The organism is Sphaerospermopsis sp. FACHB-1194 (assembly GCF_014696235.1).
Taxonomy (GTDB): domain Bacteria; phylum Cyanobacteriota; class Cyanobacteriia; order Cyanobacteriales; family Nostocaceae; genus Sphaerospermopsis; species Sphaerospermopsis kisseleviana.
Genome location: NZ_JACJPU010000003.1, coordinates 57,672 through 115,342 on the forward strand (window position 1 = coordinate 57,672; position 57,671 = coordinate 115,342).

General features: G+C 37.3%; 60 protein-coding genes, 1 other RNA gene and 1 pseudogene (2 of these 62 cut by a window edge). 33 read left to right on the top strand and 29 right to left on the bottom strand.

Going from position 1 to position 57,671, the window contains the following annotated elements; genetic code table 11:
* A protein-coding gene (locus H6F45_RS02665; protein WP_137668928.1) for a TldD/PmbA family protein crosses the window boundary here: on the top strand, nt 1-749 show its 3' portion. 724 nt of this gene lie to the left of the window's left edge; only the last 749 of its 1,473 coding nucleotides appear in the window; its start codon lies off the left edge, out of view; its stop codon occupies nt 747-749.
* A 108-nt stretch (nt 750-857) separates the two neighbouring features.
* The gene (locus H6F45_RS02670) at nt 858-2,198 is read left to right on the top strand and encodes a TldD/PmbA family protein (protein WP_190346391.1); all 1,341 of its coding nucleotides are present in this window, start codon (nt 858-860) and stop codon (nt 2,196-2,198) included.
* 130 nt (nt 2,199-2,328) lie between these two features.
* Here H6F45_RS02670 and H6F45_RS02675 read toward each other — a convergent pair whose 3' ends face one another.
* On the bottom strand, nt 2,329-2,493 hold the full coding sequence (locus tag H6F45_RS02675; protein ID WP_096565219.1) for a pentapeptide repeat-containing protein: 165 nt from the start codon (nt 2,491-2,493) through the stop codon (nt 2,329-2,331).
* A gap of 127 nt (nt 2,494-2,620) precedes the next feature.
* Between H6F45_RS02675 and H6F45_RS02680 the strand changes: the two genes are divergently transcribed.
* Nucleotides 2,621-3,133 (top strand): single-stranded DNA-binding protein, encoded by a 513-nt coding sequence (locus H6F45_RS02680; RefSeq protein ID WP_096565217.1) that lies wholly within the window; start codon nt 2,621-2,623, stop codon nt 3,131-3,133.
* Between the two features lie 109 nt (nt 3,134-3,242).
* On the opposite strand, the gene H6F45_RS02685 is transcribed toward H6F45_RS02680, so the two are convergent.
* Nucleotides 3,243-4,121 carry an NAD(P)-dependent oxidoreductase gene (locus H6F45_RS02685; protein ID WP_137668931.1) on the bottom strand — a complete coding sequence of 293 codons (879 nt, stop codon included), beginning with the start codon at nt 4,119-4,121 and terminating at the stop codon, nt 3,243-3,245.
* 95 nt (nt 4,122-4,216) lie between these two features.
* On the opposite strand from H6F45_RS02685, the gene H6F45_RS02690 reads away from it, so the two are divergent.
* The gene (locus H6F45_RS02690) at nt 4,217-4,360 is read left to right on the top strand and encodes a hypothetical protein (protein ID WP_190346392.1); all 144 of its coding nucleotides are present in this window, start codon (nt 4,217-4,219) and stop codon (nt 4,358-4,360) included.
* A 272-nt stretch (nt 4,361-4,632) separates the two neighbouring features.
* On the opposite strand, the gene H6F45_RS02695 is transcribed toward H6F45_RS02690, so the two are convergent.
* The 3 genes from H6F45_RS02695 to H6F45_RS02705 all read right to left on the bottom strand — a co-directional run bounded on the left by H6F45_RS02695 (nt 4,633) and on the right by H6F45_RS02705 (nt 8,008).
* A complete protein-coding gene (locus H6F45_RS02695; protein WP_190346393.1) occupies nt 4,633-5,886 on the bottom strand; it encodes a class I SAM-dependent methyltransferase in 1,254 nt (417 codons plus the stop codon).
* Nucleotides 5,887-5,910: 24 nt separating this feature from the next.
* Nucleotides 5,911-6,465: a GAF domain-containing protein gene (locus H6F45_RS02700; RefSeq protein WP_190346394.1), complete on the bottom strand. Its 555-nt coding sequence runs from the start codon at nt 6,463-6,465 to the stop codon at nt 5,911-5,913.
* A 358-nt stretch (nt 6,466-6,823) separates the two neighbouring features.
* A complete protein-coding gene (locus H6F45_RS02705) occupies nt 6,824-8,008 on the bottom strand; it encodes an NAD(P)H-quinone oxidoreductase subunit H (RefSeq protein ID WP_137668891.1) in 1,185 nt (394 codons plus the stop codon).
* Between the two features lie 381 nt (nt 8,009-8,389).
* On the opposite strand from H6F45_RS02705, the gene H6F45_RS02710 reads away from it, so the two are divergent.
* The 3 genes from H6F45_RS02710 to rsmH all read left to right on the top strand — a co-directional run bounded on the left by H6F45_RS02710 (nt 8,390) and on the right by rsmH (nt 11,588).
* On the top strand, nt 8,390-10,255 hold the full coding sequence (locus H6F45_RS02710) for an N-6 DNA methylase (RefSeq protein WP_242052546.1): 1,866 nt from the start codon (nt 8,390-8,392) through the stop codon (nt 10,253-10,255).
* Nucleotides 10,256-10,374: 119 nt separating this feature from the next.
* A complete protein-coding gene (locus tag H6F45_RS02715) occupies nt 10,375-10,605 on the top strand; it encodes a hypothetical protein (RefSeq protein WP_190346395.1) in 231 nt (76 codons plus the stop codon).
* Between the two features lie 71 nt (nt 10,606-10,676).
* Nucleotides 10,677-11,588, top strand: coding sequence for a 16S rRNA (cytosine(1402)-N(4))-methyltransferase RsmH (rsmH, locus tag H6F45_RS02720; protein ID WP_137668894.1), 912 nt, complete (start codon nt 10,677-10,679; stop codon nt 11,586-11,588).
* Between the two features lie 130 nt (nt 11,589-11,718).
* On the opposite strand, the gene ssrS is transcribed toward rsmH, so the two are convergent.
* From ssrS to H6F45_RS02735, 3 genes are all read right to left on the bottom strand, one after another.
* Nucleotides 11,719-11,902: non-coding RNA, 6S RNA (gene ssrS / locus H6F45_RS02725), on the bottom strand.
* 155 nt (nt 11,903-12,057) lie between these two features.
* Entirely contained in the window at nt 12,058-13,218 is a 1,161-nt protein-coding gene (locus H6F45_RS02730; RefSeq protein WP_190346396.1) for a 5-(carboxyamino)imidazole ribonucleotide synthase, read from the bottom strand.
* Nucleotides 13,209-13,700, bottom strand: coding sequence for a pentapeptide repeat-containing protein (locus H6F45_RS02735; RefSeq protein WP_190346463.1), 492 nt, complete (start codon nt 13,698-13,700; stop codon nt 13,209-13,211). Before H6F45_RS02735 ends, H6F45_RS02730 begins: the two co-directional genes overlap by 10 nt.
* A gap of 435 nt (nt 13,701-14,135) precedes the next feature.
* On the opposite strand from H6F45_RS02735, the gene H6F45_RS02740 reads away from it, so the two are divergent.
* Nucleotides 14,136-14,459: a hypothetical protein gene (locus tag H6F45_RS02740; RefSeq protein ID WP_187039902.1), complete on the top strand. Its 324-nt coding sequence runs from the start codon at nt 14,136-14,138 to the stop codon at nt 14,457-14,459.
* A 211-nt stretch (nt 14,460-14,670) separates the two neighbouring features.
* Nucleotides 14,671-15,090, top strand: a complete 420-nt coding sequence (locus H6F45_RS02745; RefSeq protein WP_137667047.1) for a DUF29 family protein — start codon at nt 14,671-14,673, stop codon at nt 15,088-15,090.
* A 221-nt stretch (nt 15,091-15,311) separates the two neighbouring features.
* On the opposite strand, the gene H6F45_RS02750 is transcribed toward H6F45_RS02745, so the two are convergent.
* Complete coding sequence (locus H6F45_RS02750; protein ID WP_190346397.1) at nt 15,312-17,219, bottom strand: GTPase family protein; 1,908 nt, start codon at nt 17,217-17,219, stop codon at nt 15,312-15,314.
* A gap of 221 nt (nt 17,220-17,440) precedes the next feature.
* Here H6F45_RS02750 and H6F45_RS02755 point away from each other — a divergent pair, with 221 nt between their 5' ends.
* From H6F45_RS02755 to H6F45_RS02765, 3 genes are all read left to right on the top strand, one after another.
* Entirely contained in the window at nt 17,441-18,769 is a 1,329-nt protein-coding gene (locus H6F45_RS02755; RefSeq protein ID WP_190346398.1) for an ATP-binding protein, read from the top strand.
* Nucleotides 18,754-19,398 carry an RloB family protein gene (locus H6F45_RS02760; protein ID WP_190346399.1) on the top strand — a complete coding sequence of 215 codons (645 nt, stop codon included), beginning with the start codon at nt 18,754-18,756 and terminating at the stop codon, nt 19,396-19,398. The genes H6F45_RS02755 and H6F45_RS02760 overlap by 16 nt, the downstream gene beginning before the upstream one ends.
* Nucleotides 19,399-19,883: 485 nt before the next feature.
* On the top strand, nt 19,884-20,756 hold the full coding sequence (locus H6F45_RS02765) for an SDR family NAD(P)-dependent oxidoreductase (RefSeq protein ID WP_096565190.1): 873 nt from the start codon (nt 19,884-19,886) through the stop codon (nt 20,754-20,756).
* A 368-nt stretch (nt 20,757-21,124) separates the two neighbouring features.
* On the opposite strand, the gene H6F45_RS02770 is transcribed toward H6F45_RS02765, so the two are convergent.
* Nucleotides 21,125-21,703: a hypothetical protein gene (locus H6F45_RS02770; RefSeq protein ID WP_096565188.1), complete on the bottom strand. Its 579-nt coding sequence runs from the start codon at nt 21,701-21,703 to the stop codon at nt 21,125-21,127.
* 54 nt (nt 21,704-21,757) lie between these two features.
* On the opposite strand from H6F45_RS02770, the gene H6F45_RS02775 reads away from it, so the two are divergent.
* From H6F45_RS02775 to H6F45_RS02795, 5 genes are all read left to right on the top strand, one after another.
* A complete protein-coding gene (locus tag H6F45_RS02775; protein ID WP_096565186.1) occupies nt 21,758-23,263 on the top strand; it encodes a glycosyl hydrolase family 57 in 1,506 nt (501 codons plus the stop codon).
* Nucleotides 23,264-23,478: 215 nt separating this feature from the next.
* Nucleotides 23,479-24,537, top strand: a complete 1,059-nt coding sequence (locus H6F45_RS02780) for a permease (RefSeq protein WP_137667050.1) — start codon at nt 23,479-23,481, stop codon at nt 24,535-24,537.
* A gap of 73 nt (nt 24,538-24,610) precedes the next feature.
* Entirely contained in the window at nt 24,611-25,387 is a 777-nt protein-coding gene (locus H6F45_RS02785; protein ID WP_096565184.1) for a TIGR03943 family protein, read from the top strand.
* A gap of 203 nt (nt 25,388-25,590) precedes the next feature.
* Nucleotides 25,591-27,090 carry an Ig-like domain-containing protein gene (locus tag H6F45_RS02790; protein ID WP_096565181.1) on the top strand — a complete coding sequence of 500 codons (1,500 nt, stop codon included), beginning with the start codon at nt 25,591-25,593 and terminating at the stop codon, nt 27,088-27,090.
* A gap of 411 nt (nt 27,091-27,501) precedes the next feature.
* Nucleotides 27,502-29,124, top strand: coding sequence for a hypothetical protein (locus H6F45_RS02795; protein WP_137667049.1), 1,623 nt, complete (start codon nt 27,502-27,504; stop codon nt 29,122-29,124).
* 23 nt (nt 29,125-29,147) lie between these two features.
* Here H6F45_RS02795 and H6F45_RS02800 read toward each other — a convergent pair whose 3' ends face one another.
* On the bottom strand, nt 29,148-31,208 hold the full coding sequence (locus H6F45_RS02800) for a flavin-dependent dehydrogenase (RefSeq protein WP_190346400.1): 2,061 nt from the start codon (nt 31,206-31,208) through the stop codon (nt 29,148-29,150).
* 623 nt (nt 31,209-31,831) lie between these two features.
* Between H6F45_RS02800 and H6F45_RS02805 the strand changes: the two genes are divergently transcribed.
* Both H6F45_RS02805 and H6F45_RS02810 read left to right on the top strand, forming a co-directional pair.
* On the top strand, nt 31,832-32,035 hold the full coding sequence (locus H6F45_RS02805) for a hypothetical protein (RefSeq protein ID WP_096565175.1): 204 nt from the start codon (nt 31,832-31,834) through the stop codon (nt 32,033-32,035).
* The gene (locus tag H6F45_RS02810; RefSeq protein ID WP_137667041.1) at nt 32,032-32,304 is read left to right on the top strand and encodes a type II toxin-antitoxin system RelE/ParE family toxin; all 273 of its coding nucleotides are present in this window, start codon (nt 32,032-32,034) and stop codon (nt 32,302-32,304) included. The genes H6F45_RS02805 and H6F45_RS02810 overlap by 4 nt, the downstream gene beginning before the upstream one ends.
* A 91-nt stretch (nt 32,305-32,395) precedes the next feature.
* Here the strand turns inward: H6F45_RS02810 and H6F45_RS02815 are convergent, their stop codons facing one another.
* From H6F45_RS02815 to trxA, 8 genes are all read right to left on the bottom strand, one after another.
* Nucleotides 32,396-32,998 carry a heme-copper oxidase subunit III gene (locus H6F45_RS02815; protein ID WP_137667040.1) on the bottom strand — a complete coding sequence of 201 codons (603 nt, stop codon included), beginning with the start codon at nt 32,996-32,998 and terminating at the stop codon, nt 32,396-32,398.
* Between the two features lie 129 nt (nt 32,999-33,127).
* On the bottom strand, nt 33,128-34,801 hold the full coding sequence (gene ctaD / locus H6F45_RS02820; protein ID WP_096565169.1) for a cytochrome c oxidase subunit I: 1,674 nt from the start codon (nt 34,799-34,801) through the stop codon (nt 33,128-33,130).
* A gap of 157 nt (nt 34,802-34,958) precedes the next feature.
* The gene (locus H6F45_RS02825) at nt 34,959-35,885 is read right to left on the bottom strand and encodes a cytochrome c oxidase subunit II (protein WP_190346401.1); all 927 of its coding nucleotides are present in this window, start codon (nt 35,883-35,885) and stop codon (nt 34,959-34,961) included.
* A gap of 118 nt (nt 35,886-36,003) precedes the next feature.
* Complete coding sequence (locus H6F45_RS02830; RefSeq protein WP_137667039.1) at nt 36,004-36,612, bottom strand: DUF2231 domain-containing protein; 609 nt, start codon at nt 36,610-36,612, stop codon at nt 36,004-36,006.
* A complete protein-coding gene (locus tag H6F45_RS02835) occupies nt 36,609-37,109 on the bottom strand; it encodes a DUF2231 domain-containing protein (protein WP_096565165.1) in 501 nt (166 codons plus the stop codon). Before H6F45_RS02835 ends, H6F45_RS02830 begins: the two co-directional genes overlap by 4 nt.
* Before the next feature lie 736 nt (nt 37,110-37,845).
* Nucleotides 37,846-38,790 (bottom strand): DNA polymerase III subunit delta', encoded by a 945-nt coding sequence (holB, locus tag H6F45_RS02840; RefSeq protein ID WP_096565163.1) that lies wholly within the window; start codon nt 38,788-38,790, stop codon nt 37,846-37,848.
* A 156-nt stretch (nt 38,791-38,946) separates the two neighbouring features.
* Nucleotides 38,947-39,585: a dTMP kinase gene (gene tmk / locus H6F45_RS02845; RefSeq protein WP_190346402.1), complete on the bottom strand. Its 639-nt coding sequence runs from the start codon at nt 39,583-39,585 to the stop codon at nt 38,947-38,949.
* A 434-nt stretch (nt 39,586-40,019) separates the two neighbouring features.
* A complete protein-coding gene (gene trxA / locus H6F45_RS02850) occupies nt 40,020-40,346 on the bottom strand; it encodes a thioredoxin (RefSeq protein ID WP_096565157.1) in 327 nt (108 codons plus the stop codon).
* Between the two features lie 205 nt (nt 40,347-40,551).
* On the opposite strand from trxA, the gene H6F45_RS02855 reads away from it, so the two are divergent.
* The 4 genes from H6F45_RS02855 (at nt 40,552) to H6F45_RS02870 (ending at nt 43,106) form a co-directional block, all read left to right on the top strand.
* A complete protein-coding gene (locus H6F45_RS02855) occupies nt 40,552-41,157 on the top strand; it encodes a VWA domain-containing protein (protein ID WP_190346403.1) in 606 nt (201 codons plus the stop codon).
* Between the two features lie 247 nt (nt 41,158-41,404).
* The gene (locus H6F45_RS02860) at nt 41,405-42,016 is read left to right on the top strand and encodes a VWA domain-containing protein (protein WP_096565153.1); all 612 of its coding nucleotides are present in this window, start codon (nt 41,405-41,407) and stop codon (nt 42,014-42,016) included.
* Between the two features lie 55 nt (nt 42,017-42,071).
* On the top strand, nt 42,072-42,677 hold the full coding sequence (locus H6F45_RS02865) for a VWA domain-containing protein (RefSeq protein ID WP_137667035.1): 606 nt from the start codon (nt 42,072-42,074) through the stop codon (nt 42,675-42,677).
* A 27-nt stretch (nt 42,678-42,704) separates the two neighbouring features.
* Nucleotides 42,705-43,106, top strand: a complete 402-nt coding sequence (locus H6F45_RS02870; protein WP_096565151.1) for a hypothetical protein — start codon at nt 42,705-42,707, stop codon at nt 43,104-43,106.
* Between the two features lie 307 nt (nt 43,107-43,413).
* Here H6F45_RS02870 and H6F45_RS02875 read toward each other — a convergent pair whose 3' ends face one another.
* From H6F45_RS02875 to H6F45_RS02890, 4 genes and pseudogenes are all read right to left on the bottom strand, one after another.
* Entirely contained in the window at nt 43,414-43,566 is a 153-nt protein-coding gene (locus H6F45_RS02875; protein WP_190346464.1) for a hypothetical protein, read from the bottom strand.
* A gap of 29 nt (nt 43,567-43,595) precedes the next feature.
* Nucleotides 43,596-43,718, bottom strand: a pseudogene (locus H6F45_RS02880) (transposase); the annotation flags it as partial.
* Between the two features lie 10 nt (nt 43,719-43,728).
* Nucleotides 43,729-43,959 carry a transposase family protein gene (locus H6F45_RS27245; RefSeq protein ID WP_347237699.1) on the bottom strand — a complete coding sequence of 77 codons (231 nt, stop codon included), beginning with the start codon at nt 43,957-43,959 and terminating at the stop codon, nt 43,729-43,731.
* 563 nt (nt 43,960-44,522) lie between these two features.
* The gene (locus H6F45_RS02890) at nt 44,523-45,170 is read right to left on the bottom strand and encodes a response regulator transcription factor (protein WP_096565149.1); all 648 of its coding nucleotides are present in this window, start codon (nt 45,168-45,170) and stop codon (nt 44,523-44,525) included.
* A 1,511-nt stretch (nt 45,171-46,681) separates the two neighbouring features.
* On the opposite strand from H6F45_RS02890, the gene H6F45_RS02895 reads away from it, so the two are divergent.
* The 4 genes from H6F45_RS02895 to H6F45_RS02910 all read left to right on the top strand — a co-directional run bounded on the left by H6F45_RS02895 (nt 46,682) and on the right by H6F45_RS02910 (nt 49,511).
* Nucleotides 46,682-46,864: a hypothetical protein gene (locus tag H6F45_RS02895; RefSeq protein ID WP_190346404.1), complete on the top strand. Its 183-nt coding sequence runs from the start codon at nt 46,682-46,684 to the stop codon at nt 46,862-46,864.
* A gap of 40 nt (nt 46,865-46,904) precedes the next feature.
* The gene (gene groES / locus H6F45_RS02900) at nt 46,905-47,216 is read left to right on the top strand and encodes a co-chaperone GroES (RefSeq protein ID WP_096572532.1); all 312 of its coding nucleotides are present in this window, start codon (nt 46,905-46,907) and stop codon (nt 47,214-47,216) included.
* A gap of 196 nt (nt 47,217-47,412) precedes the next feature.
* A complete protein-coding gene (gene groL / locus H6F45_RS02905) occupies nt 47,413-49,050 on the top strand; it encodes a chaperonin GroEL (RefSeq protein WP_096565147.1) in 1,638 nt (545 codons plus the stop codon).
* Between the two features lie 167 nt (nt 49,051-49,217).
* A complete protein-coding gene (locus tag H6F45_RS02910) occupies nt 49,218-49,511 on the top strand; it encodes a DUF1778 domain-containing protein (RefSeq protein WP_137669131.1) in 294 nt (97 codons plus the stop codon).
* 162 nt (nt 49,512-49,673) lie between these two features.
* On the opposite strand, the gene H6F45_RS02915 is transcribed toward H6F45_RS02910, so the two are convergent.
* From H6F45_RS02915 to H6F45_RS02930, 4 genes are all read right to left on the bottom strand, one after another.
* Nucleotides 49,674-50,030 carry a hypothetical protein gene (locus H6F45_RS02915; protein WP_190346405.1) on the bottom strand — a complete coding sequence of 119 codons (357 nt, stop codon included), beginning with the start codon at nt 50,028-50,030 and terminating at the stop codon, nt 49,674-49,676.
* Between the two features lie 272 nt (nt 50,031-50,302).
* Entirely contained in the window at nt 50,303-50,458 is a 156-nt protein-coding gene (locus tag H6F45_RS02920; protein ID WP_190346406.1) for a hypothetical protein, read from the bottom strand.
* Between the two features lie 122 nt (nt 50,459-50,580).
* Nucleotides 50,581-51,453, bottom strand: a complete 873-nt coding sequence (locus H6F45_RS02925) for a hypothetical protein (RefSeq protein ID WP_190346407.1) — start codon at nt 51,451-51,453, stop codon at nt 50,581-50,583.
* Nucleotides 51,454-51,458: 5 nt separating this feature from the next.
* Nucleotides 51,459-51,713, bottom strand: coding sequence for a helix-turn-helix transcriptional regulator (locus tag H6F45_RS02930; RefSeq protein ID WP_137669128.1), 255 nt, complete (start codon nt 51,711-51,713; stop codon nt 51,459-51,461).
* 77 nt (nt 51,714-51,790) lie between these two features.
* Here H6F45_RS02930 and H6F45_RS02935 point away from each other — a divergent pair, with 77 nt between their 5' ends.
* The 3 genes from H6F45_RS02935 to H6F45_RS02945 all read left to right on the top strand — a co-directional run bounded on the left by H6F45_RS02935 (nt 51,791) and on the right by H6F45_RS02945 (nt 53,800).
* On the top strand, nt 51,791-52,948 hold the full coding sequence (locus H6F45_RS02935) for a DNA methyltransferase (protein WP_199301741.1): 1,158 nt from the start codon (nt 51,791-51,793) through the stop codon (nt 52,946-52,948).
* 153 nt (nt 52,949-53,101) lie between these two features.
* Entirely contained in the window at nt 53,102-53,395 is a 294-nt protein-coding gene (locus H6F45_RS02940) for a hypothetical protein (protein WP_096565139.1), read from the top strand.
* Nucleotides 53,396-53,800, top strand: a complete 405-nt coding sequence (locus H6F45_RS02945; RefSeq protein WP_096565137.1) for a type II toxin-antitoxin system VapC family toxin — start codon at nt 53,396-53,398, stop codon at nt 53,798-53,800. It begins immediately after the preceding gene.
* A gap of 15 nt (nt 53,801-53,815) precedes the next feature.
* Here H6F45_RS02945 and H6F45_RS02950 read toward each other — a convergent pair whose 3' ends face one another.
* Both H6F45_RS02950 and H6F45_RS02955 read right to left on the bottom strand, forming a co-directional pair.
* Nucleotides 53,816-54,685 carry a hypothetical protein gene (locus H6F45_RS02950; RefSeq protein ID WP_190346408.1) on the bottom strand — a complete coding sequence of 290 codons (870 nt, stop codon included), beginning with the start codon at nt 54,683-54,685 and terminating at the stop codon, nt 53,816-53,818.
* 395 nt (nt 54,686-55,080) lie between these two features.
* On the bottom strand, nt 55,081-55,953 hold the full coding sequence (locus tag H6F45_RS02955) for a ParA family protein (RefSeq protein ID WP_190346409.1): 873 nt from the start codon (nt 55,951-55,953) through the stop codon (nt 55,081-55,083).
* A 92-nt stretch (nt 55,954-56,045) separates the two neighbouring features.
* Between H6F45_RS02955 and H6F45_RS02960 the strand changes: the two genes are divergently transcribed.
* The 3 genes from H6F45_RS02960 to H6F45_RS02970 all read left to right on the top strand — a co-directional run.
* Nucleotides 56,046-56,909, top strand: coding sequence for an urease accessory protein UreD (locus tag H6F45_RS02960; RefSeq protein WP_190346410.1), 864 nt, complete (start codon nt 56,046-56,048; stop codon nt 56,907-56,909).
* A gap of 95 nt (nt 56,910-57,004) precedes the next feature.
* Nucleotides 57,005-57,307, top strand: coding sequence for an urease subunit gamma (ureA, locus tag H6F45_RS02965; RefSeq protein WP_137667603.1), 303 nt, complete (start codon nt 57,005-57,007; stop codon nt 57,305-57,307).
* Nucleotides 57,308-57,351: 44 nt separating this feature from the next.
* Nucleotides 57,352-57,671, top strand: partial view of an AAA family ATPase gene (locus H6F45_RS02970; RefSeq protein ID WP_137667604.1) — the beginning only. Its footprint extends 850 nt past the window's final position; 320 of the gene's 1,170 nt are visible here — the first part of the coding sequence; its start codon is at nt 57,352-57,354; the stop codon falls past the right edge of the window.

The following is a 57,671-nucleotide window of genomic DNA, read 5'->3' on the forward strand; positions in this document are numbered from 1 at the left end:
AAATTGCCGAATCTGCGGGTAAAATGCTATATGCAGATTACGTAGAATCAGGAAATTACCCCATTATCATGGCCAATCATTTTGGGGGAGTAATATTCCATGAAGCTTGCGGACACCTATTAGAAACCACCCAAATAGAACGCAAAACCACACCATTTGCAGATAAAAAAGGCGAAAAAATCGCCCATGAAAGTTTAACAGCCTGGGATGAAGGACGCTCAGACAACGCCTTCGGCACAATTGATATGGATGACGAAGGAATGCCCGCCCAAAGAACATTATTAATAGAAAAAGGCGTTCTCAAAAACTTCCTAGCTGACAGAACCGGTTCAGTAAGAACTGGACACCCCAGAACAGGCAGTGGTCGCCGTCAAAATTACACATTTGCTGCTGCAAGTCGCATGAGAAACACATATATTGATACCGGCGAATACAGCAACGAAGATTTATTTGCTTCCATTGATAAAGGTATTTACTGTAAAAAAATGGGTGGTGGAAGTGTAGGCGCAACCGGTCAATTTAACTTTAGCGTTGACGAAGCTTATTTAATAGAAAATGGCAAAATTACCAAACCATTAAAAGGTGCTACCCTCATCGGTGAAGCAAAAGAAATCATGAACAAAATTTCCTTATGTTCCAAAGATTTAGAACTAGCACCTGGTTTTTGTGGTTCTGTTAGTGGCAGCATTTACACCACAGTAGGACAACCACATATTAAAGTTGATTCCATCACCGTCGGCGGCAGATAAAACAACAAATAAAAGTCATTTCGATGAAAACAGATAAACCATATCATCTGCGTTTATCTGCGTTCATCTGCGTTCAAAAATCCAAAATCTAAAATCCAAAATTGCATCATGTCTAACATTCAAGAAATCGCTAAATACGCCCAAGAAAACGCCCAAAAACTAGGCATTAAAAAATTTGACATTTACGGTTCAACTGTAGACGATACCAGCGTGCAAGTTGACCAAGGAGAACCCAAACAAGTAAAAGCTTCCAACCGTTCTGGTGTCACAGTTCGAGTTTGGAATGAAGAAAATACAATGGGTGTCACCAGTACCACAGATGTAGATCCCAAAGGATTAGAATTAGCTTTACAAACTGCCTACGAAGCAAGTTTTTTTGGAGTGAAAGAAAACGTTCCTGATTTTAGTCCACAAGCAACAATTCCCATTGAATACACTCCTAAAGAAAAAGCACCCCAAGCACCTGTTTCTGAACTAATTGAAAAACTATTAGTAGCAGAAAAAGAACTTTTAGCTGCTCATCCTGCCATTACAGGAGTGCCTTATAATGGTTTAGCACAAAGAGATATTGACCGTTTTTATCTTAATAGTGATGGTGCTTTAAGAACGGAATCTCATTATTTTGCTTCAGTTTATCTGTATAGTAAAACCGAGGAAGAAGGGAAAAAACCCCGCAGTGCAGGAGCATATCGAGTTAAGGAAAATTTAGCTGATTTAGATATTGCTGGTTGTATCAAAGAAACAGCAGATAAAACTATCAGTCATTTGCATTATGAAAAAATCAAAACTGGTAAATATCAAGTGGTTTTTTCTGCGGAAGCTTTCTTGAGTTTATTGGGTGCATTTTCTAATTTATTTAATGCCCAAAATATTCTGGATAATCAAAGTTTATCCAAAGCTGAAGATATCGGTAAAGAAATTGCTTCACCTTTACTTTCAGTTTATGATGATGCTTTACATCCTGCCAATGTGGGTGCAGAAAGTTTTGATGGTGAAGGTACACCAACCCGTCAAGTAAAGTTAATAGAAAAAGGTGTGTTAACCAGCTTTTTACATAGTGCGGGAACTGCAAAACGGTTAAATGCCCAACCTACAGGTAATGCTAGTATTGGTGCAAAGGTGAGCATTGGTCCCAATTTTTATCATGTTTTTGGCGCTGGTACACCAGAAAAAGAATTAAGTTTAGAAACTGCGGAAAATGTGATTTTAATTGATGATTTACAAGCTCTCCATGCAGGTGTTAAAGCTTTACAAGGTTCGTTTTCTTTGCCTTTTGATGGTTGGTTAGTGAATAAAGGTGAAAAAATTAGTATAGAGTCAGCAACGGTAGCAGGTGATTTTCTGGAGTTGTTAAAATCTATTGTTTATGTAGAGAAGGAAGCGGAATTAACACCAGGGGGAGTTTGTCCTAGAGTTTGGGTAAGTGAACTTTCTATTACTGGGGAGTAATATTCAGGAGGCAGGAGTTTTTTATTTTGGATTTTGGATTTTGGATTTTGGATTGTTTTTGTGATCTCCAATCTAAAATCTAAAATCTAAAATCTAAAATCTAAAATTTTCTTCCCCAGTCACCAGTCACCTAATATTGAACTGTGCCATCAGGCATTACAGCTTCACGCAAATTTGCACCCATGATATTTGTGCTACTCATTTCTGCTTTGAACAAATTTGCCTTACTTAAATTAGCACCTCTCAAGTCTGTTCTGGCCTCAATCGTTAGCCCAGTCTGGCATAAGGCATTCATGAAACTCCCATTAAAAGAGGGTTTTCCTGACTCCTGACTTCTGCTATGTGTAATTTGGCTGTTAAGCTAAATTGAGATCATTAATTTCCCGAATATTGTAAAGTTTGAGTTAATAGGAGGAAATACTATGAACAGTTGTATTTTAATGGCAGAAATTTATGATGCTCCCCAACTGCGACACACACCCGACGGTTTGGAAATCACAGAAATGATAGTTCATGTAGCGGGGTTGCGGCCAGATGATCCCTCACATCCGTTAAAAGTGGTAAGTTGGGGTAACTTAGCCAAAGACATTCATCAAAATTATCATCCAGGCGATCGCGTGATCATCGAAGGACGCTTAGGGATGAATACTTTTGAGCGTCCCGAAGGATTTAAAGAAAAACGTGCTGAGTTGACAGTACAACGGATTCATGCTTTAAGCAAAGGTGTACCAACGGATCAACCAGCAGCACAACGTCCCCTAGAGATTGTCAATCATCAATCAAGCAGACCTGCACAAACTCCAACTACAACATTTACAAATCCCGCACCCCAACCAACCACCCCAGAGCCTACCTATCAACCTGTAAGTTCTCAACCTCCATCCTATCAACCCACGACAGAAGCAGAACCCGATCCAGACGACATTCCATTTTAAGGTGATTGGTGATTGGTAATTGGTAATTGGTAATTGGTAATTGGTAATTGGTAATTGGTAATTGGGTTATTAATCTTAACCCTGTCACCTGTCACCTGTCACCTGTCCCCTACTCTCCGCTGGCTTCACCCCATTCTCGAATAGCGGGGAAAACAGAAGAATAATCATCTTCTGGATAGGACATTTTCATTGCTGACTGTAAGATGTGTTTTACACCCTCAATACTGCTGAGATTCAAACCAAGGGATTTAGCTTCAGAGATAAATAAATCTATTTCTTTGATCAATTGTTTGGTGGGTAAGTTGGCTTTGGAATAATTGCCATCTAACATCCGGTTTAGATTTTGATCAAAGATAGGCGCATAAAGTTTACTGTCCCGCAGGACTCGCATAAATAATTCTACATCAATGCCTTGCAACTGGACAAAAGCCAGACTCAGGGCAAAGCTAGTAGTGAGGGAAGCAATGAGTTGATTGAGTGCTAAAGTCAGGGATGCTGCTGATCCTACAGGTCCAATGTATACAGGATCGGGTCCAAAATTTGATAGTAATTTGACATGGCGTTGATATTGTTCTTCTTCACCACCCACCATGACAATTAATTTGCCAGTTTCCGCTTCTGGGATACTACCGAGTACAGGCGCTTCTATGTATTCACCACCAGCCGCAACTACCGCATTTCTGATTTCTTGGCTTTCTTGGGGAGTAGTTGTCCCCATTTGAATGATGCTGCGTCCTGATAAAGTATGCCAAGAAGTATCTGTGAGCAAGACATGATAAATAGCTGCGGCGTTAGATAGCATAAGAATTATACAGTCAGCAGAACGAATTGCTTCACGGGGTTTTGTGGCAATTGCTGCCCCTGCTGCTTGTAATGGTGCTAATTTTTCTGGGGTGCGGTTGTAGGCAATTAGCTCTATATTGGCAGCTAATAACCTTTGAGCCATCGGTAGTCCCATCAATCCAGTTCCCAGAAATGCCACCTTCATGTTTCACGTTCCTTTGGTAAATCGTAAGTAAAAAGGGAATTGGTGATTGGTAATTGGTGATTGGTAATTGGTAATTGGTAATTGGTAATTGGTAATTGGTAATTGGTAATTGGGTTATTTATCTTCCCAGTCCCCAGTCCCCAGTCACCAGTCACCAGTCACCAATCCCCAGTCCCCAGTCCCCAGTCACCAATCACCAATCCCCAGAAATTAGCCTCCGGCTGCGAAAGTTGCCATAATGACAACTGATAGTAGGATGCCGGGGCTAAGTAGGGTTACTAAGACAATCAGATCATGAGTATTCATAGTTGTTTCTTTGCCAAGGTTTTTAACTTGAAGTAATCACTGTTATCCTAGTCCAAGAAAGACGGATATCAGGATTCACCAAATATAGTTTTAATGTCAGGAGTCAGGATAATTTTAGATTTTAGATTTTAGATTTTAGATTGGAGTTAAGAAAAACAATCCAAAATCCAAAATCCAAAATCCAAAATTGAATCACCAATCCCCTCTACTCTGGTATAGTTAGTCCTTGGAGCGATCGCCTAGTTTCTGTTTCTGTCAATCCTTTGCTTTGCACGAGAACCCCAAAGTTACCTAGTCCTTCTGGGGAGATGAGTTGGTGTAGTGCTTCCCGGCGTTTGAGTAGTTGTGATATGGATTGTTGTTGATAGGAAAGGGCAGCTATTCTTTCTCCTAAACCTAAAGCCATCAAAAATAAACCTTGTTGTGTCCAACCCACTTGATTTAAACCGCATCTTTTTCCCCATTTTTCTAAAGCTGTAAAGTCAACATGGGCGGTGATATCTTGTTTTCCGATGTTGATGTATGGGTTATTATGATGTCGATGTTGGTAGTAGCACTGTAGAGTTCCTTGCGATCGCCTGGGATGATAATAACGACTTGCAGGGTAGCCATAATCAATTGTTAGCACATACCCGCGTTGCAAGCAGTCAGCCACTATACTCAACCAGTCCAAAGCGGCTAAATTAATTTCACTGCGATAACCTTCTTCATAAGCATTTTGGCTGATATCAATCCCCACTAACTGCAAATATTCTGCTAACTGCGGTGTGGATGCTTCCCCAACAACTTCGATAAATTCAATATTTGACTTCTTCCCTAACTCTTCTCCTACAAGATGAGGGAAATTATTGTTATCCCCCTTCTCTTGTAGGGAAGGCGGTTGGGGGGTTAGGTCTTGGGATGTAGTTACATAAATTTCTTGCAGTTTTCCCTCTGCTATGGTGAACTGATGCACAGGAAAAGCATCAATTAATTCATTAGAAAAAAAGCAACCTATGATTGAGTTAGGTGTGATTTCTTCTAAGTTTAACCAGCGCACAGAAAATTCCTGTAATTTTTGTTGTTGTTCCTGTCTTAAACTGGGTGATTTCTCAATAATAATATATTCTATGACATCAAAAAAGTCTGAATAATTAATTTTTAGATAATTGAGAATTTGGGAAGCTAAAACACCTATTCCTGCTCCCATTTCTACCAGATCAAAAGATTTTGGTCTATCTAAATTTTCCCACATTTGGTAAAATTGAACAGCCAGTAATTCACCAAAATCATCACATAAACTCGATGAGGTAAAAAAATCACCACCTTGAAAACCTATGTTAACTGCATTACTGGAATAATAGCCTTGGTCTGGGTGATATAACACCATGTCCATGTACTCAGCAAAGGTAATGCGTTTTTGGGGACTGGTGAGAATGTGACTGGCTATAGTTTGATATAATGCGGGGTTAGAATCCATAAAAAATCAAAAATTTAACTTTCTTTAACTCTCTAAAATCTTAGAGTTTGTTGCTAAAGTTTGCGCCCCTTTTTGCATAATTTCAATATCTGCTTTTGACCATACACGAGAATTATGGCATTGATGAGCTACCAGCAAACCCCATAAACCTCTAGGGATAACAATTGGTACAACTAAGTTAGCACGTACTTGGATACTACGCAGAAAATCTTGATGACAAGGATGAATAGGTTCTAATTCAATATCAGCGATCGCTCTTATTCTTCCATTTAAATACAAGGTCGCATATTCATTATTAAAGCAATTATCTGCTCCCTTTGAACCTAAAATTGATAATTTTTTTGAAATTAAAGATTCAAATGTTACTTGACCGTGCCATTGCTCGTAGAAGTAATAAATAACTACGCGGTCAACCTGTAAAGCTTCTCTAATTTGATGTATGGTTTTGCGGATTAAATTATCTCGATTAATCTTTTTTATCAGACGATCCAGTAGAGTTTGTAAACCTTTTTCAATATGTTGTTGGTGCTGATGTTGATTTTGAATACTTTCAAATTGAGCTTGAGAATGAATTTGCACAGGTTTCAGGTAAAAACTACATAAAAATTGTGTTGATTTATATAGTAGCTTATCAGCAAGTTGAGAGAAAATAATTAATTTACAAATTCAAGAATTTTTATAATCATCAATTCTCCTACTTAGATATTTTTTTGCAAAACATTAAAATCAACAAATATTTTTGTTGAAAAATGAAAATTTATTAAGAAACAAAACATTTTTTCATTATTTGAAATGTTAAGTTATTATTTTTTGTAAAACTTTAAATTTCTTAATATTTAGAGATAAAAAAATATAGATAAAAAAATATAGAGATGCAATAAAACACACCTCTATATATAAAATAAATATCAAACTATCTATGACGTAATGGGAAAGCTTATCTATCCACAGAACCCATAATTACGTCAATACTACCGAGAATAACCACAACATCTGCTACCTTCACACCACGTAACAAAGAGGGGAGAATTTGCAGGTTATTGAAGTCTGCGGGGCGAATTTTCCACCGCCAGGGGAAGACATTATTATCACCTACCAAATAAATTCCCAGTTCACCTTTACCGCTTTCTACACGGGAGTAAATTTCACCAGAGGGAATTTTGAAGGTGGGAGCAACTTTTTTAGCAACATACTGATAATCAAACGCATCCCATTCTGACTTTGGACCAGCCATCATTCGTTTAGCTTCCAGGTTTTCATAGGGACCACCGGGTAAACCTTTGATAGCTTGTTTGATGATTTTCACAGATTCCCGCATTTCCCGCATCCGCACCATGTAACGAGCGAGACAATCACCTGTGGTTTCCCACTGTACATCCCAGTCGAAATCGTCGTAACATTCATAATGGTCAACCTTCCGCAAGTCCCACTTCACCCCAGAACCGCGTAACATTGGACCAGAAAGACCCCAGTTAATTGCTTCTTCACGGGTAATAGTCCCAATACCTTCGATACGACGGCGGAAAATAGGGTTATTGGTAACTAAGCGTTCATATTCGTCAACTTTGGGGAGGAAGTAGTCACAGAACTCTTCACACTTATCTACCCAACCATAGGGTAAATCAACAGCTACACCACCCACACGGAAATAGTTGTTATTTACCATGCGATAACCTGTAGCCGCTTCCCACAGGTCATAAATCATTTCCCGTTCCCGGAACTGGTAGAAGAAGGGAGTTTGAGCGCCTACGTCTGCAAGGAAGGGACCAAACCATAATAAGTGGTTAGCGATGCGGTTCAGTTCCAGCATAATTACACGGATGTAACTAGCGCGTTTGGGAACTGTAATACCTGCTAATTTTTCTGGTGCATTGACTGTCACCGCTTCGTTAAACATCCCCGCTGCGTAGTCCCAACGGCTAACATAGGGAACATACATAACGGTGGAACGGTTTTCAGCTATTTTTTCCATCCCCCGGTGTAGATAACCAATGACTGGTTCACAGTCAACGACATCTTCACCGTCTAAGGTCATAATTAATCTCAGAACCCCGTGCATTGAAGGGTGGTGAGGACCCATGTTTAGCACCATTGGTTCAGTGCGGGTTTCTATTCTACTCATAGATTTTGGTGTTCTCCCGTTGTCTACAATTTGTATTGAACCGCCAAGATGCTAACCAGATACGATTTACCGCATCTGCTAATTTTCAGCTTGTCAGGATAGCAGGTTTGGAGTTGTACTTGATGTTTTATTTTGTCTTGCTTCTTCAATTATTATAGGGATCTGGCGATTCAAGGGATTGTGAGTCTGGTTTTTTTATTTTCTCTTTGGTTGTGGGGTGGAGGGAATTTTTGACGGGTGGTGTTGTTTATATCTAAGTTTTATTAAGGTTTGGGTGGTTTTGCTGGGTTTGAGATATATTTATTTTATCGTTGGGCTAATTAATTTTTATGGCTCACGCAGAGGCGCAGAGTCGCAGAGAGAGAAGCAAGAGTTTTTGTTATGAATTATTTACAGGTTTATATTCAAGAAGTTAGTCAGGTTTATCAATCTCAAAATGCTACTGAGCATAGTTATCGTCCTGCTTTGAAGAAGTTAATTGAGTCTTTGGATTCGGGGATTCAAGCTATTAATGAACCTAAACGAATTGCTTGCGGTGCGCCTGATTTTGTGGTAAACAATGGCGTTTTGGAAGTTGGTCATATTGAGGCTAAGGATATTGGGGTTACGCTCAAGAAGGTGGAAAAAACTTCCCAAATGCTTCGTTATTTTGATGCTTTGGGTAATTTGATTTTAACTGATTATTTAGAATTTCGTTGGTATGTCCAAGGTGAGTTAAGGTTATCTGCTTCTTTGGGAAGTATTTATAAAAGAAAAACAATTAAAATTGATGATCATGGTATTAATGAAGTTGAGCAACTTTTCCGGCAGTTTCTATTAACTAAAGTTCCCCAAGTTACTACACCGAAGGATTTAGCTAAACGGATGGCTGGTTTAGCTCAATTAATTAGGGATGCAATTAAGACGGCGTTAAATGATGATGATCAGGGGGGTATGTTACGTCAACAGTTAGAATCTTTTGAACGGGTGTTAATTAAGGGTTTAACTGGTGAACAGTTTGCGGATATGTATGCTCAAACTATTTGTTATGGTTTGTTTGCAGCAAGATGTAATACTGGTAATGTGCAGACTTTTTCACGGGAAACGGCAGCTTTTAAGTTACCAAAAACTAATCCTTTTTTAAGAAGTATTTTTGGACAAATTGCAGGTCCTGATTTAGATGAGAGAATTACTTGGGCGGTAGATACTTTGGCGAATATTCTGCAACAAACTGATATGGCGGAAATTCTTAAAGATTTTGGTAAACCTACCCGGAAAGAAGATCCTGTTGTTCATTTTTATGAGACTTTTTTGGCGGAATATGATTCAAAAATGCGGGAGTCAAGGGGGGTTTATTACACTCCTGAACCTGTAGTTAATTATATCATTAAAAGTGTTGATTATGTTCTTCAACATAAGTTTAATATTAGTAAGGGTTTAGCTGATGCTAAAAAGATTAAAGTTCCTAATTTAAAAGGTGAGGGAGATATTGAAACTCATCAAGTTTTGATTCTCGATCCTGCTGTGGGTACGGGAACTTTTATGCATAGTATTATTGATTATATTTATGATAGTTTTAAGTCTCAAAAGGGGATGTGGTCTAGTTATGTGAGTCAGCATTTATTACCCCGTTTATTTGGGTTTGAATTATTGATGGCTCCTTATACTGTAGCTCACATGAAGTTGGGTTTACAGTTGCAAGAGTTGGGTTATGATTTTAGTTCTGATGAACGGTTAAGGATTTATTTAACTAATACTTTACAAGAAGCTTTTCAGATTCCTCCTGCTGATGGTTTTATGAATAGAATTAGAGATGAAGCTGAAGCAGCAAAGGATGTAAAACAAGATGTTCCAGTAATGGTAATTTTAGGCAATCCTCCTTATTCTTATGAATCTGTAAATACTGATCCTTGGATTGTAGGTTTAGTTAGGGATTATTATCAAGTAGACGGAAAACCTTTGGGAGAAAGAAACCCGAAAGGATTATTAGATGATTATGTAAAATTTATCCGTTTTGCTCAACATCGTGTTTCAGAAACGGGTTATGGTATTGTGGCTTTAATTACGAATCATGGTTATTTAGATAATCCCACTTTTCGAGGAATGCGTCAAAATTTGATGCAAACTTTTGATGAAGTTTATGTTTTAGATTTACATGGTAATAGTAAGAAAAAAGAAGTTGTTTATTCAGAAAATTTTTATAACTCAAGTTGGTGCGTTACGTTATCACTAACGCACCCTACTAACTATCATGTCGGAGACTATTAAGATTATGGAAGATGTTGATAAAATTATTGATAAATACGGTAGTTTTACGTTAGAATGAGATTGTCAATCAAAACAAATCTGCCTACGCGAAATAAAAACATCAAGGTGGGACATAATTTATGCAAGAATTAATGAAACAGCCTTCATCTTGGCTACCCAATGGAATAAACCTGAATCTTGCAGATCAATTTCGTCCTTTTTCTTTTACTGAAGAATTACAACTTCGTTTAGAAGAACTTTTAGAAAAGAATAAAGAAAATTTGCTCAATTCTGATGAAAAAGCAGAACTAGCTGGTTTATTAGAATTAGAAAGGATTTTTAGTTTTATTAACACTAAACTGGCTTCTTAGGAGAATTAAATTATCTGCGTTTAATTATTAATGATTTTACGTCAAATAATAATCATCACTTTAATAAATTAATGAATACATCAGATTTACAAACCCCCATAGATTTAGATGAATTTACATTTTCCCATATTCCTGTTTTAAGTCAGGAAGTAATTACAGGTTTAAATATTCAACCAGGTGGAAATTATTTAGATTTAACTGTCGGTGGTGGTGGCCACAGTCGGTTAATATTAGAAAGTGCTGAAAACACAAAAATTACCGCAGTTGATCAAGATTTGGATGCTTTAAAAGCTGCACAGGAGAATTTAGCAGAGTTTGGAAATAGGGTGAATTTTATTCATAGCAATTTTGCTAATTTTCAATTTCCTGCAAATACTTATGATGGCATTTTAGCAGATTTGGGTGTGAGTTCCTATCATTTGGATAACCCAGAAAGGGGTTTTAGTTTTAGAAATACTGCTAATTTAGATATGCGAATGAATCAAGAACAGTCTTTAACTGCTGCTGATATAATTAATGAATGGGATGAACAAGAATTAGCGGATATATTTTTTAAATATGGTGAAGAAAGACTTTCCCGGAAAATAGCGAAGAGAATTATCGAAAAGCGTCCTTTTCAAACTACCACAGAATTAGCGGAAGCAATTTTTTATTCCGTTCCTCCTAAATATCGACATGGAAGAATACACCCCGCAACTCGCGTTTTTCAATCTTTAAGAATTGCGGTTAATGATGAGTTAAAAGTATTGGAAACTTTGATAGAAAAAGCACCTCACGCGCTGGTTACTGGTGGTAAAATTGCGATTATCAGTTTTCACAGTTTAGAGGATAGAATAGTTAAACACGGTTTAAGAAACTCGGAGTTATTAAGAGTTTTAACTAAAAAACCGATTATTGCAACAGAAGAGGAAATAAAAAATAACCCGCGTTCTCGTTCTGCTAAGTTGAGAATAGCAGAAAGAAAAAACCCAGCAGGTGAGTAAAATAAAAATCTTGTGGTAAAAATCTTGTGGTACGGGCATCTTGCCCGTTATGATAATAATAAATAATAAGATCCCCGACTTCTTGAATAAGTTGGGGATCGGAAATGTTTTGAGTTTTTAAAAACTTTTGAAGTTCACCACAACGCCGTTTTACCTAAGTTTATGACCTGGGTAAACCAGGTGGGAACGGGTGTTGCTTGTTTAAAGTTTCCGAGTGCAAGCTCGGTTTACTGCCACAAGAACGAATTGGTTCCCTTTTCGTTAAAGACATAGATCAAAAAACTTGAGGGCAGTCACCAACGTCGTAGTGTAACTAATTCATTATAACTGTGAAAACCGATTTGTGTAGAGGGTAATGAAAAAATTTTTTAGTTGTCAGTTATGGGTGGTTATTTTACTCTATTCCCAGTCCCCAGTCCCCAGCGATGCACTGAGCTTGTCGAAGTGTCCCCAGTCCCTAGTCACCAATTTAAACAGGATACCAAATAGATTCTATCTTCTGAATGATGGACTCTATAGCATCTCGGTTTTGCTGTTCTAATAATACTGTGATATGTCCAAGTTTACGACCGGGACGAGATTCGGTTTTACTGTACCAGTGCAGGTAAGCATGGGGAATATTTGCTAATTCTTGTCTTTGCTGTACATAATCGCTGTATGATTTTTCATACCCTAGCAGGTTAACCATCACAGCACCAGCACAATGTAAACTTGTATCATTCAAAGATAACCCAGCAACTGCTCTCAGGTGTTGTTCAAACTGGGAAGTTGTACAAGCATCTATGGAAAAATGACCAGAGTTATGAGTTCTGGGTGCAATTTCGTTAATGAGTATTTTACCATCAGCGGTGATAAATAACTCAATGCCAAACACGCCGACTACATCTAAACTATTTAATATTGTATGAGCGATCGCATTAACTTCTGCTGCTTGTTCGGGAGTAATATCCGCTGGTGCGATAACTCGACGACAAACTTGTTGTTCTTGTTGGGTTTCCACCACTGGATACGTGACTATTTCCCCAGTCACAGAACGCGCTGCAATTATAGCTAATTCTTTGGTAAAAGGGACAAAAGCTTCTACTAAGAATTGTGTATTACTTGCATTCACTACTTTTGACAAAGTAGCCAAATCATGGATAATAAAAGTTCCCTGTCCATCATAACCATGTCGTCTGGCTTTGAGAACAACAGGAAACCCTAAATATTCTATTTTTGAAGCTATATTTGAAGCTATATTTTCAGAAATTTCTGATTTTTCGACAGCGAAAAAATGGGGAACTGGTAATTTTAAATCCTGAAAATAGCAACGTTGATGATATTTATCTAATAAAGGAGATAAAGCAGCTAACCTGGGACGGAAACAAACACCTTTCTTCTCTAACAAAGATAAAGCATCTAAGTTAACAAATTCATTTTCAAAGGTGATGACATCGCATTTTGTAGCTAAAATTTCCGTGGCTGCTGCATCATCAACTGCGGCAAAAATGGTATCCTTCGCAATAGATACAGCGGGATCATTTTTGCTAGGAGTTTGTACTATTAATTCTAATCCTAGTTTTTTGGAACTATCCCCCATCATCCAGGCCAGTTGTCCACCACCAATTATACCAATACGCTTTATCGACATCCTAACGACTCACGAGTTTTAACACCAGTTTGAGAATTGACACCACTAGCTTTTTGACATAGCTCTTTAATTTGCGCTCCATCTAAAATTGCATCACTAAAGTCTGCACCTTCGATGTTAACATCAGTAAAAACGGAACGCAGCAAAATAGCTTCTAACAAAACGGCATCACTTAAATCAGCCCCATTTAATTTTACTTCATTAACCATCGCATTGGTTAAATCTGCTCCATGTAAATTTGCTTGTGTCATCACGGAAGCACTCAAAACCGCTCCCCGCAAGTCAGCACCAGTAAAATTAGCCATTTCTAAGTTAGCGTTAGAAAACTCCGCAGCTTGTAAATTTTGTCCTGAAAAGTCATGTCTTCCCAACTCTGCATTACTAAATGATAGGGGATGAGTCCAGTCCACCGCTATGGCTGGAAATGCTACACACCAGATCATAACCGCTAAAAGCAATGGTAAACCTTTTCGCAAATACATCATTTCTTAACTTCTTAACTAATTGTAATGTTTCATGTGTTTCAGTTTACCTCATTATCTTGAGAAGGATATAGGTTTTGCTTAATATTTTTTAATGTGATTTTCTTGTCTTCTGGGAAAGAGTCTTTAAATTCTCTCGAAAGTTTGATAAATCAATTCTTCCTGAAGAAGTTAGCTAATACTCATCTTTTAATTTACATTTATTGATATTCATTAATTCAAGTAAAGTTTATTATCTTTTGTTGCCAACCATCTCTATTCCCTGCTAGTCTTTTGACTAAGAGCAGCAACATTAATTGCTGCACTCAAATTTTCGATTAATTTAACTATTATGGCATTAAGGTTAATTCTATAGCTATCTGTTAGCTGGTTAGGAATCTCTGTTCAATCTATATTCATTGACGACTCAAACTGAAAAATGGAATTTGTATGTTCATGATCAATCATTATTCTATCGAATGGATCGAAGCTTGGTGTATGGAAAACGGCTGGACAGATTTATTTATGGAACGTCGTGGTAATTATTGGGCGTTTCCTCCTGGGGGAGTCATGCCAGAACCAATTCCGGTTCATGTTTTAAGATTAATTAAAGAAGAAAATGGTTTAACAAATGATGAGTTATTTTGGTCAATAACGGCTGTAGTTATTACCATTTTATCTGTGATTTATACCTTTGTTTTTAAGTGTCCCATGCCTTTGGTTTTTGCTTTTGCTTTTAATGCAGTGACGGTGGCACAGCTTGAGCCAGAATATGATTAGATTATTAATTTTTTTTGCAAGTATTATTCTCGTTTCTTCTCGTTACCATACTCTGTATGGGAATGAATTTTAGAAGGCTCTGCCTTTTGCTAAATTAGAGTCAGAGACTCTAGGATGGCATTCCCAGTCAGAGACTGGGAACGAGATAACGAGATATAATAGAGCAGTTATTAATTTTATTAGCAATTTATTAGTAATGTCACAGTGATTTATGGAAGAATTATTAGAACTCAGAGAATTAGTTATTACAGGCAACTTAGAAGCTGCCCTAAATTTAATAGATGAATTAGAGGAAATGAGCAAAGAAGATAAAATTAATAAGATTTATAGTTATTGTGTCATTTTGTTAGTTCACTTAATTAAACAACATTCAGAAAAACGCACAACTAATTCCTGGGATGTTTCTATTCGTAATGCGACGGATGCAATTATTAGAGTTAACAAACGTCGCAAAGCTGGAGGTTATTATTTGCATAAAGAAGAACTAGAGGAGATTTTGTTACAAGCTTATGATCGAGCTTTAGATAATGCTGCTTTAGAAGCTTTTGGGGGAATTTATGATGGATTAACTTTACAAAAAATGATAGATCAAGAATTGATTATCAAGCAAGCTTTAGATTTTATATTTTAATTCTTTTCTCGTTTTCTCGTTACCATACTCTGTATGGGAATGAATTTTAGAAGGCTCTGCCTTTTGTTAAATTAGAGTCAGAGACTCTAGGATGGCATTCCCAGTCAGAGACTGGGAACGAGATAACGAGATAAAACTTAATTCTGACACCTGTACGGGCGAAGCATTCGGGCGACCAATTATCAATTTTATGAAAAGGCTATTTTCCGAATGCTTCGCCCCTACGACTCTTGACTCCTGATGTAATAATTAAATCTTTCTTGCATTTCTTCAATGGTTAAATTCTGAGTCCAATATTCTATTAAAGCATGACCAAATGCCCAAGCATTACTATCTGGTGTCCCAGAATTTTCTAATAACAAAGGCCAAAGAGATAATAAATCAAAGTTGCGTGATTTTTCCCTATCTGTATTTAATAGGGGAAACAGTTCATAGGCGATTTGCAATTTACCAATAACTATCGGTAATTGTTCAACGGGTATTTTTTCTGCTAACAGATAAGCAAGGGTTGGTGAACCTGTTGATAAGGTAGAAATAAATTGCAAAACTGGACTTTTTAGCAGTGCGGTAAGTCCTTGGGTTGTTGCCATTTGAAAGGTGTAATTATCAATGATCTTCGCAGATTCGGTAATGCGGGTTTCTAAGTTGCGTAAAAAGCGGGTGAGGCGTAATTGTTTAGCAGGATCTATTTCTGATAATAATCCTAACGATAATTCGTCTATATTCCAAGCATTGCGCCCTGTTTTTACATCAATGGTAACAATTGGGAAAACCAAATTAGAGAATCTTCCTAACAGTTCATTTCTATATTCTGTCGCTTCTCTGATGGAAATCTCTTTTGGTTTATTTCCCGTTTGCCAATTATATGGAGGTTGCCATTCACGGATAGGACGTAATTTATCTACTTGGGTGACAATGGTAATGATGGGTACATCTGCGACTTCTTTTTTAATGTCTTGGAGAAAGTCTACATCCATTTGTAAAGCGGGATCAAGTGCCGGAGTTACTAATAATAATAAATCGGCTTTTGTGGCATAATCAATGACTACATCCCGCAAATCATCGCGTTTTACTTGTTCATAACCAGGAGTATCACAAAGATTGAGAATTTCTCCGGTTTCTGTTTGCCAATGATAGGTTTTAATTTCATCGGTGCTGGGTAAAACGTCAACTGCTGCTAGTTCACTTTGAAAAAGTGTATTGATTAAACTGCTTTTACCTGCACCATTTCTACCGACAATAAGAATGTTAACTGGCTTTTGTTCTACTTTTTCTGGTGGTTCTGCTTGGGTGAGAATATCGCGCAGGGTTTGGGTTTTAGGTTGGGGTAGGGTGGGGGTAGGTAATTCAATTTTAGTTCCTGCATAAAGGGATATTGCTTGTTTGCATAAGTTCCGCAAAGCTGCTTCTCTTAATACTTGATTTAGGTTAATTAATAATTCTTGAGAAGCGCGATTACCAATACCTTCACTGGCTTTTTTGGCTACCGCAGCCACAGGATTTAAAAACCATTTAGCGAAATTCCAAGCTTTTAAAAATTTGCGTGCAGATGGTTCTAATTTACGGTAAACTTCATAAGCTTGATAAGTTTGTCCGACGGTAACTTGATTAAGAACAGGGGATAATTTTTGCATCCATTTATCCATGTCATCCACAGTACCACGAATAAGTCCATAGACTTGGGGAATGTAAATGTTAAGCAGGGGATATTTAATTTCTGGGTTATAAATTTGAGCGATCGCAATTACTAAATTTTGACATCTTTGCCAGAAAGTTTGCAAATCTTCCCAAATTGGACGATCATTTTGAGCATCATTGAGGACTTTTTGCAATGCAATTTCTATTTGTTGGGTTTTGTCTTTTCCAGTGGATACATCTATATTATTATCGCTGCTAGATTCTAATTCTTTTCTGACTTCAGCAAAAACATTTTCAATTTGGTTAACTGCTGGTTTTGTCCATTTTACTAATAACCATCTCCAGCCTACAAATACAAGGGTAAATATACCCCAAATCCAATTTATTCCCCAAGCGTGAATTTGCATTCCTGCGGATACAAGGAGGAAGGTAATAATGATTGCTATTGGTGAGACTAGGATAATCCATTGCCAGGGTTTTAAACGTACCATATTTTGATACCTGTGTTTGTCGTGTTTTGTATATTTCTATTTTGAAGCTAATACTTGTGTAATAGTTAGTTGTGTGTAACAAAGTGTAATTATTTGGTGGTAATAGTCCGCAGTAGGTGTAAGTTAAGATAACAAGTTGTGCTGAAAGTGGAGATTTTTTAGGAATTACGATAGGATTTATGTGAAGAAATCACAAAAAATTGCGTCTTGTGGCTTAAATTATGCTTTTAGATTTTACAGTAGAAAACTACCGTTCAATTAAAGAACCTGTTACCCTAAGTGCGATCGCTCAAAAACCCAGTCGTCGTAAAACCAGCGAAAGCAGCAAACGCAAAGGGATAAAATCAGATCATGAAATTGCACCTGGGTATTATGTGGAAGGTTGGGATATTGAAGTTTTACCTGTTCTGGCAATTTTTGGCGCTAACGCATCCGGTAAAAGTAATGTGATTCAAGCTTTGGATTATTTATTAATGATGATGTCTCCTGGTATACACGAGATAAAAGCTATGGGAGTACACAAATTGATTAAATATGCAAAACTAGATCCTTTTAAATTAGATAGTATATATGCTCAAAAATCTACAAAATTTGAATTAAGAACCTTATTTGATGATAATATTTATACTTATTCATTAGAAATTAATCAACATCGTGTAATTTCAGAAAAACTAGATTACTCATTGCATACAACTAAGCGAACTCGTCGTTTATTTTATCGTCAATGGGATGAGAACAGCAAAAAATTTATATGGAAAATAGGTAGTGATTTTTCTGGACCACATAATCAACTTCAAAGCAGTATTAAAGAAACAGAACTATTTATTAGTATATTAATACAATTGGAAATTAATATTGTAAAAAAACTATTTAACTGGATAAAAACGAGAAATCCTGGTGTAAATTTAGGTATTGAAAAATTAGATTTAACTACAATGAATTATGTAATACAGCAAATGAAGGCTTCTACGTCTAATATAGTCCTTAAAGAGTGCTTGAAGATTATACAACAGTTTGATACTGGACTTTCCAGAATTGAATTAAGAAAGAAATTTGAAGAAGATTTTGAATACAATATATATGCCGTACATACAACACATGAAGGCGATGAAATTGAGTGGCTTTTAGATGAAGAATCTTTGGGTACACAACGCCTTTTATACTGGGCATTCCAGATAGTAATAACTTTGAACAATGTTGGTAGATTAATAATTGTTGATGAATTAGGTACAAATATTCACCCAAACATTGTAAAATATATTATCAAGATGTTTCAAAATCCCAAAACAAATCCTAAAAATGCCCAACTAATTTTCACCAGTCATGATAATACATTACAAAGAAATAACTTACTCAGACGGGATCAAATATGGTTTACCCAAAAACGCCCAGATCATAGTACAGAATTATATCCTTTAACTGATTTCCATGTCAGAAATGACTTAGCAATAGATAAAGCTTATTTAGATGGACGCTTTGGAGCAGTTCCATTTTTACCATCGGATGAAACAATGATATTACAGGGTGATGAGGAATGTCCAGAAAGTTAGAACGTCGTCAACCAAGCAGAAAAATTACTCAAAAAATCCTCATCGCTTGTGAAGGAAGTAAAACAGAACCGATTTATTTTAATAGTATTCGCAATGATTTGCGTTCACCAACGTTAGAAATTATTGTATTACCTCCTCAAAAGAAAACAGACCCAGGTAATATCATTGAAAGACTAATTGAAGAAAGACAACAGATGAAAAATGAAAAAAGATGGACTACAAATGATACTGCTTGGGCTGTTTTTGATGGAGATGAACATATTGAAAGAAGCAAGGATAATTGGCAAAAAGCTATTAATAGAGCTAATAGTCAAAAAATTAATTTAGCAATTACAAATCCTTGTTTTGAGCTTTGGTATTTAATTCATTTTCAAGATCATTTATCACAAATAAATCGAGATAAATTACTAAACTTACTCAATAAACATATCCCAGAATATGATAAATCAATGTCTCTCTATCCCAAACCATTAAAACTATTAACGGAAACAGCTATTCAACGTGCTGAAAAAATAGCCAAGCAAATAGAACGCGAAGAATTATATAAATATTCCAATCCCTGTTGTAGCGAGTTACCTAAATTAATTAGTAGTTTATTAGGTTTAAAAGATAGCAGTAGTCAGTCCTAACTATAATATTATACACAAATAATCTTATATCATCCTCGGTTATCCGCATTTATCCGCGTTTAATTCACTTTAAAATCCTACTCCATCCAAATATCAAAGAATCAACACAGGGATCAGTCAGTATTAATAAAACCTTATCTCTCTAAAATACCGCATATATAATATAACCTTGTGAAGAATTGTTAAGAAATTCTTATTAAAAAATATTGCAATCCCTTGATTTAGTTGCTAGTGTGTGTAGTGGCAACATACTGGTAAAAGCTCGGATCTAAAGAGAGGTAAAACCGATGCGCTGTATCCACTCTGCCAATGAACTTCAGTTTTGAGAAAACCATCGTCAAAACGAGAAATTTCTACCTTGTCAGCAAAAGAGGGGTATTGCAGATGAGTAACAGAAAAATCTCGTGTGAATAGAATTACCATTCATCGTCTTACCCAGAGATAGGAAAAGAAAGGGAAGGCGGAAAATTTGGAGGTAAAAACCGATGAATATTCAAGGTAAAGTTGCTCTAATTACGGGGGCCTCTCGTGGCATTGGAAGAGCGATCGCATTAGAATTAGCCCAGCAAGGAGTAAAGCGGTTAATCTTGGTAGCACGCGATCGCCAAAAATTAGCCGAAGTCGCCCAAGAAATCGAGAAATTGGGAACCGAAACCACAATCATTCCTTTAGACTTAACCCAACCAGTCAGCGTGAATATTGCGATCGCCCAAATTTGGAAAAATCACGGACCGATACACCTGTTAGTTAACTGTGCCGGGATCGCATACCAAAACTCATTTCTGCAAACAAAACTTCCCCAAGTGCAAGAAGAACTTTCCGTCAACCTATTGGGAATGTACACCCTCACAAGTTTGATAGCGCGACGCATGGCCAGCCAAAAAGAGGGAACAATTGTTAACGTTTCCAGTCTCATGGGTAAAGTAGCAGCACCAACAATGGCCACCTATTCCGCCACCAAATTTGCCATTTTAGGATTTACCCAAGCGTTGAGACGGGAACTAGCAGAACACAACATCCGCGTTGTGGCCTTACTTCCCACCCTCACAGACACAGACATGGTGCGCGACTTAAAACTATTTCGCGGTGTTACCCCCATGACACCCCAACAAGTAGCCCAAACCCTGATCATCGGACTGCAAAAAGACAGATCAGAAATATTAGTTGGATGGCAATCTCATTTAGCAGTTTGGTGTCAAAACCTAGCCCCTTGGTTACTAGAAATAGTATTACAACTAACAGCACCAAACAAACAACCTCAAACCAACATCATCAAGAATTTCATCACAAAAATTCAACACTTTAGCAATTCGTTGTTTTCTAGAAATCGTCTAGCTTTTGGAACTGCCCGCAAGTAATTGTCAATAACTCCATCCCCCTTAATACCACCTCTCTGAAACACAACGCCTTAACTTTACAGCAGTTTTCATGTATTTAAACCACACTCTAAATTAATTTCTTTCTGACTTTGAGCCTTTGCTCCTTTGTGCCTTTGCGCGAAACCTGAATCAAGATGTGGTTCATTTACCTGAAAATAGCTGTAATTACTTAAAAAATTTCTACTTTGCGAACTTTGCGAACTTTGCGGTTTATTTCATAAATTAGTAATTTAGTAATTACGCAAAATTATGAAACAAAGAACCACAAAGGACACAAAGCACACAAAGGCAAGAGAGCTTCAGAAATAGAAAAAAGCTCCCCTTTTTCAGGGGGGTTGGGGGGATATTCAATTAATTTTCCTTTTCAGGTAAAACCGAAAATAGCCAAACCAATAAAATACATTAACCGCAACCAACAAACCCGCACCCCAATAAGTGTGAACACCAGGAAATAAATAAATTGTTGCCCCCAAAACCAACAAAATTTCTACAAAAGCAGCAATGCGCCCATAATGCTTAACATCCCAATAAGACACCGGACTAATAAAACGATAATTACTAAAAGGAAAAAAGTGACGATGTGCATCATTATTATGAACAGGAAAATCTAACAAAGAGTGCAACACCATACTAATAAAACCAACCTCAATTATTTGCCAATTTCCAAAATGGGCAATTAAAACACCCAGCAAAGCTAGAGGAATAGAATGAAACGTACTCACAATAAATTGCCAAAAAGGTTGATAATAAACCTCAGACCAAATCTGCCGTTCTGGTAAACGGTAAACAAACTTCATCAAAAAATAGAACACAAATATGGGAATATCAGGAAGGATTGCACCGATGATAATAGCTGGACTTGCCTGAGTGCGTAATTGTTGATGAAAAATCACCAGATTTATAATTGCATGGCTTGGGGTATTCATTGTTAAATATCAGTGCAAAATTGACAGTTATACCTGATTTTGGAAAAAACGAAAATGTTGAAATTACCATCTAATCTATCAAATTTACCCGAAATCATTGATAATTTACCAAATATATCAGGTTGGGAAAAAGAAGTTATATCTGTAGTCAACCATAATCAACCTGTATTTTTACCAACAACAAATATCAAATTAGCAGATGTAAAAGCGGTATTTGCGATCGCTCTCCATATGCACCAACCCACTATACCAGCAGGATATAATGGTTCACTGATCAGCAACCTACAATATATGTTTGAACACCAAAACGAAGGAGACAACCACAACGCAGGACCATTCGCTTATTGTTATAGTCGCATGGGAGAATTTATTCCTGAATTAGTCCATCAAGGTTGTAATCCCCGTGTCATGTTGGATTATTCTGGTAATCTATTATGGGGACTGCAACAAATGGGAAGAAGTGATATTTTAGAAAATCTCAAACGTATCACTTGCGATCCTACCTATCAGCCTTATGTAGAATGGTTGGGAACAATGTGGAGTCATGCAGTCATTCCTTCCACACCCATAGCTGATCTTAAACTACACATTATTGCTTGGCAACATCATTTTGCAGCAATTTTCGGATGGGAAGCACTAGCAAGAATTAAAGGATTTTCACCCCCAGAAATGCACCTCCCAAACCATCCAGATACCCTATTTGCATTTATCAAAGCCCTCAAAGAATGTGGTTATCGTTGGTTATTGGTGCAAGAACATACAGTAGAAACAATTAACGGTGAACCTTTGAATTATAAACATTTACCACATCAATTAATTGCCCGTAATTCCCAAGGAGAAACAATAAGTATTACCGCATTAATTAAAACCCAAGGTTCAGATACTAAATTAGTTGCCCAAATGCAGCCATACTATGAAGCGAAAACTTTAAATAAACAACAATTAGGAGATGTTTTAATACCGCCAATCGTTACTCAAATCGGTGATGGTGAAAACGGTGGTGTAATGATGAATGAATTTCCTGGCGGTTTTAAACAAGCTTGGTGGGATATGTTAGAAAATGGGGGAGGTAAAAGTGGCGTTGTCGGTGTTTGTGGTACAGAATATTTAGAATTACTAGAAGTTGCTGGTTGTCAACCAGAAGATTTTCCCCAATGTCAACCCATCGGACAACATCAAATTTGGCAGCGAATAGCTATAGATAATTATCAACCGGATGCTGTGGAAAATGCTATTCAAGCAATCAAGAAAACTAACCCTAATTTCCATGTTGACGGCGCATCATGGACGAATCATATTAGTTGGGTGCAAGGATACGAAAATGTGTTATCTCCCATGTATGAATTAAGTAATTTATTTCATCAAAAATTTGATCACCTGTTGTCAAATACATCAGATAAACCTGTAACTAGAGAAACCCACTACCGCCAAGTTTTATTACATAACCTCTTGTTACAAACAAGCTGTTTTCGTTATTGGGGACAAGGAGCGTGGACAGATTATGCAAAGGAAATTTACCAACGTGGTCAAAATTTACTTGAATATCCCCCTAATAAGTAATCAGACAAAATTAAATTCACTCGTTTTATGGTGATCTGAGGTAGCAGTGTAAAATGTAAAGTTAGGTTATCGTTTAAAAAGCTGACTGCTAAAGACAGATGGCTAAATACTGACAACGTTGCATTTGATCCCCGATTGATCCCCGTTTCTTCCTGATTTAGATAAAATGACTAGGCATAACTCCAAAATTCCCAACCGCTGTTGACTGCGACATGATGATCAATCAACTGAACAATGGTTTCACCCTATTTCTGAGTCTGCTAGTCGAGGCCATGCCTTTTTTGCTGCTAGGGGTGTTATTTTCCAGTTTGCTGTTATTTTTTATTGATGAGCGCAAATTGGTAAATATAATGCCCACAAATCCCCTGCTGGGAGCTTTGTTTGGCAGTATGATCGGCTTTTTATTTCCAGTGTGTGAGTGCGGTAACGTGCCAGTGGCACGGCGATTATTAATGCAAGGAGTACCCACACCAGTAGCCATAGGCTTTTTACTAGCAGCACCGACAATTAACCCAATTGTGATTTGGGCAACTTGGACAGCATTTAGAGATCAACCAGAAATAGTAGTGTTAAGAGTCGTATTGTCCTTAGCGATCGCTACAATTATCGGTTTTGTTTTCAGCTTCCAAAAAGATTTAAGTCCTTTCTTGCAACCGGCGATCGCACGTTATCTGAAATTTAATCCCCCCACTCAAGCCGAACCTAAAACCAAGAGAAAACGTTATCAGTTACAAGAAGAACCATCGGTTAGTCCCCTGTTACAATCAGGAACTTATATTCTTGGTGGCAAAGCAGGTATATCTACAAAGCTGGGTGGAAATTTAAACCAGGCAAATATCACAACTTCTACCCCAAATAAACTTTTTGCAGATAAACTCCGTCTAGTATTGGATAATATAGTTCAAGAATTACGGGAATTAGGCGGAGTGATGGTAGTAGGAAGTGCAATAGCAGCCGCAATTCAAGTATTAGCCCCCCGTGAACTCATCCTCAGTCTAGGTGCAGGTCCAATTACCTCAATTCTTGCTATGTTGGTACTAGCCGCAGTAGTATCAATTTGTTCCACAGTCGATTCTTTCTTCGCCCTATCTTTCGCCTCAACCTTTACCACTGGTTCTTTGTTAGCTTTTCTAGTATTTGGACCAATGATTGATATCAAAGGTGTCGGATTGATGTTATCAATTTTCAAACCTAAAGCTCTATTTTATCTATTTGCTTTATCCGGACAATTAACACTTTTATTTACCTTAATTTTGAATTTGCACGTCATGTAAGCCAGTCATGTAATTTTTGTAAATTCTCCGTTATCTATGACAAATTACAACTAACATAATGACTCAATAAATAATGACTACAATCCCAAATCCCAAATCCAAAATCCAAAATCAGTTACTCCCTTGGCTAGATGTGTTAGCGATTACAGCTTGGGGAATTTTAATGCTGAAATACTGGTTCACAGGCGAACTAAATTTATTGATTCACCCAGATTTCTTTTGGTTAGTCATTTTGGGTGCTATGGGGTTACTAATCATTGGTTTTTTCAAGGGACTACAACTTTGGAAACAACGTCGGCGGTATGAAGTACCCAATAACCAGCAGCATATAAATCTATTTCCCCCTGGTTGGAGTAGTGGGTTGCTGTTAACCACAGCAGTTTTAGGATTTATCATTACCCCCCAAGTATTTAGCTCTCAAACAGCACTAGAGCGCGGTATAACTGAACTATTGGGAGCAACACGCGCCCAACCCCAAGCTTTTCGTGCCTCCATCCGTCCAGAAGAGCGAACCCTGATCGACTGGGTACGCACACTTAACGTTTATCCAGAACCGGACGCTTATACAGGGCAAAAAGTCAAAGTCCAGGGATTTGTGATTCATCCCCCAGAATTAGATCAAAATCATTTGATATTAGCCAGATTTGTGATTACTTGTTGTGCTGCCGATGCCTATCCCGCGGGATTACCAGTTCAACTTCCAGAAAACCGCGATAAATACCCACCAGATACTTGGCTAGAAATTGAAGGACAGATGATCACAGAAAACATAGCCAATAAACGCCGATTAACTATTAAAGCTACTTCCCTCAAGGAAATTCCCCAACCCAAAAATCCATATAGTTATTAGGGAATAGGTGATTGGTGATTGGTGATTGGGGACTGGGAAAGAAAATTTTAGATTTTAGATTTTAGATTTTAGATTTTAGATTGGAGATGACAAAAATAATCCAAAATACAAAATCCAAAATCCTTTCATTGCATTCACCTATTACCAATCACCAATCACTAATCACCCATCACCAATTACCAATTACCAATTACCAATTACCAATGACAAAATCCTATAAATCTATCCAAGCACTAGATCGGGTAGCGATCGCCCTCATGCTGTTATTAAGTCTGCTGATTGGATTTGTGATCTGGCAAGGTGATGCAGTTAGACCAGTCGTTCGCAATTTTACTTGGCAGAATCAAAAAATCGGCGCTGAAGACACAGCTTTCACCCTCACCTTTAGTCGTCCAATGGACACCAAAAGCGTCGAGGATAATTTAAAAATTGATCCCCCACTGGCAGGTAAAATCAGTTGGGCAGGACGACGAATGGTTTACACACTCGTCACTCCAGCACCTTACGGGACTAACTATAAAGTTTCTCTAGAAGGAGCTAGAGATAAATTTTCCCAAACACAAGGCAAAAACAGGCTCATGCAAGCCTTTACAGGTAGCTTTTCTACTCGGAATCGAGCCTTAATTTACATAGGAGCTAATCAAGAAGAACAGGGAAAATTGGTACTGTATAACCTCACCCAAGAACAAAAAAAGGTACTGACCCCCAAAGACCTAATTGTTATGGACTTTGAGCCATTTCCCAACGGAGATAAAATACTTTTCTCGGCTCGCTCCTCCAAAAATCCAGAATTGCTCTCAGCCCAAATTTATACAGTCACCACAGGTATTACTAGTGAACCAGGTGAACAACCTGAAGCACCAGGTAAACTTGACCTACTTTTAGATAACAAAGAGTATCAAAACCTCAAATTTGACCTCTCTCCTGATGGACAAACAATAGTAGTCCAAAGGGGAAAAAGAGATAATCCCGGAGACTTTGGACTGTGGCAGTTGTCAGCACCCAGGGACAGTTCAGGAGAAAAACCCACCCCACAACGCTTAGAAAGCCAACCCGGAGGAGACTTCCTGATTACACCAGATAGCAAAGCCGTAGCAGTTGCCCAAGGACAAGGAACAGCAATTTTATCCCTAGAAGGAGATACAACTAAACCCCTAGATTTTCTCCCGCAATTTGGCTTGGTTCAAGCTTTCTCTAAAGATGGTTCCCAGGCAGCAATGATCAAATTTAATACTGATTACACGCGGGATTTATTCTTAGTCACTAACCAAGGTGTACAGAAACAACTATTAAAAACCACAGGTTCAATTCTCGGTTGCAATTTTGATCCTGCCTCACCCACCCTTTACTGTTTGTTAACACAGCTAGTATCACAGGAACAATACATAGAACAACCTTATTTAGTGGCGATTAACCTCAAAACCCAAGAACAAAAACCACTGTTGATGCTACCCCCCGCCCAAAGAAATGTGCAAATGAGTTTAGCACCCGATGGGTTGGCTATTTTGTTTGACCAGATAGTTCCAGTAGGAGATACGGCCACCACCCTACCAGTCAATACCTTAAAAACAGATGATGGAGAACCGATAGCTACGAGCAGTCTGTGGTTAATGCCTCTTTTACCTATCACTGACCAAGGAAACCCCGAAATTAAGCCAGAACAACTGCCCTTAGTTGGTTTTCATCCCCTCTGGCTACCGTAAATTGGTAATTGGTAATTGGTAATTGGTAATTGGTAATTTGAAAAAATAAAATTGATTACCCAGTCACCAGTCACCAGTCACCAGTCACCAGTGCTTAATCAAAATTGTCAAATAAAATACTTTAAACTCTGATAATCTCTACCAAATTACAGTAGCTGAGTGCATAGGGACGGCTTGATAATATTTTTTAGCAACTTGATATAACTTTTAATAAACGTCAAGTAGGTTCACACCCTCTACCCCTGGGAAGCCAAAATAGTACACCATAGCAATCTAGACTTGTCTAGGATTTATATAGCAGTTAAACTTGGCTTCTAGAGGCAATCCTGATTACCTCGGAATCGAACATATTTGATCAGCAATGCTGCTATGAACGTTGCTGAATATTTTTAAGCAGGTGGGTCAAGAGTGATGAATATAGGTGACACCTCAAACAATGGCACTGTGATTGAACCCCGAAATTTTGCAAATTCGCCGAAATCAGAGCAGGCTAGTTGTCCCTTTTACTCAGTTCTGCATGATGAAAATACAGCCGTGACTAATTTACCACTCCTGAACCCAGCAGATGATGTTGACCACGGGCTAAATATACAGCAGTCTGAATCTACAGTTACAGACAATTTACAAGATCATAATACCCAAAAAGATTGGATTGCAGAACCTGACAGTGAAAAACAAGCCCTGGTAGATTCAGAGTTTCAGAAGTTGCTGACGCTGAATGAAGAGTTACAAACAGCTAACGGTGATTTGTATGCTCAAGTAAAGCAGCTAAAACAAGAATTAGCTGAGGCAGAAAAGATTTTGCAGTGGCAAAAAAAACGCTCTAGTGTCACTGACTCAATGTTGAATCAACAAACTCAGGAACTAGCAACGGCTCAAGAGCAAATTCAGTCTCTTTTCCAGCAATTAGAAACGGCTGTCCAAACTGTTCAAAGTCAGGAAATGTTCATTGAAACCCATAAAGCACAGTTACAACTGAGTCAGCAACGAGTAGCCCAACTGGAAAGGGAATGTACACTGCTACAAACTAACTACAGTGAACAATCTCACCAACTATTGCACTCAGAAAATACTTGTCGGGAATTACGTACTCGACTAATACGCCAACAACGTCAAACTTTGCAATTTAAAGCAGCACTGGAAAAATGTCTAGATACCCCTGTCCCCAACTATGACACCAACTATGACACCAACTATGACACCAACTATGACACCCTAGAGGATACTGTCTATCATCCCCATGATCTTACTGGTGGACATAGCAGATTTTCTAGAAAAGCCAGGTCTTTGTTTCCCAATGCACAACCTATTAAACCTTGGTCTGCGGAAACCGATGCTACCCATGATACTTGTAGCACTCTACGTCAACATTTAGATAATTCCTGGCTAGAACCTTCAACTCCATGCGCTGATCAACAAGATCAACAAAATTACTCTACCTCCATTTCTGAACCTGCTGAAAAATCTTCAGATGTGGATGATATAGAAATCCCAATACAGTCAAGTCCCCAATTAGAGGATAGTGAATCTACTGCTGAAGTTGCAGATGTTTCTTCTCCTGGGGGATCAAATTTAGATCGCCAGTTGGAAAGTCTGATCGAAATGTTTTTTGCTTCTCAGTCTGCACCCTCAACTTCACCAACAGTCAATGATACAGAGAGTCATCCAGATGATGGGCTAATTTGGGATACCTTAGCATCAAATCTGGAAAAAAATGAGCCACTGGAAACAATCATAGAACAGTCTTTAGTAACGGAAAGTCATTTTCCAGAGTTTACACTTTCATCCAGCAATGAATCACTAATAAATGCCTCTACTCCCGAAAAAGAGCAAAATATTGCCAATATTCCCGAAAATAATGATTATTGGTCAGAATTGCCAAAAGAGCATTTCAGATCAGAACCTTTAGGTGAATATCACCTTGATCATAAATCACCTTCACCTTTGATTTATCCCCAGCGTCCACCCAAGGGACGGAAATCTTTAGCATCGGTGGAACTACCAAATTTCCGCCCCAAGTCGAAAGGTCAATAATCCAAGGACTAATGACTACTTAATTAATGACTTGTTTGGGTTACTGCTTTTGACTTAACGGTAACTACTTGATCCCGTAATCTTGGTTTACCTGTAGAAATGGCGTAGTTGGTCACTAATAGGTTTAACCACAATCCTGGAAAGCGTGTTTCTAGCCAGCCTTGACTCCACTTCAGGAATTTGGGAAACCATGTACTTAGTAAAGCACTGATGAAGGCATAAACGCCAAAGTTGAGGTAATTACCTAACCACCGAACTAAGTCTCTCAACCCTGCTAGTTCCCAAATCCATATTAATAAGGCGGGATTTTTTGTAGCTGCTTTTAATGCTAAACGGTTAAATGTGAACCAGTCGCAGCGGTCTTTAATGAAATTATCTGCTACTTCTGGGGGTTCGTCTGCTAATAAACCAAAGAAGGTATTGAGCATGGCATTAACCCGTTGAGGTGGGATAAATTTCCCTGTGGGAACCATCATTCCTTTGGAAAATAGCCAGGTGACGGAAACGTTACTTTGGTAAGCACGAATTTTATTGAGGTGACGGAAACTTAATAAGTCGTGTTTGAGGGCGGTGTTTAAGAGTGTGGTTAAACGTTCTAGGTTACGAACGAGAGAACCAAAACCAGTAAATACTAGGGGAGATTGCAGGGAAGCAGCATCACCAATGGCGATTAATCTATCAAAGGCTATGGTGCGATCGCTATCACTAACACTAAAATGCCCTGGAATATAGCCAAATGTGGGTTTTTTCCACACTAGCTTATCCATGTCACAACGGCGATATTCTGGCAAAATAGTGAAAAAGTCCTCATACATCTCTAACAACGAACCAGGATTTTTTCTATTCACTTCATGATAATGAAATAAATAAATTGTCAGTTCTTCCCCCGCAGCAGGAAATAATTCCCAAATCAATTGCCTGCCTCTAGAAATATCTCCGTGACTGTAAAGAACATCACCATACTGATAATCCCAGACACCAGGGGCAAATCCTTTATCAATCACTGCTCCCACGGTGGGACATACACTATCAAAGGCTCTACCCCCGTTTAATTGCCAAGCAATAGGGGAAGCTGTACCCATTGCATCTACTAATAATCTACCATTTACCTGCTGTTCAATTACCGTATTTACACCCTTGACAGTAACAGTAACTTGTGTTTTTCTGATATCTGCCCGGATAAATTCTGTTTGCTCCCAAATATCACCACCAGCGGCTTTAAGTTTTTCACCACATAATTGCAATAATTTATCTGAATCTAAAGCGATATTTAAAACAGTTGGCGTGTGTAGAACTGGTGCTTTTAAGTGAGGCGGATTATTAGCATCAAAGAATTTATTAAAGCCGTCTTTATACTCCCTGGCAATAATGGTTTCTAATTCTGCATTTGTTAATAAACCGAGATTGACCAAAGTTTGAATTTCATCACGAGAAATATTCCATTCTCGGTTCATGCGTCCAAAGGGTAATCTTTCCACCAATAGGACTTTATAGCCTAATTTTGCCATGACTGCGGCATGAATCGCACCCAAAGCGCCACCAATATAAATGAGGTCATAAGTGTTTTCTGCTGTTTGTTGCTGGTTTTCTGCATAAAACACCACCTGACGGGGTTGCTGAGGATTTTTGACACCTTCTCGCCAACGTTGCTCCCACCAGTAAGCACGTTTAAGATCATATTCTCCATGAGGCATTTTCTGAAAATACTTGACAGTTAGGGGATAATAGGGTTCTAGCTCTGCGAAAATCGACTTTTGAGGGTCAATCTTTGGTGGTTCGGGGTATTGATGGGGAAAACGGCTTCTAATACCTGTAGTCAGACGTTGCAATATTGAACCTTCGTTAGTGAAGGGTTTGTCTCCCCAACGAAACACTTTGAGGTAAGTGGTGCGTTGTACAGACCACACAAATATAGAAATTTCGGTTGCTAAAGGTCCTTTGACAGATGCAACCGGGTTTCGCAGACGCAGACCATCTGGGGTCAATAATTTTTCTCCATTTCCCGGCACAAAGTCGGTTTGTAGCCAGTCACGGACAGCACCACTATCGGTAGTAGGAACTTCCAAGTAAAGAATTTCTTTCATTTTCTGCTGATATCTCCTGTCTATCTACTCACTCAGAAAGATTTGACTCAGGCAATAAGTACATTAAGTACGTTAAACTCCGCCCTATCAATTGTTTGAATATTTAATGAAGAAATTTTAATAGTTTGTTAAATTTATGATTCATTTTGGAACTTATGTAAAACTTATCTAAATTTATAATAAAAAAGGCTGAAAACCCTTGAGGTTAAATTTTGATGCTATGAGGAAAAACTTAAACGTCCTGGATAGCAGGGACTCAGACAACAACCAGTTGATGAAGAACTGGTAGCTGCGGTTATTGCCGGAGTAGTCAAGCTTGGACGCGATAAAGGTCAATCTTTGTAAAATTTAACTGCGGAGGTTTTAGAAGACGATCCGCTGTTAAATGGACAACAACGACGCTAGTTGAGTATGTTAGTTGATCAAGCGTGGTTAATTTTGTATTAATCTGTTTAAAGAAAGAGGCAGGGGAGAAAATAAAATTGCTCACAAAAAGATATTTAAACTTAGTCTTTTAAAAAGGTTATACTCATACTTTTTAAGAACAAAAGTAAGAGGACATTAAGCATAGCCTGATATAAATATGCTAAATTAAATGTAGATAGTAATCCTATATCACTAAAATGCAAGCTGATAAATATCCATTTGCCCAAGAATTGATTACTGATATTCAAGGTAATATCAGAAAAGTAGTCATGGATTTTCAGGAATATCTACGGTTGCTAGAAGCACTCGAAGATGAAGGACTGATTCTAGCTATGAAAGAAGTAGAAAATGAGACACCATTAAATTTAGATGAAGCTTTAGCGGAATTGGAACAAGAGTGAATATCCAGTATCTACCCAGTTTTATTAAAGATTTAAAAGCACTAAAAAGTACACCTTACTATGAGTCTATCAAGAAGTTTGCTTTTGAAGAAATAATCGAAATATCGAGTTTTGAAGAAATCACAAATATTAAAAGACTTCAGGGATATGATAATGCTTATCGGATTCGTATAGGTGATTATCGTCTGGGTGTTATTTTTGATGGTGAAATATTAATTTTTGAAAGAGTTTTACATCGGAAAGATATTTATCGCTATTTTCCCAAATAGATGATTTCGGAATCATGATACAAATATATGGGTAGGGGTTTAGTATTGCTAAACCCCTACAAAATTTATTGCTTTATGCGTCTTAAAATCCCTACTGCCAAACGTAAATAAGGATAAACAAAATAATCCAGATAACATCAACAAAGTGCCAAAACAACGAAGTTGAATTAACACCAAAGTGACCATTATCGTAGTTACCGGGAATAAAAGAACGAATCAAAATCATAGACTGTAACAAAATCCCGGTGAAAACGTGCAAACCGTGAAACCCAGTTAATAGGTAAAACATCCCGCCATAAGTACCGGAAGTAAAGCCAAATTCTAATTGACTCCATTCCACATATTGACCATATAAAAAGTAGCTACCCATTGCCATTGTAGCTAACAAATAGATGCGAAATCCTGCTAGGTTATGTTGTTGTAAACATCTCTCAGCCAAGTAAATTACAAAGCTGCTAGAAACTAGGATAATAGTGTTAATTGTTGGGGCGACTATTTCTAATCCTTCAACACCAGCAGGAAGCCAATTAGGGTTTGTAGTTTTGTAGATGATATAACCAGCAAAGAAACTTAAAAAGATGACACTTTCTGATAGAAGAAAGACAATAAAACCAAACATTTTACTGCCTTCTTCGTCGTGTCCATGTTCATGGGCTGCATGATGTATTTGTGGCGTTTTGATTGAACTATCCATTGGTAATGTTCTCCTTTTGTTTTGGCAATACTGTTCAGTTAAGTTTGATTTTTTTATCTCACGCAGAGGCGCAGAGAACGCAGAGGTAAGAGAAAAAATTGTTTAATACTTAACTGAACTGTATTGTTTTTATTCGGCTGTTTTTATGGTTTGGGGTTCTAGGTTGGCTGTTAATGGTTCTGATTTTCCGTAACCGTAGGGTTCACTAATAATGATGGGAATTTCTTCAAAGTTCTCTACAGATGGAGGTGAAGAAATGAGCCATTCTAAACCAATTGCCCGCCAAGGGTTATCAGGTGCTTTTTCACCTTGTAACCAAGAAACTAAGATGTTGAAAATGAAGGGTAAGGTGGACATTCCTAATAGGAACGCGCCTAAACTAGCGAGAACATTCCAAAATGTATATTCTGGTGCGTAGGAAGCAACTCGGCGTAACATCCCTTGCAAACCTAATGGGTGCATGGGTAAAAAGTTTAAGTTTGTACCGATAAATGCTAACCAAAAATGTATTTTTCCCCAACCTTCGTTATACATTCTGCCGGTCATTTTGGGAAACCAATGATAGAGGGCTGCATACATTCCCATTGTTACTGTTCCGTACAGAACATAATGGAAATGTCCAACTACAAAATAGGTGTTATTAACGTGAACGTCTACTGGTACAGAGGAAAGCATAATTCCTGTAATTCCAGCAAAAACGAACATAATTAAACCACCTAATGCAAATAACATTGGTGTATTTAATTTGATTTTTCCACCCCAAATTGTCGCCACCCAAGCAAATACTTTAATTCCTGTGGGAACAGATACAAACATGGTCGTAACCATGAATAGTAACCGCATCCAACCAGGTGTTCCACTCACATACATATGGTGTACCCACACAATGGCACTGACCACAGCAATTAACATCGAAGAAATGGCAACTACTTTATAACCAAATAATGGTTTACGGGAATAAACAGGGAAAATTTCTGAGAAAATTCCGAAGATTGGCAGAATAATTACATAAACCGCAGGGTGGGAATAAAACCAGAAATAATGTTGAAACATTACCGGGTTTCCACCTTTGCTGGGGTCAAAAAATGCTGTTCCCATTGTTAAGTCAAACAGCAACATTACCGCACCAGCAGTTAAAGCAGGAAGTCCAAATAATTGAATAATTTGGGCGCTAAATACTGCCCAGACAAACAAGGGCATTTTAAAAAAGCCCATTCCTGGCGCACGCATTTTCACAATGGTGGTGACAAAATTCACCGCACCCATAATAGAAGAAACACCGGAAACAGCTACCGCTAATAACCAGAGAACTTGACCATTTATTAAATGTCCTGTGGGGTTTTGTAAACTCACGGGAGGATAAGCCCACCAACCAGCTTGGGCTGGTCCACCAGGGACAAAAAAGCTGGACATGAGTAAAATTCCCACTACTGGGACCATCCAAAAAGCGGCAGCATTGAGGCGAGGAAATGCCATATCTCGCGCCCCGATCATGATAGGTACGAGATAGTTTGCTAAACCAACAAGAGAGGGAAATGTCCACAGAAACAGCATTACTGTTCCGTGCATTGTGAACATTCCGTTATAAACTGTACGATCAATTAAATCAGATTCAGGGGTGACAAGTTCGCCCCGTAAAATCATCGCAAAAATGCCACCGACAAGGAAGAAAATAAAAGAAGTAACAAGGTATTGAATACCGATTACTTTGTGGTCTGTGCTGAAAGTGAAATAGGTTTTCCAGTGAGTTGGCGTTGAGTGATGATGTGATTCACCACCAAGATTAAGTGATATGTTTGTCATGGGATTTTGGATTTTAGATTTTAGATTTTAGATTTTGGATTTTGGATTTCATCATAATCCTGTTAATCCTTAAATCCTGGACATCCTGATTCAGACAAAAAGAAGGTTTCGCGCAAAGTGAAGAAAGAAGCAAAGGCGCAAAGGAAGAAAGAATTAATTAACCTGCAAAATTAACTACTGGAGGTGCAGCAGGTTTAACAGTTTCCCAACCGTTTTGTACATTTTGATTGTGATTTTGGGCGTATTCGGTAGCGGCTTGGTTTGGTGCAACTGTGGGATTATGACTGGCGGCTTTTTTCAACCAATCGTGATATTCTTCTGGGTTTTCTACTATCACGTTTGCTTGCATGGTTGCAAAGTATGTACCGCTATATTGGGAGTCGGTGAGGCTATATTTACCGGGGCGAATGGGGGTAAATTCAAAGTCGATGGTTTTACCGGGAACGATGTCTTGTTTAACGCGAAATGCGGGAATATACAAACCGTGGAGTACGTCTTCTGATTGTAGGGCTAAACGTACACGGCGATCGCTTGGTAAATGTAATTCTGTACTTGTAATTCCCTGTTCAGGATAACTGAACACCCACGCCCATTGTTTAGCAATTACGTCAATTTTTTCTAAGGGTTCGCTAACAATTTCTCCTGGTGTTTCTTGCACTTCTGCATGGGCAATTTGCACAGGTAAGGGGTTATGTAAATGTAATAATTGGGAAGGTCCTTGAATCCCCATGTTTTCATACACTTCATAACTGTAACTTGCTATCCACAATACCAACATGATGGGAATAGCAGTCCAGACAACTTCTAAAGTGATATTTCCTTCAATATGTGGACCATCACTAAAGTCATAACTTTTGGCACGATGAAAAAGAACAGAATACAAAATAGCGGCAGTGACACCTAAGAAAATAAAAGCCCCAATTGTCACTAAAAAGCTAAACAAATCATCAATCAAATGTGATTCAGCCGCAGCTTGGGGGGGAAGCCAAGAATAGGCTTGTTTACCGATGAAAATACTGGCAATTGTGATGACAAAACCCCCCGCCATCACTAGGAAAAGATTTAAAATCAACCGAGTGTTCATGGTCATTTGTTGGTAATTGGTAATTGGTAATTGGTGATTGGTAATTGGTAATTAGTAATTGGTAATTGGTAATTAATTGGCATCTGAAAATTACGAATTACAAATTACAAATTACGAATTAATTACCTAGTACCTGATTAATGTCTTGTCCCATTCTTAACAAGTTATCCGCAGTATTATGTACACCAAATTCGGCTGCTAACTGCGCTCCTAATGTGCCGTGAAGATACATTAAGGCCATGATGAAAACTCCGGCAAAAATATAACTCCAACGCACTTGCATATCGGAGTCTTTGCAAGTAATGTAACGTTGCCATCCCCGCCAAAATGTCATTCCTACCATTAAAGCTAAGAGAAAAACACCGCCCACACCATGCCACATCATCGTGGACATTGCTTGCAAACCCCAGGAACTTTTTAAGTGTACTGGGGGAGTTGCTAACAACATTTCATAAAAACCAGCAGCAACTGTGAAAAATGTGATCACAGAAGCCGCTACCATGTTGTACCAACCAACTTCAAATAATTGGGCGCGTTCTACAGCTAAACCCAATGATTTAAATAACCATTGTTCTATGGGGAAAAGTACAGCAACTAAATCAAAAATTACCCCAATAATGAACAATCCTAATGTGAGGTGAACTAGGTTAGGATGAATAGGAATTGTGTAAGGTAGTCCGTTTGCTCCCATTTGGGCGCTGACTTGATCAATTAATTCTGAATTCATGGTAATATTCCATCCTTTACGGCTTCCACAACGGGTACTGTATGTATTCCATAAACCCACACTAATTCATCACCAAGATATACTTGAAAACCAACAAGTATGGTTAAAAGTAAACAAACTGCTAAATAATGAATTGGCAATCTTTGGGGATCACGACTGCGAAGTACATAACGCCAAGCTGTGATGGCTGCTAAAATTCCTGATAGTGACCAACCGATTAAGGTATGGTAATTTAATACTGATTTGACGATGTTGTAAGGTTTGGCTAAACCTGCTTCATACTGTCCAAAAATAATGGCTATAAATATGGATACGGTAGCTACAAATAAATTCCACCAACCCACTTCATAAAACCGAGTTTTGCCAGTTAAAAAGCCAATTAAATCACAGAAAACTGCAAATAAGATCATGGCAATTACAAAGTGAACCACGATGGGATGCAGTGGATCTGGATATGGTAAATTGTGGTCGTTCAACGACGTTAAATACTCAATCATCAACTTCTCCTAGATTTATAGAATACTCCTTGGACAAACTTCAATAATTCATCAAAGTTACTACTATTAATCACGACTACTCATATTTTTTAGAATATTTCTGTGATATTATTCTGTTAATATGGTGTCATTTTTGTATTGATTAACAGCTAATTTGTCAGCAATTTTTAGCAAAGGATGTGAAGTCAATTCATATACTCATAAAAACAGTCTGTAACAGCAATTTTTGATGTAGCTAAATTCAATTGCTGTTAAGTTGCTGTTCAGGCTTTGATTTACTAGAACACCGATTCATTAATCGTAAGGGCGAAGCATTCGGACGGAATATGAACTGGTTTCAGCGATAGGTTATCACCCGAATGCTTCGCCCCTACAAGTTCGATACTCTAGACCTATTGGTTTAGGTTACGTAAATTTTTATTAATTGTCAAAAAAAACTAAAAGTTAAACTTTTAGAATGAGTAGAGAGCAAAGGTAGAGAGCAAGAAGGGGAATATGATAATCTGAATATCCTTGCTTTCTGTAGATATTATGAAATACAAAGAAAAGATTTTGATGTCTAGTAGTGTACATTTAATAATTATTACTTTGTTTTTTTAATAACAGAATTTTATGTAATTTATGGTATGTCAACAAACTGTCTGTATGGTTAATTGGCTGTAATTAAGAATTATTCTAAATTAGATATTACTCATTACCCATTACCCATTACCCATTACCCATTACCCATTACCCATTACCGAATTTGCAATATTGCTAAAAATGTACATTCCCAAACTAACCGGGGTTGAGCATAAGATAATAAATTCTTGCGAGTTTTTTCTAATTGTTCAATAATGCCAGGTTTATGTATTTGTTGCCAGTAAAATTGTTGCAGATAATCTATTAACCATAATTGTGCTTCTGTGTCTAATTCTTTATCAATTTTCTTCGCTAGTTCTAACGCATGACGATAAGATTTAGGTGTTTTTTTTACTTCTTGGAGTAATTCACTATTAATTGTTTGTAGTTGTTGGTAAGCTAAAATTGCACTTCCTGGACTACCAGCAGCTATACTTAAAATTTCTGGATGTTGTAAAATCCCCCCATTTCCTGTTTGTGTTAAAACTTGAGCAACAGCAGCAGTATCTAATCTATAAAAAGGGATTTTTTGACAGCGAGAAACCAAAGTTGGTAAAATTGCATCAGGAGAAGGAGCGATTAAAATTAAAGTCGCTTGTCCTGGTTCTTCCAAAGTTTTCAGTAAAGCATTAGCAGCAGATTCAGCCATTGTTTCTGCTTGTTCTAAAACTACCACATTTCTGGGCGCTTCCAAAGGTGGACGGGATAAAAATTGGGTAATTTCTCTAATTTGTTCTAAACGAATAACTGGAGGTGCTTTGCGTTTTACTCCTTTTTCTGCTGCTTCTGCTGCTGTTAACCTTTGTCCTTGATATTGATAAGTTGGTTCTACCCAAAATAAAGCGGGGTGGTTTCCTTGACGAATACGATTTTTTAAAATAGATAATTGTTCAGGTTTTACAGAACTAGAAAATAATAATTCAATAAAACATTTAGCGGCTAAACTTCTACCCACACCATCAGCACCAACAAATAAATAAGCTGGTGCGACTCTGTTTTGTTTAACAGAAGATGTTAATAAATCTATTGCTTGTTGTTGTCCAATTAGTTCTTCAAACATTATTTATAAGGGGTCATGAGTCAGGATAACAGAGAAATAAAAAATCATTAATTAATAATAATCAAAAGCAATGATCATAAAACCCAGAAAAAATCTAATTCCTCTGCGTCTTCTGTGTCTCTGAGGTTCGATACAAAAAATCTTCACTAATTATTTTCAGGGAGTTTCGGATATCACAGAATTACGAATTAAAATTTCCTTGATATTTTCATGCACCAATTCTTGATTTAAACTACCATCAACTCGAAAAATTCGAGAAGGATAATTAGCAGCTAATTCAGTATATCCTTGCTGTACACGACGATGAAAATCTATTGTTTCCTGTTCAATTCTATCTAATTTACTTTGACCACGTTTACGAGAAAGTCCTAATTCCACATCCACATCTAACCAGATAGTTACATCACTTTGTAAACCACCTGTAGCAATATAATTTAATTGATTAATTAAACTCATACTTAAACCCCTACCATAACCTTGGTAGGCAATAGTAGAGTCAGTATAGCGATCGCATAAAATATATTTTCCTGCTGCTAAATTTGGCTTAATTTCCTGCTCGATGTGTTGCGCCCGATCAGCAGCGTATAATAATAATTCCGTAACCTCACCCACAGGTTTATCCTCTGATTTTTCCAGCAATAGCTGTCGTAAATGTTTCCCTAACTTTGTTCCCCCTGGTTCACGAGTCAGAATAACTAATACACTTAGAGTTTCTAGCCACTGACTACACAGTTGCATCTGAGTAGTTTTACCAGAACCTTCCACACCTTCAAATACAATTAATTTACCGCTCATATTTTGAAAATTTCCTATTACCGATTTTTTTTAACCTTATTATCGCTCGCTATGCCGCAATTAGATATTTAATCTCGTGGTTATCAGTTGTACCACTCAATTGTGTAATTATTACAGATATGATTAAATCGAATCTGGAGGTATTGGGTATTGTCTGTCCAGAAACAATGATCAAACATGACTTTACTTTCAAAAAGATCCCCAATTTCTTAAAGAAGTCGGGGATCTGGGTATGCAAGATTCCTATAGCTGAATACTTACGCATAACCTATATTTACCAAGACAGCGATCGCAATCTTGGCATCATCTTTAGTCCTAATCACATCTTTTACCTGTTCCTGACTTCTTGATAGCGACTTGTACTGAGCGCAGTCGAAGTAAGCGTGGCGTTAGCCATTCTCCTGACTTTTGCTATAACTGATCAAAGGTAATGACTATACGGTAATATACTGTGCTAGAGTTTTAGTTAAAGTAGTTTTGGGAACCGCACCGACCACTGTATCAACTTGCCTACCCCCCTTAAATACCATGATAGTGGGGATGCTACGAATACCATAATGACTAGCAACTGTGGGATTTTGATCTGTGTTCACTTTCACCACTTTCACCTGTCCTTCATATTCAGCGGCTACTTCTTCAACAACAGGAGACAACATTCTACAAGGTCCACACCAAGGGGCCCAAAAATCCACTAAAACCGGAGTCTCACTATCCAACACTTCCTGTTTGAATGTTGCTTCTGTGACATTGGTAATAGTCATAGTTGTTCTCCTGATCTGAGTGAATTAACTTGAAAGCTCGACATTTACCTATGCTGCAATATTGACTTATTTAGGGATTTTACCGCAGAAAACGGTTGTTTATAGATGAGAATAGTTTAAATGATTATTACAATACCTCTACATCTAGATATCATCGTCTGACCTAAGAGTTAAAATAGAAACCGAAAAATCATTAGAGGTATTTATGATGAGCGATCGCGACTATACCCTAATCATTGATAAAAGTGGCAGTATGTCAACTCCTGACCAAGTTGGTGGTAGAAGTAGATGGGAGATTGCCCAAGAGTCTACCCTCGCTTTAGCTAGAAAAGCAGAACAATTTGATCCCGATGGGATTACAGTTTATGTCTTTTCTGGGCGATTTAAACGTTATGAAAATGTCACTTCCGCCAAAGTTGCTCAAATATTTCAAGAAAATGACCCTGCGGGTACAACCAACTTAGCAGGTGTATTACAAGATGCCCTCAATAATTATTTTCAGCGTAAAGCTTCAGGGCAAACTAAACCCAATGGAGAAACAATTTTAGTGGTAACTGATGGTGAACCTGATGATCGCAAAGGCGTATTTGAAGTCATCATTAGCGCCACTAGGCAAATGGAGCGAGATGAAGAATTAGGAATTTCCATGATTCAAGTCGGCTCAGATGCTCAAGCGACAAAATTTCTCAAAGCACTAGATGATCAGTTGCAAGGTGTAGGCGCTAAATTTGATATTTGTGACACCGTGACTTTAGATGACTTAGAAGAAATGAGTTTGGCAGATGTGTTGATGAATGCCATCACTGACTAATTAGGGTTTAGTGAAAAAGTCTTGTCGTGAAGCTAGGGAATAGGGAATAGGGAATAGGGAGAAAAATTTTAGATTTTAGATTTTAGATTTTAGATTGGAGTTGACAAAAACAATCCAAAATCCAAAATCCAAAATCCAAAATAAAAAAACTCCAGCATAGCTGCCTCCTACCTCCCGACTCCTGACTCAAAACCATCAACTCAACTTTAAGAGCTACTTTAATAGCTGGATCACTGGAGAATTATCAATGTTAGAAAATCGTGATTACACACTGCTGATAGACAATAGTGCCAGTATGGGAAAGCCATTGGGATTAGGGTACACCAACAAAACCAAATGGTTAGCTTTACAAGAATCAACTTTTGCTCTTGCTCGCAAGTGTGAAGAATTTGATTCAGATGGTATCACCATTTATTTATTTGCCCGCAAATTTCAACGCTTTGATAATGTTACCGCTGAGAAAGTAGCCCAAATTTTTGCAGAAAATCAACCTGCGGATACAACTAATTTAGTAGGTGTACTTCAAGATGCCCTTAATAACTACTTTCAACGTAAAGCAACTGGTAAAACTAAGCCTAATGGGGAAACAATCTTAGTGATAACTGATGGGATACCAGGCAATAGACAAGCAATATTTGAAATCATCATCAAAGCTACTTACCAAATGGAACAAGAGAAAGAATTAGGAATTTCCATGATTCAAGTAGGTGAAAATTCTCAAGCTACAAAATTTCTCAAAGCTATAGATGATGAATTAACAACTGTTGGGGCTAAATTTGATATTTGCGATACTATCACCTTGGAAGATTTAGGAGAAATGAGCCTCACGGATGTTTTAATCAATGCCATAGGTGACTAAATATTTAGTGTCTTAGGCTGGCTGAATTGACTAATGATAAATGGAGAATGGAAAAATGTTAGACAATCGTGATTACACTTTAATTATAGACAAAAGCGGTAGCATGGCCACCCCAGATCAAAAAGGTGGACGAACCAGATGGGTAGCAGCACAAGAATCTACTTTTGCATTAGCTAGTAAATGCGAACAATTTGACCCTGATGGCATAACTGTTTATTTATTTTCCGGTAGATTCAAACGTTATGATAATGTTACCTCTAGTAAAGTAGCACAAATTTTTCGGGAAAATGATCCAGCCGGGACAACTGATTTAGCAGGTGTATTGAAACACGCTACTGATGATTATTTTCAGCGTAAATCTAGCGGGCAAACGAAAGAAAATGGCGAGACAATTTTAGTTGTAACTGATGGTGAACCTGATGATCGTAAGGCGGTAATGAAAGTTATTATCGAAGCATCGCGCCGACTTGATCGAGATGAAGAATTAGCAATTTCCTTTATTCAAGTTGGTACTGATGCCCAGGCTACTCGCTTTTTGAAAGTTTTAGATGATGAACTGCAAAGTGCTGGGGCAAAATTTGATATTTGTGATACAGTAACAATGGAAGATATGGAAGATATGAGTTTATCAGAAGTGCTACTTAATGCCATCACTGACTAGCTAAACTCATAATGAGGAGTGTTTACAATGGACTCCATTGATCAGTTATTAGCGGAAATTCAGGCTGAATACAAAGGGGAAAAACCTCAACCACAGCAGCCACAAAAGCCAACAGTAACTACAGCCAAACCCTTGATGAATTCTGCTTCTAAGTCCGATGCTTTAATAGATAACTTATTAGCAGATGTCAAAGCTGATTTTGCTGAACAAGATGCGGCTGAAGAATTGAGAAAACAGCAAGAATTAGAACAGGAAAAAATTCGTCAAGTACAACTTAAAGCTCAACAACTTGAGAATTTGCAGAAGCAAGCTCAAGCATGGTTATCTAAATTAGATCCCTTCTCATCTGAAGGACTTTGGTTTGAAAGGTTTGCGGAAGCATACCCATCAAAATTAGATGCTGCCATTGAATATTTACAAAACAATTAGTAGCAATATCCAGATACTCGACTTTTCACAGAAGTTGAGTATTTTATTTACAGCAGCTTTCATTGGTCAGCGGTCAGCGGTCAGCAGTAAAACCCTTTTGGTGCAAGGCTTTTTGATCAAAATTTTTACCTGATTGATCTGCAATAGACCTGTCCGAAAATTAAAAAGGCAGTCTGTGTATGGCTTTGAGGATGTTCTCATTTCAGCCAGACTTGACGTAATCATGAGGGCTAGAGATAGTTACTGTTAGTATAGCCCGGAAAAAATGCCGATGGTTATTTCATGATCTGCATACTTTTAACACATATCATAAATTTGATAAAACTAGAGAATCAATTCGTAACCTCACCAATCCACAAATCGTCAATATTACTTTTTCATAAGTATCTTTATGAAGACGAAATCTTGATGATGCTATGCGAAATATTTTAATAATTCTGATGATATGCTCTACAAAAATTCGGGTTCATCAGTACATAGTATGCTAAACTAATATTTAAACTTCCAAGTAAGCAAACATCTTAATCGGAAATTATCAAAATTTCTAAATCCATAAGCAGAACGTTTAATCAACTTGAGTTTGTTGTTAATACCCTCAACAACACCGCTAGTTGTACGATTATCAAAATAGGCAATAATTTCTTTCACATTTAAATTGTCGTTTATTAATTTCTAAATATACTGGCTTTTCTCCCCAGGGTAAGTCTTTTACTATATATCTATGATTCTGATGTAATCTCTGACTTTTTGTTCCACAACGAGGACATATACTTTCTTTTTTAATCGCTTCAACTTGTAAAATTATTCCTATCCCTTCGTGTTGACGATGTGAAATTACTTTGATATCCTCTATATTTAGAAGCTATGTTAAGATTTTAATTCCCGGTTTTCTATTCATAACTGTAAATTTACCCAACTTTCAACATTCTCACTTACATTCAACTACAACTTAGTCCCATAAGTCAACTGTATCAATAATTTTGCTGTTCTTCTTCATCTGGTTTAGAATTTTTATTCTAATATTTTAGCATACTATGTACTGAAGAACCGTTTTTGTTAACTTCAATCTAAAATCTAAAATCTAAAATCTAAAATCTAAAATCTAAAATCTAAAATCTAAAATTTTCTTCCCCAGTCACCAGTCACCAGTCCCCAGTCACCAGTCACCAGTCACCAGTCCCTATAATTAGCCTGTATAAATAATTTTAGGTGATATCTGGGTTGGAAGATAGCAATTGAGGAAAGTATCATAAAACATGAATTATGAAGTTGGAATTGAAAAATCTGTATGCTTCACAATTCATGTCATGTTTTTTACTGGCTATCAAACTAAAGTCAAGATCAAATAAAGGATTTGAGCTTTGAGTTATGATTTTTTAACTCAAAACTCAAACCTTCACCAAATCAGTGGAACATTTAAGCCATTTGATTTTCAATCGCCCACCGTGCTAGTTCAGTACGGTTGTGGAGATTGGTTTTGCCCAACATATTGGAAACATGGCTTTCAACTGTACGCTGACTAACATTTAGTTCTTCAGCGATTTCCCGGTTAGCTAAACCCCTAGCCACAAACTGAACCACTTTCAGTTCTGTGGGAGTTAACTGGACATCAAAGGGAACCTGGATACGAGAACCGTTTTCCCCTCCCTTAGTTTGATGTTCTTTCCAACGGATAGTTTGCTTGAGTGAAGATTCTACTTGTGCTACGAGTTCTTCTGCTTCAAAGGGCTTGACCATATATACGTCAGCACCTTTATTCAGACCTTTAACTCGGTCTGCACTTTGCCCCTTAGCGGACAGGAAGAGAACAGGTATCCAGCTAGTGCGTTCAGTTTGCCGGACTTGTTCCACAAAAGTGTACCCGTCCATTTCTGGCATCATCACGTCACAGATGATCATGTCTGGAACATCATGGTCTAATATTTCCAGAGCTTGCCGTCCATTTTCAACCGTGATGACTTCGTAGCCCCGGAATTCTAAGTAATCCTTCACCAGCAAGATGAGGTTAGGGTCATCATCAATTAATAGAAGTCGTTTGTGATCTTTCATGCTGGACTCTTTCATAGCAGTGGCACTTGTCGCGCTTCAATCCATCAAGGTCTTGAATAGTTATCCTCTTTGGTGGATTATGTGAGATGTTGTGCAAAACAAACCTGACAAAAATTGTTCATGGCAGGGGCATAAGCAAATACACCCTAGAACCTGGAACATTTTGTTGTTTGCTTCCTGCTTCCACCAAGCCCGTCGCCGGGTTCTTGTCCACAGGCGTAAATTCCGCGCTGGCCGCACGTACTGTTTTTCCCACTTAACTTGCCTTGGTTGTTTGTGGTTGTGAAAGTGGTAGGCACTCTTAACATACTACTAGTAACTTAATGGCAAAAGTCTAGTAAGGATACGGAGAGCAATAGTATTTATAATGCGCTATTATATATTCTTTTGAAAGCAGCGGGCTAAAAAACCTGATTAAATCATAATCCGTCTGGTTGACAGGTTCAGTATTTAGCTGAAGATCACCCTAACTGACAACTCACCCGCACTTTCATTTGTTAACTGTTGCTCTGCTATATCCTGTTTTGAATGTTAAGCCTCTAGAGGTTCACAAGAAACTAAGGAAGTTCCTGGCAAAAAATGGTTGAAAAAGGCTTATGCTTACATTTCCATAGATGCCAATTAAGTGTTTTGGGATCATCCGCTCAATAACTTCCGGTTTTTTGAATATAGTTCATAAAACCATTGACAAATATCTCAGGTTTTATTTTGTGAGGTTTTACCTCACAGGGTGAACTACATACCCTCTATCCCTTGGTTAATAGCTGTCGGGACTACTTAATTTACATCACCTGCCTAATTGTTTGATTATCTCCCTCAATTAATTTTGACAGTGAAATAAAAAAAGGCTTGGACTTGTGCTAAGTGTGTTACCAGAGCTAGGGTGTCATTTTCTGGAATTTCCCCAAAACTATTGATTTATATCATTGACTATGAAGGCGTAAAAATGTTTTATTTATGCCTGTTATAGCCTATATATGACTATAAATCAATTAATTTGTGTAATACCAAACCGCATCTGGGTAAACTCCCATTATCTATCTAGAACAACAAATACGCAAGCGGTTGGTTGAGGTTTAGAAGATGCAAATAGGAAGAATCTCACACGATGGTTGAGATGTCCACACTTTGAGTCACAGTTTCCAGCATTCCCAGATGACATAGCTAGGAGGTTTTTAGCCCGGAGTATCTGTTTGGTAAGAACCAGCAGAAACCTGTGGAGGGAAAAGAAAGCCAATCTTAGCGCGTCCACATATTACTTAGGGCTTGAAGTTCCACAGCTTTAGTAGTTCTGGGGATTGGATGACTGTTTGGATGGCGGTGTTGACTTACTGTATTGTTACTCATTCAGCGGCTCCCTGTTTACAGTTCTATAACAATTTCCCAGGTTTGGAAATAAAGTTGTCCATATAAAAATATTCACTACCTACGCAACAGAACCCGACAACTAAAACAATTAGGTATTTATGCTCTGTGATTGGTGATTGGTGATAGTTGATAGTTGACAGTTGATAGTTGACAGTTGATTGGGAAACATAAAATTGATTACCCAGTCACCAGTCACCAGTCACCAGTCACCAGTCACCAGTCACCAGTCACCAGTCACCAGTCACCAGTCACCAGTCACCAGTCACCAGTCACCAGTCCCCAGTTCGGAAACCCGTACAGAAAAGATTGTTGCCATTTGTTGCTGTTTTTCGGTAGATTAGCACTCAGGAGTTGAGAGTGCTAACTCTGGAGAAAAAATTTATGGCAGCCGTATCTCTAAGCGTATCTACAGTTAAACCTTTAGGCGATCGCGTTTTTGTAAAAGTGACCGCCGCTGAAGAAAAGACCGCAGGTGGTCTATATTTGCCCGACACCGCTAAGGAAAAACCCCAAGTAGGTGAAGTGGTAGCCCTTGGACCAGGCAAGCGGAATGATGACGGTAGCCGTCAAGAATTGGAAATTAAAGTCGGTGATAAAGTGCTGTACTCCAAGTACGCTGGCACAGACGTGAAGCTCGGCACTGATGAATATGTACTACTTTCTGAGAAAGACATTCTAGCAGTAGTCAGCTAATTGAGTGATGAGGGGTCAAACAATTCAAAAGTCAAAAGTCAAAAGTCAAAATTTGAATTTTAGATTTTAGATTTTGGATTTTGGATTTTGGATTTTGGATTGATATAAAATCACACCCCACTTCAGAACTGAAAACAGAAAATTGACAACCAACAAATAACCAATTCCAGAATTACACACCAGAATTACACAGATTATGGCAAAGCGCATTATTTACAACGAAAACGCCCGTCGCGCCCTTGAGCGTGGTATTGATATTCTGGCTGAAGCTGTTGCTGTCACCCTTGGACCCAAAGGTCGTAACGTAGTTTTAGAGAAGAAATTTGGCGCTCCTCAAATCGTCAATGATGGTGTTACCATCGCTAAAGAAATTGAATTAGAAGACCATATTGAAAATACTGGCGTTTCTTTGATTCGCCAAGCTGCTTCTAAGACCAATGACGCTGCTGGTGATGGTACAACCACCGCTACCGTTTTGGCTCATGCAATTGTTAAAGAAGGTTTACGGAACGTAGCTGCTGGCGCTAACGCAATTCTGTTGAAACGCGGTATTGATAAAGCTACTGCGTTTTTAGTAGAAAGAATTGCTGAACACGCTCGTCCTGTAGAAGATTCTAAGGCGATCGCTCAAGTTGGTGCTATCTCTGCTGGTAACGATGATGAAGTCGGCAGCATGATCGCCCAAGCTATGGATAAGGTGGGTAAAGAAGGTGTAATTTCCTTGGAAGAAGGAAAGTCCATGACCACCGAATTGGAAATTACCGAAGGTATGCGTTTTGATAAGGGTTATATTTCCCCTTACTTCGCTACCGATGCAGAACGGATGGAAGCGATTTTTGATGATCCTTACATCCTGCTCACCGATAAGAAAATTGCTTTGGTACAAGATTTAGTACCTGTACTTGAGCAAGTTGCACGTCAAGGTAAGCCCCTGGTTATTATCGCTGAAGATATTGAAAAAGAAGCTTTAGCTACTTTGGTTGTTAACCGTTTACGTGGTGTGCTGAACGTAGCTGCTGTAAAAGCTCCTGGTTTTGGCGATCGCCGGAAAGCGATGTTAGAAGATATCGCAGTTCTCACTGGTGGTCAAGTCATCACTGAAGATGCTGGTCTGAAGTTAGAAAGCACCAAGCTAGATGGCTTAGGTAAAGCTCGCCGCATCACCATCACCAAAGACAGCACCACCATTGTGGCTGAAGGTAACGAAGCTGGTGTTAAAGCTCGTTGCGAACAAATCCGTCGTCAGATGGATGAAACCGAATCTTCCTACGACAAGGAAAAACTGCAAGAGCGTTTGGCTAAATTATCCGGTGGTGTAGCTGTTGTGAAAGTTGGTGCAGCTACCGAAACCGAAATGAAAGACAAGAAGCTGCGTTTGGAAGATGCTATCAACGCAACCAAAGCTGCTGTAGAAGAAGGTATTGTTCCCGGTGGTGGTACAACCTTAGCTCACCTCGCTCCTCAGTTGGAAACTTGGGCTAACAGCAACCTCAAAAATGAAGAGTTGACTGGTGCTTTAATCGTCGTTCGTGCTTTACCTGCTCCTCTGAAAAGAATTGCAGAAAACGCTGGTCAAAACGGTGCTGTAATAGCTGAAAGAGTGAAAGAAAAAGATTTCAACATTGGTTTCAACGCTTCTACCAACGAATTTGTTGATATGTTGGAGGCTGGTATTGTTGATCCCGCTAAGGTAACTCGTTCTGCTTTGCAAAACGCTGCTTCTATCGCTGGTATGGTGTTAACAACTGAATGTATCATTGTTGACAAACCAGAACCTAAAGATGCTGCTCCTGCTGCTGGTGCTGGTATGGGTGGCGGAGATTTCGATTACTAAGGTCTTTTGTTAGTTTGAATGATGGCCGCTTCCGTTGGGGGGCGGCTATTTTTTTTATGTCACGCAGAGGCGCAGAGGACGCAGAGAAGAGAAATTAAAAATACGTGTGGTATGAATAAATGAAAACTGCTGTAATATAATTATTAGTAACTTAGTAAAATCCTACTATGAGTACCCAAGTTGAATCTTCTGATCCCAAAGAGCTAATTTCTATAGAAGTTACTAAAGAAGATAAAGAAAAGCTGGAAAAAATAGCACTGCTGAGAGGTATTAGTATTAATGAATATTTATTAAATATTGCTCTCCATGAATCTCAAAAAATTGAGAACATTTTCATCACTGAAGAAGTTAATCTTTCTGCACAAGATTGGCAAATAGTTGTTTCAGCTATAGACAATTCACCAGAAATTAATCCTAAATTAAAACAAGCTATTGAACGTTATCAAGAAAACCAAAAGTAATTTCAAATATCAATAAATTTCAAGCATTTAAAATATGTTATTCACTATTTGTTCTATCAATGAAAAGAATTTGATTAGAAATAACTTTATCAGGAAGTGAGGCAATAATTATTGCCCCAGAGTATTGGAGTATTGTTCACGCAATAAAAGATCAACGGTTATTTAACGCTCACAATAAGCTCCTAAGCCTAAGTCTACATAAATAGTAACAATAATTGCTAGTTCTGCTGACAAGATATCAGATAAGTGTGACTGTGCGAAGTAATTGGAAATGAGTCCTAAAGTTTGTGGCAAAGCCATTCGTATAAACTTATTTTCACAAATCCATTCTTGACATTGCTGATCAACTAAATTTAAAACTATATTTGGATCTTCACCAAAACGATTAGCTAATTCTCTAATTGCTGCTTTTAAGTCGCCTCCACAGGATTCAAGAACTTTTAGAGCATCCAAAGCTTTGGGATTATTAGAAAATTGATTACGAAACTTTCTAATATCTGCAACTGCTACTGTAGTCATAGTTTGATTGTTGTAAATAAACTTAATAAAAAATTAACAAGTTATTTCTCTTACAAACAACAGTAATTATTCTCAACTATATAAATTAAGTTATACTTTTATTAAGTAAAATTACTTAATCTACTTAACCACTAATAACAATAATAGAGTCATTACCTCAAGAATCGGCTATTTTTTGGAAATCGAACCACAGAGACACAGAGGAGGCAGAGGGAGGATTTTGTTTAAAATAGCCAAGAGTTTTACCATTGGCTAATATTACAAGAGTATACTTATGATGTTTTTTGCTGTTGTTGTTGACGGTTAGCTAGTGCTTCCCCTAGTAAAATCGCGGCCATTTGGCTTTTGGTTCTTTGTTCTTGTTGGGCAATTTCTTCTAATGCTTGCCAGGTTTCATCAGGAATTACGGCGTTAAGTTTTCTACTCATTGATTCATAAGAAATATATAGGTTTTGACATCATCTTATCATCGGGTATCACATCATGATGTGATGCGAGATTTCTAGGAATAAAAATTTACAACTAATATTTAAAAAGCTTCATAATGTAGTTATAAATCTTGTTCCTTAATATCTCCCTTAACCTCATTCAAAACCCTATCTAGAGAAGCTTCTATTTTTTTATCATCTCTTCCTTCAGCAATTGACTTGAATATTCTCAACCAATGTTTTATTTTTATTCCCAAATAATACAAATTGAGAATTTCATCTAAATAATTTTCTAAAATGCTTCCTTGCCCTGCTCTAGCAACGCGACCAAAATTATTGCCCTTATCATCTTCAGCATTATCAGAGGCATCTTTTTTAGCAGCAGGATAAGGTTTTCTAAATTGTTGAGCAGGGCGGTTTATATTGGCATTTTTACCATCAGCAATTCTTGACTGTTGCCAATAATAGTTTCTTGCTTCTGCTGCATATTTAGCTAATTCTACAAACGGTGGTAGCAAAACAGGTTGACCTGCTATTACATCTGATAATATCCAAGGAAAAACTACTAATAAATCTGCTTTAGCACAAGCATCTGGATCAATCTTAAACCTAAAACTCGGTTCTTCTTCCTTTGATAAGGCATACCAGGCTTTAAGTTCAATCCCAAATATAATTTTATCATTATTGATTGCATCAACTAAAAGTACATCTGGGAATGTTTGAGATTGACGTTTAAAAGCAAAGCTGAGATATTTGTTTTCCGGGTCCCAAATATTCCTCATTTTATTTAGTCCTTCTACTAGGCTAGATTCAATCGCACTAGAAAATAAAGAACCTACGGCATATACATCAGTAGCATTTATACCTTTTACTACTATTTGAGATTGGAAAAAGTTGGGTAAAGTCCTAATTAATTCATTAATTTTTGTCCATAATTCAAAATATTCCCAAGTGTTATCAGGTGGTTGTTGACTTGGGGGATTTGTATTATTCATAATAATTACTGACCTTGACTAGAGATAATTTTTTCTAACTGGCTAATAAATTCCTCAAAGGGAATTTCTAATGCTAAACAAAATGCCCTTAGTTCTATTACATCTATACGTCTATCTCCTCTTTCACATTTACTAATAAATGATTGAGTTTGATTTAATCGCTCTGCTAACTGCTCTTGACTTAATCCAGCTTGTTTTCTACAGTCACGTAGATAACGTAAAAACAAGTGATACTCTTGGGTAAATATTGTTTTTGTCATTTAACTCACCTAAAAGTGAGTATATAGTCTATTTTAGAATAGTCCAAAATAGAATATTCTGAGATAGAATAGGGACAATGGATGGAAAAAACAAATTTCAGTATGATGGATTATCTGAATGTGGTGGAATTTCTATGTCGATACCTACAACTGTAATCGACGGTGTACATATTGAGATGGCCGATGCTCTCTCTCGCTATGTCAGTTGGCTTTCCCCAACAGTGATAGTATCTGATGGAGCTTATGGACTAGGCTTATTTCCAGGCGATCCTATTAATACAAATGATTTACAAGCTTGGTACGCACCTCATATTGAAGCTTGGTCAAAATACGCACTTCCAGAAACAACTTTATGGTTTTGGTGCAGTGAAATTGGTTGGGCTACTGTTCATCCACTACTAGAGAAACACGGTTGGTTGTATCGTTCCTTCCATGTCTGGGATAAGGGGATCGGACATATTGCCGGCAATGTTAATAGTAAAACTATCAGACGTTTTCCTGTGGTGACAGAGGCTTGTGTTCAATACGTCCGTCATGTAAAACTATCTACAATTGATGGCAAATATTTAACTTTACAAGAGTGGCTACGTTATGAGTGGGAACGCTCTGGACTACCACTTAATAAAACTAATGAAGCTTGTGGAGTGAAGAACGCAGCAACAAGAAAGTATTTCACAAAATGTCATCTTTGGTATTTTCCACCTCCAGATAAAATGGAACAAATTGTGGCTTATGCTAATAAGTATGGAAAACCCACAAATAGACCGTACTTTTCTATAGATGGAAAAACTCCTGTTACAGCACAACAATGGTCAAAAATGCGATCAACTTGGAATCATATTCATGCAGTTACTAATGTTTGGTCAGAACCTCAAGTTAGTGGTGATGAAAGAATAAAATTAGATGGTAAAACTCTTCATAGCAATCAAAAACCTCTCAGTTTGATTGAAAATATTATTACTGCATCTAGCAATGAAAATGATGTAGTGTGGGAACCATTTGGTGGTCTTTGCCCTAGTGCTATTATTTCTTTAAAAAATAAGCGTCGTTGTTATAGTGCGGAAATAAATAATGAATATTATCATGCTGCAAAATCTCGTCTTCAGAGTTTTGTAACCAGTAATTATTTATTCAACACAGTCGAGCATAGCATTAATTTAGAAACCTCTTTGATACAATCTAGAATTATAAATAATGAAGTATTACAACCTCAGCAATTATCCTTATTTTTATAATTCAATATTTTAATAAATGTAATTAATCAGAAAAATATTATAATTGAATATAAATAATCACCACATTTAAGCGGATACTACAAAACAGTTTATCTATGCTATAATAATAATCTAGCCTATCCAACAACCATATACTTTTCAGGAGCATAACCCATGACTCAAAGTATTAACCAACAATCCAATTATCAAAAATTAACTGCAATTGTTAACAACTTGATTGACAATAATCCTCTTTACCTAGAAAATCTCAATAGACAGGAAATGATTGACAACATCAATCATAACTTCGATCCCGCATTTGTCCCTGATGTAAATAGCATTTCCGAAGAATCATTAACTAAACGAATTAAAAGTATTTTATCTTTACATTTAGTCTCAGGAATGCTAAATGATTTTACTCCAGAACAAATGCAAATTTTTGATGAATCTGTAAAGCGTGGTAGTTAAATGGGTTATTTATTAGATACTAATATTGTTTCTGCATCACTCAAGCAAAATTTACACGTCGCATTAAAAATTACAGAAATGCGTCGTCGAGGTGAATTGATTGCTATTAGTGGTATAACTTACTATGAAGTACAAAGAGGACTTTTAAGAAGCAATGCCACTAAAAAATTAGCCTTGTTTGCACAATTTTGTCAAGATTATCCTGTTTTATTTTTAGATGATTTGAGGATTTTTCAGAAAGCCTCAGAAATTCATGCTGATTTAACAAATAAGGGTAAAATTATTCAGGATGCAGATATTTTGATAGCTGCTACTGCTATTGTTCATAATTTAATTTTAGTTTCTCATGATTCTGATTTAACTAGGGTTAATGATTTACAGTTAGAAAACTGGTTAATTTCTTAGTTAAGAAAGAAAATCTTACTTATTGTCTGCTAAGAGTGCAGTCAGATTTTCTAAAATCTCATTTTCTTCTTTTCTCACAGCTTCTAATCTCATCAACAACTTTGTTATTTCCTGCTTTGTATCTAAACTGATATTATCAGCAATTGCATTATTCAATATCAAACTATTATCTTCCGATTTCTTAAATTTGAACCCAGAAAATAATAATTTAGAGATATTCTTAAACCCAAAAGAAAACATTGCATAAATCAACTTGAGAGGAGTTTTCAAGGTAAATAACAAACCTTGATCCAATATCTTGCTAAATAGTTGAAATATTTTCCAGATTATATAAATACCTAAAAATATCATGAAAGCAGTAATAACAGGATGATTAACTGCTAAAGTTAATAATTTCATTATCCACGAAATTGTAGGATGATTATCAATCCAAGTTGTCATAGTATCCCATTGATGACTAAAAAAATTATTAATAGCATTTTCTATAGCACTAGAAACTGAATTAGTTAAATTTCCTGCTTGTTTAGCACTTTCAGTAAAACTATCAACAGCGTGGTTTTTTACCTGATTAACATTATCAATTACACTGGATGTAGTGGTAGTTAACGCATCTTTAGCTTGAGTTGCTGTTTCAGTTATTTTATTAATTACTTTTCCTGTAGAATTACTAACTGTATTTGTTGCACCTTGGAAGGTTTCAGTTAAAGATTGACTGGTTTTTTCTCCTGTTTCTGAAAAACTATTTAATGATTTATTGGTAACTTCTGTCAGTGTATTAACTGTTTTTCCTGTTGTGTCTGTGACGAAGTTTTTTGTATTTTCCCAACCGTGGGAAACTGTATCTGTGATCGAAGATAAGTTGCTAGTATTGATGATTTTTAGCATAATGCAGTTATCGGATTTGTTTTAATGATTACACATTACAGATATTTTCAGGTAAATAAACCACATTTTGATTTAGGTTTCGCGTCAACAATGTAGGGGTGAAGCATTCGGACAATTAATTATCGGTTTTTACCTAAGACTATCATCCGAATGCTTCGCCCTGACTGTGGTCTAAAGACATGAAAACTGCTGTAACATAAGTTTAATATGCAACGGATAAATTTTGTAAATCCGTAAATATATCTAAAAAAAACTTAATAATCAATTATGTTTTATATGATTTAGTAGTGTAGGTAGTATCTAAGTTAATTAGATCCAGATTCTCGACTTCTGTTATTTATTGTGTCCATAAATGATAAATTTATCTCAGAAGTCGGGGATCTTATCGCCTGTACCTACAATAAACTAGCCATGAGTGGTGTATACATCACACTATTATCGACTCTGTTCATAAATTCTTTAGCTAATTCTATCATGACTTCATGGGCATCACCATATTTTTGTTTATAGGTTAATTGATGATTAAAATCCAAACCTTCAGCTATTTTTGATCTTTCTGGTATTCTTGTGGCAAAGGTTGGGGGAAAGAAGGGATTAACAATAATAAAATTTAAGTTATGCGTTTGGGAAACAGTGCCGTTATAACGGGAAATTAAAGTGCCAATGGGACTAATTTTATGGTCGTAATCTTTCTTGAATTGTTCAATTTGTTCTAATAAAAGTTCTAAACCGTGAATTGACATCCGGCTGGGTACACAAGGAATTAAACAAAAATCACTGGCAAAAAAAGCACTTTTGATGACATTATTAATGCTGGGTGGACAATCTATTAAAACGTAATCATATTTTTCTAGTAAAGGATTGAGAATATTATGTAAAATTGCTACTGCATTGGCTGGTAAATATTCCTGAACTTCAAATAATCGCGGACTGCTAGGAATTAAATGTAAACAATTAAAAGAGTTTTTATTTCTGAGATTGGAAACTTCTTCTTTGACTATGAATTTTTCATTATTTCCATTTTCTAAAAAATAATCAGCATTTTTTAAAAGAAAGGGTAAAGTCAATCCTTTTTGATTATATTGCCATTCCCAATCTTCTTCTGACATCAAGGCGCTAGTGAGGTTACTCTGGGGATCTAAGTCAATAGCGAGTACCCGTTTACCATACATGGTATCGCCGGCTAAATATTCTGCTAAGGCCATGACGATGGTAGTTTTGCCAACTCCACCTTTGAGGTTGCAAACACTGATTACTTTCGCTGTCATAGTTTTTGGTAGATGGATACATTAGGGGTATATAATTATATTGTTGCCTAAAATTGTAGAAAATTAACAAGTAAAAATTGCTCTATTTATAAATGACTCCTAACACCCAAATAGATACCCCAATAAATAAAAGTTGGCATGGTAAACTTCATTTAGTCTATGCTAAACGCCAAGATTCTACACAATTAATTTATAACCACAACCAAGCACCTTTAAAAATTCAACGTCCTTTTTATCCAGAGGGTGAAAAAATATGTCATAGTGTGATTTTACATACTGCTGGAGGTGTGGTGGGGGGCGATCGCCTATCTTCCCAAATTCACTTGCAAGAAGATACACAAGTATTAATAACTACTGCTACTGCTGCTAAAATATATCGTAGTAATGGGTTACAAGCACAACAAACTGTAAATATTCAAGTTGATGCTGGTGCTTGTTTAGAATATTTACCCCAAGAAACAATTTTATTTAATGGTGCAGTTTATCGCCAGGATTTGCGAGTAAAATTAGCTACAGGAAGTAGTTTTTTAGGGTGGGAAATTACGAGATTTGGTAGAAGTGCGAGAGGAGAAAAATTTGTACAGGGAGAGATGCGATCGCACATAGAAATATGGCAAAATAATCAACCATTGTGGATTGATAGACAATATTTACCCGGTAGGGAAGAAATATTTCACAGTCCCCACGGTTTAGCAGGAAAACCCGTTATTGGTAGTTTTGTGTGCGTTGGGATTCCCATATCACAGGAAATTATTCAACAAGCACGTTCTTTAATTATTCACAACTCTATCAATAACTCTGATGCTGGAGTAACTCGTTTAGAACATGGATTTTTGTGTCGATATCGTGGTAATTCTACATCGGAAGCAAGAAATTGGTTTACAAATATTTGGCAAAATTTACGAATATCGTTGTTAAATCGTGGTAATTGTATTCCTAGAGTTTGGCAGATTTGAAAAAGCATTCAGCCGTCAGCCGTCAGCTATCAGTTATCAGCTATCAGCTATTAACTAAAGGATAAAAAATAAGAAGAAATATAGAGGAAAAAACAATGCAACTTACACCGCAAGAAAAAGATAAATTATTAATATTTACTGCTGCTTTGGTAGCTGAAAGAAGAAAAAATAGAGGTTTAAAATTAAATTATCCCGAAGCGGTAGCTTTTATTTCCGCCGCGATTTTAGAAGGTGCAAGAGATGGACAAACCGTAGCAGAATTAATGAGTTATGGAACAACTTTATTAACACGAGATGATGTGATGGAAGGTGTACCAGAAATGATTCATGAAGTACAGGTAGAAGCAACTTTTCCTGATGGGACAAAGTTAGTGACAGTGCATAATCCTATTAGATAGTATAAAAGGAGTAAGAAACGACAAATTATCCATCAACAAACAATATGAGATTAAAATCAATCAATATTCAAGGTTATCGACCTTTTAGGAATTTTGCAGCACCATTAGAACCACTAGAAATTATTGTTGGTGCAAATGGTGCAGGTAAGTCAAGTTTATTTGAATTTCTCAAATTTTTACGAGATAGTCTTTTTCAAGATATACCTCCAGAAATAGTTCCTGGTTCTATTGGACAACAGATTTTTCATATTCCGGGACCAGAAAAGTTTCAATGGGATATTGAAATTGATACAGGTCTTCCAATTGGTATTAGATATTTAGGAGAACTCATTGGTCCAGTTGGTAGAACTCAGGTTTCCTATGA

Coding starts and splice junctions, on each gene's coding strand:
- H6F45_RS02670 (WP_190346391.1), top strand. CDS start 858: ATGTCTAACATTCAAGAAATCGCTAAATACGCCCAAGAAAACGCCCAA.
- H6F45_RS02675 (WP_096565219.1), bottom strand. CDS start 2,493: ATGAATGCCTTATGCCAGACTGGGCTAACGATTGAGGCCAGAACAGAC.
- H6F45_RS02680 (WP_096565217.1), top strand. CDS start 2,621: ATGAACAGTTGTATTTTAATGGCAGAAATTTATGATGCTCCCCAACTG.
- H6F45_RS02685 (WP_137668931.1), bottom strand. CDS start 4,121: ATGAAGGTGGCATTTCTGGGAACTGGATTGATGGGACTACCGATGGCT.
- H6F45_RS02695 (WP_190346393.1), bottom strand. CDS start 5,886: ATGGATTCTAACCCCGCATTATATCAAACTATAGCCAGTCACATTCTC.
- H6F45_RS02705 (WP_137668891.1), bottom strand. CDS start 8,008: ATGAGTAGAATAGAAACCCGCACTGAACCAATGGTGCTAAACATGGGT.
- H6F45_RS02710 (WP_242052546.1), top strand. CDS start 8,390: ATGAATTATTTACAGGTTTATATTCAAGAAGTTAGTCAGGTTTATCAA.
- H6F45_RS02715 (WP_190346395.1), top strand. CDS start 10,375: ATGCAAGAATTAATGAAACAGCCTTCATCTTGGCTACCCAATGGAATA.
- rsmH (WP_137668894.1), top strand. CDS start 10,677: ATGAATACATCAGATTTACAAACCCCCATAGATTTAGATGAATTTACA.
- H6F45_RS02730 (WP_190346396.1), bottom strand. CDS start 13,218: ATGTCGATAAAGCGTATTGGTATAATTGGTGGTGGACAACTGGCCTGG.
- H6F45_RS02735 (WP_190346463.1), bottom strand. CDS start 13,700: ATGTATTTGCGAAAAGGTTTACCATTGCTTTTAGCGGTTATGATCTGG.
- H6F45_RS02740 (WP_187039902.1), top strand. CDS start 14,136: ATGATCAATCATTATTCTATCGAATGGATCGAAGCTTGGTGTATGGAA.
- H6F45_RS02745 (WP_137667047.1), top strand. CDS start 14,671: ATGGAAGAATTATTAGAACTCAGAGAATTAGTTATTACAGGCAACTTA.
- H6F45_RS02750 (WP_190346397.1), bottom strand. CDS start 17,219: ATGGTACGTTTAAAACCCTGGCAATGGATTATCCTAGTCTCACCAATA.
- H6F45_RS02755 (WP_190346398.1), top strand. CDS start 17,441: ATGCTTTTAGATTTTACAGTAGAAAACTACCGTTCAATTAAAGAACCT.
- H6F45_RS02760 (WP_190346399.1), top strand. CDS start 18,754: ATGTCCAGAAAGTTAGAACGTCGTCAACCAAGCAGAAAAATTACTCAA.
- H6F45_RS02765 (WP_096565190.1), top strand. CDS start 19,884: ATGAATATTCAAGGTAAAGTTGCTCTAATTACGGGGGCCTCTCGTGGC.
- H6F45_RS02770 (WP_096565188.1), bottom strand. CDS start 21,703: ATGAATACCCCAAGCCATGCAATTATAAATCTGGTGATTTTTCATCAA.
- H6F45_RS02775 (WP_096565186.1), top strand. CDS start 21,758: ATGTTGAAATTACCATCTAATCTATCAAATTTACCCGAAATCATTGAT.
- H6F45_RS02780 (WP_137667050.1), top strand. CDS start 23,479: ATGATCAATCAACTGAACAATGGTTTCACCCTATTTCTGAGTCTGCTA.
- H6F45_RS02785 (WP_096565184.1), top strand. CDS start 24,611: ATGACTACAATCCCAAATCCCAAATCCAAAATCCAAAATCAGTTACTC.
- H6F45_RS02790 (WP_096565181.1), top strand. CDS start 25,591: ATGACAAAATCCTATAAATCTATCCAAGCACTAGATCGGGTAGCGATC.
- H6F45_RS02795 (WP_137667049.1), top strand. CDS start 27,502: ATGAATATAGGTGACACCTCAAACAATGGCACTGTGATTGAACCCCGA.
- H6F45_RS02800 (WP_190346400.1), bottom strand. CDS start 31,208: ATGAAAGAAATTCTTTACTTGGAAGTTCCTACTACCGATAGTGGTGCT.
- H6F45_RS02805 (WP_096565175.1), top strand. CDS start 31,832: ATGCAAGCTGATAAATATCCATTTGCCCAAGAATTGATTACTGATATT.
- H6F45_RS02815 (WP_137667040.1), bottom strand. CDS start 32,998: ATGGATAGTTCAATCAAAACGCCACAAATACATCATGCAGCCCATGAA.
- ctaD (WP_096565169.1), bottom strand. CDS start 34,801: ATGACAAACATATCACTTAATCTTGGTGGTGAATCACATCATCACTCA.
- H6F45_RS02825 (WP_190346401.1), bottom strand. CDS start 35,885: ATGAACACTCGGTTGATTTTAAATCTTTTCCTAGTGATGGCGGGGGGT.
- H6F45_RS02830 (WP_137667039.1), bottom strand. CDS start 36,612: ATGAATTCAGAATTAATTGATCAAGTCAGCGCCCAAATGGGAGCAAAC.
- H6F45_RS02835 (WP_096565165.1), bottom strand. CDS start 37,109: ATGATTGAGTATTTAACGTCGTTGAACGACCACAATTTACCATATCCA.
- holB (WP_096565163.1), bottom strand. CDS start 38,790: ATGTTTGAAGAACTAATTGGACAACAACAAGCAATAGATTTATTAACA.
- tmk (WP_190346402.1), bottom strand. CDS start 39,585: ATGAGCGGTAAATTAATTGTATTTGAAGGTGTGGAAGGTTCTGGTAAA.
- trxA (WP_096565157.1), bottom strand. CDS start 40,346: ATGACTATTACCAATGTCACAGAAGCAACATTCAAACAGGAAGTGTTG.
- H6F45_RS02855 (WP_190346403.1), top strand. CDS start 40,552: ATGATGAGCGATCGCGACTATACCCTAATCATTGATAAAAGTGGCAGT.
- H6F45_RS02860 (WP_096565153.1), top strand. CDS start 41,405: ATGTTAGAAAATCGTGATTACACACTGCTGATAGACAATAGTGCCAGT.
- H6F45_RS02865 (WP_137667035.1), top strand. CDS start 42,072: ATGTTAGACAATCGTGATTACACTTTAATTATAGACAAAAGCGGTAGC.
- H6F45_RS02870 (WP_096565151.1), top strand. CDS start 42,705: ATGGACTCCATTGATCAGTTATTAGCGGAAATTCAGGCTGAATACAAA.
- H6F45_RS02890 (WP_096565149.1), bottom strand. CDS start 45,170: ATGAAAGAGTCCAGCATGAAAGATCACAAACGACTTCTATTAATTGAT.
- groES (WP_096572532.1), top strand. CDS start 46,905: ATGGCAGCCGTATCTCTAAGCGTATCTACAGTTAAACCTTTAGGCGAT.
- groL (WP_096565147.1), top strand. CDS start 47,413: ATGGCAAAGCGCATTATTTACAACGAAAACGCCCGTCGCGCCCTTGAG.
- H6F45_RS02910 (WP_137669131.1), top strand. CDS start 49,218: ATGAGTACCCAAGTTGAATCTTCTGATCCCAAAGAGCTAATTTCTATA.
- H6F45_RS02915 (WP_190346405.1), bottom strand. CDS start 50,030: ATGACTACAGTAGCAGTTGCAGATATTAGAAAGTTTCGTAATCAATTT.
- H6F45_RS02920 (WP_190346406.1), bottom strand. CDS start 50,458: ATGAGTAGAAAACTTAACGCCGTAATTCCTGATGAAACCTGGCAAGCA.
- H6F45_RS02925 (WP_190346407.1), bottom strand. CDS start 51,453: ATGAATAATACAAATCCCCCAAGTCAACAACCACCTGATAACACTTGG.
- H6F45_RS02930 (WP_137669128.1), bottom strand. CDS start 51,713: ATGACAAAAACAATATTTACCCAAGAGTATCACTTGTTTTTACGTTAT.
- H6F45_RS02935 (WP_199301741.1), top strand. CDS start 51,791: ATGGATGGAAAAAACAAATTTCAGTATGATGGATTATCTGAATGTGGT.
- H6F45_RS02940 (WP_096565139.1), top strand. CDS start 53,102: ATGACTCAAAGTATTAACCAACAATCCAATTATCAAAAATTAACTGCA.
- H6F45_RS02945 (WP_096565137.1), top strand. CDS start 53,396: ATGGGTTATTTATTAGATACTAATATTGTTTCTGCATCACTCAAGCAA.
- H6F45_RS02950 (WP_190346408.1), bottom strand. CDS start 54,685: ATGCTAAAAATCATCAATACTAGCAACTTATCTTCGATCACAGATACA.
- H6F45_RS02955 (WP_190346409.1), bottom strand. CDS start 55,953: ATGACAGCGAAAGTAATCAGTGTTTGCAACCTCAAAGGTGGAGTTGGC.
- H6F45_RS02960 (WP_190346410.1), top strand. CDS start 56,046: ATGACTCCTAACACCCAAATAGATACCCCAATAAATAAAAGTTGGCAT.
- ureA (WP_137667603.1), top strand. CDS start 57,005: ATGCAACTTACACCGCAAGAAAAAGATAAATTATTAATATTTACTGCT.